The sequence below is a fragment of the Nocardia sp. NPDC050712 genome (genome assembly GCF_040654295.1).
GTDB lineage: Bacteria > Actinomycetota > Actinomycetes > Mycobacteriales > Mycobacteriaceae > Nocardia.
Map to the genome: position 1 here is coordinate 1194114 of NZ_JBFAHT010000003.1, position 57671 is coordinate 1251784.

General features: G+C 68.3%; 50 protein-coding genes and 1 tRNA gene (2 of these 51 cut by a window edge). 28 read left to right on the plus strand and 23 right to left on the minus strand.

Annotated features, from left to right (window positions below; translation table 11 throughout):
* Positions 1–757 carry the 3' portion of an ATP-binding protein gene (locus tag AB0H76_RS25915; protein ID WP_357328961.1) on the plus strand. The gene continues 494 nt to the left of window position 1, outside the view, so 757 of the gene's 1251 nt are visible here — the last part of the coding sequence; its start codon lies off the left edge, out of view; the stop codon is at positions 755–757.
* A 3-nt stretch (positions 758–760) separates the two neighbouring features.
* Here the strand turns inward: AB0H76_RS25915 and AB0H76_RS25920 are convergent, their stop codons facing one another.
* Positions 761–1126: a hypothetical protein gene (locus tag AB0H76_RS25920; protein WP_357328964.1), complete on the minus strand. Its 366-nt coding sequence runs from the start codon at positions 1124–1126 to the stop codon at positions 761–763.
* 253 nt (positions 1127–1379) lie between these two features.
* On the opposite strand from AB0H76_RS25920, the gene AB0H76_RS25925 reads away from it, so the two are divergent.
* Positions 1380–4238 carry a tetratricopeptide repeat protein gene (locus AB0H76_RS25925; protein WP_357328967.1) on the plus strand — a complete coding sequence of 953 codons (2859 nt, stop codon included), beginning with the start codon at positions 1380–1382 and terminating at the stop codon, positions 4236–4238.
* A gap of 58 nt (positions 4239–4296) precedes the next feature.
* Here the strand turns inward: AB0H76_RS25925 and AB0H76_RS25930 are convergent, their stop codons facing one another.
* Together AB0H76_RS25930 and AB0H76_RS25935 are read right to left on the minus strand one after the other, a co-directional pair.
* On the minus strand, positions 4297–5514 hold the full coding sequence (locus AB0H76_RS25930; RefSeq protein ID WP_357328970.1) for a M20/M25/M40 family metallo-hydrolase: 1218 nt from the start codon (positions 5512–5514) through the stop codon (positions 4297–4299).
* On the minus strand, positions 5511–6218 hold the full coding sequence (locus AB0H76_RS25935) for a 2OG-Fe dioxygenase family protein (protein WP_357328973.1): 708 nt from the start codon (positions 6216–6218) through the stop codon (positions 5511–5513). The genes AB0H76_RS25930 and AB0H76_RS25935 overlap by 4 nt, the downstream gene beginning before the upstream one ends.
* Before the next feature lie 195 nt (positions 6219–6413).
* Between AB0H76_RS25935 and AB0H76_RS25940 the strand changes: the two genes are divergently transcribed.
* Positions 6414–6854: a Fur family transcriptional regulator gene (locus AB0H76_RS25940; RefSeq protein ID WP_357328975.1), complete on the plus strand. Its 441-nt coding sequence runs from the start codon at positions 6414–6416 to the stop codon at positions 6852–6854.
* Complete coding sequence (locus tag AB0H76_RS25945; RefSeq protein WP_357328978.1) at positions 6851–8311, plus strand: catalase; 1461 nt, start codon at positions 6851–6853, stop codon at positions 8309–8311. Before AB0H76_RS25940 ends, AB0H76_RS25945 begins: the two co-directional genes overlap by 4 nt.
* Before the next feature lie 656 nt (positions 8312–8967).
* On the opposite strand, the gene AB0H76_RS25950 is transcribed toward AB0H76_RS25945, so the two are convergent.
* The 9 genes from AB0H76_RS25950 to AB0H76_RS25990 form a co-directional block, all read right to left on the minus strand.
* Positions 8968–10194: an FAD-dependent monooxygenase gene (locus AB0H76_RS25950; RefSeq protein WP_357328981.1), complete on the minus strand. Its 1227-nt coding sequence runs from the start codon at positions 10192–10194 to the stop codon at positions 8968–8970.
* 167 nt (positions 10195–10361) lie between these two features.
* On the minus strand, positions 10362–11804 hold the full coding sequence (locus tag AB0H76_RS25955; RefSeq protein WP_357328984.1) for an alpha/beta fold hydrolase: 1443 nt from the start codon (positions 11802–11804) through the stop codon (positions 10362–10364).
* A 66-nt stretch (positions 11805–11870) separates the two neighbouring features.
* Positions 11871–13589, minus strand: coding sequence for an allophanate hydrolase (atzF, locus tag AB0H76_RS25960; RefSeq protein ID WP_357328987.1), 1719 nt, complete (start codon positions 13587–13589; stop codon positions 11871–11873).
* A gap of 23 nt (positions 13590–13612) precedes the next feature.
* The gene (locus AB0H76_RS25965; protein ID WP_357328990.1) at positions 13613–14308 is read right to left on the minus strand and encodes a GntR family transcriptional regulator; all 696 of its coding nucleotides are present in this window, start codon (positions 14306–14308) and stop codon (positions 13613–13615) included.
* A gap of 57 nt (positions 14309–14365) precedes the next feature.
* The gene (locus AB0H76_RS25970; RefSeq protein ID WP_357328993.1) at positions 14366–14950 is read right to left on the minus strand and encodes a flavoprotein; all 585 of its coding nucleotides are present in this window, start codon (positions 14948–14950) and stop codon (positions 14366–14368) included.
* 37 nt (positions 14951–14987) lie between these two features.
* On the minus strand, positions 14988–15503 hold the full coding sequence (locus AB0H76_RS25975; RefSeq protein WP_357328995.1) for an N-acetyltransferase: 516 nt from the start codon (positions 15501–15503) through the stop codon (positions 14988–14990).
* Between the two features lie 104 nt (positions 15504–15607).
* Positions 15608–15681 (minus strand) — tRNA-Pro (locus AB0H76_RS25980).
* 81 nt (positions 15682–15762) lie between these two features.
* Positions 15763–16578: a hypothetical protein gene (locus AB0H76_RS25985; RefSeq protein ID WP_357328998.1), complete on the minus strand. Its 816-nt coding sequence runs from the start codon at positions 16576–16578 to the stop codon at positions 15763–15765.
* Positions 16579–17168: 590 nt separating this feature from the next.
* Entirely contained in the window at positions 17169–18131 is a 963-nt protein-coding gene (locus tag AB0H76_RS25990; protein ID WP_357329001.1) for a metallophosphoesterase, read from the minus strand.
* A gap of 121 nt (positions 18132–18252) precedes the next feature.
* On the opposite strand from AB0H76_RS25990, the gene AB0H76_RS25995 reads away from it, so the two are divergent.
* Positions 18253–18717 (plus strand): GatB/YqeY domain-containing protein, encoded by a 465-nt coding sequence (locus AB0H76_RS25995; RefSeq protein ID WP_357329004.1) that lies wholly within the window; start codon positions 18253–18255, stop codon positions 18715–18717.
* 58 nt (positions 18718–18775) lie between these two features.
* On the opposite strand, the gene AB0H76_RS26000 is transcribed toward AB0H76_RS25995, so the two are convergent.
* Entirely contained in the window at positions 18776–21169 is a 2394-nt protein-coding gene (locus AB0H76_RS26000; RefSeq protein ID WP_357329007.1) for a penicillin-binding protein, read from the minus strand.
* Between the two features lie 365 nt (positions 21170–21534).
* On the opposite strand from AB0H76_RS26000, the gene AB0H76_RS26005 reads away from it, so the two are divergent.
* Positions 21535–21858 carry a WhiB family transcriptional regulator gene (locus AB0H76_RS26005; protein WP_054816825.1) on the plus strand — a complete coding sequence of 108 codons (324 nt, stop codon included), beginning with the start codon at positions 21535–21537 and terminating at the stop codon, positions 21856–21858.
* Positions 21859–21948: 90 nt separating this feature from the next.
* On the opposite strand, the gene AB0H76_RS26010 is transcribed toward AB0H76_RS26005, so the two are convergent.
* Positions 21949–23067 (minus strand): ArsA family ATPase, encoded by a 1119-nt coding sequence (locus AB0H76_RS26010; protein WP_357329010.1) that lies wholly within the window; start codon positions 23065–23067, stop codon positions 21949–21951.
* The gene (locus AB0H76_RS26015; RefSeq protein WP_357329012.1) at positions 23064–24083 is read right to left on the minus strand and encodes an ArsA-related P-loop ATPase; all 1020 of its coding nucleotides are present in this window, start codon (positions 24081–24083) and stop codon (positions 23064–23066) included. The genes AB0H76_RS26010 and AB0H76_RS26015 overlap by 4 nt, the downstream gene beginning before the upstream one ends.
* 189 nt (positions 24084–24272) lie before the next feature.
* On the opposite strand from AB0H76_RS26015, the gene AB0H76_RS26020 reads away from it, so the two are divergent.
* The 3 genes from AB0H76_RS26020 to AB0H76_RS26030 are packed head-to-tail and all read left to right on the plus strand — an operon-like array spanning position 24273 to position 25753.
* On the plus strand, positions 24273–24437 hold the full coding sequence (locus AB0H76_RS26020; RefSeq protein WP_357329015.1) for a DUF4177 domain-containing protein: 165 nt from the start codon (positions 24273–24275) through the stop codon (positions 24435–24437).
* A 2-nt stretch (positions 24438–24439) separates the two neighbouring features.
* Positions 24440–24910, plus strand: coding sequence for a RidA family protein (locus AB0H76_RS26025; RefSeq protein WP_357329018.1), 471 nt, complete (start codon positions 24440–24442; stop codon positions 24908–24910).
* Positions 24911–24961: 51 nt separating this feature from the next.
* Positions 24962–25753, plus strand: a complete 792-nt coding sequence (locus AB0H76_RS26030; protein ID WP_357329021.1) for an MBL fold metallo-hydrolase — start codon at positions 24962–24964, stop codon at positions 25751–25753.
* 80 nt (positions 25754–25833) lie between these two features.
* Here the strand turns inward: AB0H76_RS26030 and AB0H76_RS26035 are convergent, their stop codons facing one another.
* The gene (locus AB0H76_RS26035) at positions 25834–26508 is read right to left on the minus strand and encodes a Crp/Fnr family transcriptional regulator (RefSeq protein ID WP_019044571.1); all 675 of its coding nucleotides are present in this window, start codon (positions 26506–26508) and stop codon (positions 25834–25836) included.
* A 178-nt stretch (positions 26509–26686) separates the two neighbouring features.
* Positions 26687–26914, minus strand: a complete 228-nt coding sequence (locus tag AB0H76_RS26040) for a hypothetical protein (protein ID WP_356974592.1) — start codon at positions 26912–26914, stop codon at positions 26687–26689.
* Between the two features lie 232 nt (positions 26915–27146).
* Here AB0H76_RS26040 and nth point away from each other — a divergent pair, with 232 nt between their 5' ends.
* The 4 genes from nth to AB0H76_RS26060 all read left to right on the plus strand — a co-directional run bounded on the left by nth (position 27147) and on the right by AB0H76_RS26060 (position 30508).
* Positions 27147–27854 carry an endonuclease III gene (gene nth / locus AB0H76_RS26045; RefSeq protein WP_357329902.1) on the plus strand — a complete coding sequence of 236 codons (708 nt, stop codon included), beginning with the start codon at positions 27147–27149 and terminating at the stop codon, positions 27852–27854.
* Between the two features lie 5 nt (positions 27855–27859).
* The gene (locus AB0H76_RS26050) at positions 27860–28483 is read left to right on the plus strand and encodes a TlpA disulfide reductase family protein (protein ID WP_357329904.1); all 624 of its coding nucleotides are present in this window, start codon (positions 27860–27862) and stop codon (positions 28481–28483) included.
* 130 nt (positions 28484–28613) lie between these two features.
* Positions 28614–29318 carry a CoA pyrophosphatase gene (locus AB0H76_RS26055; protein ID WP_357329024.1) on the plus strand — a complete coding sequence of 235 codons (705 nt, stop codon included), beginning with the start codon at positions 28614–28616 and terminating at the stop codon, positions 29316–29318.
* A complete protein-coding gene (locus AB0H76_RS26060) occupies positions 29315–30508 on the plus strand; it encodes a MarP family serine protease (RefSeq protein WP_357329027.1) in 1194 nt (397 codons plus the stop codon). Before AB0H76_RS26055 ends, AB0H76_RS26060 begins: the two co-directional genes overlap by 4 nt.
* A gap of 4 nt (positions 30509–30512) precedes the next feature.
* On the opposite strand, the gene AB0H76_RS26065 is transcribed toward AB0H76_RS26060, so the two are convergent.
* From AB0H76_RS26065 to acs, 4 genes are all read right to left on the minus strand, one after another.
* Positions 30513–31445 (minus strand): alpha/beta hydrolase, encoded by a 933-nt coding sequence (locus AB0H76_RS26065; RefSeq protein ID WP_357329030.1) that lies wholly within the window; start codon positions 31443–31445, stop codon positions 30513–30515.
* A 28-nt stretch (positions 31446–31473) separates the two neighbouring features.
* Positions 31474–31968: a phage holin family protein gene (locus AB0H76_RS26070; protein WP_357329033.1), complete on the minus strand. Its 495-nt coding sequence runs from the start codon at positions 31966–31968 to the stop codon at positions 31474–31476.
* Positions 31965–33203: a Na+/H+ antiporter NhaA gene (nhaA, locus tag AB0H76_RS26075; protein ID WP_357329035.1), complete on the minus strand. Its 1239-nt coding sequence runs from the start codon at positions 33201–33203 to the stop codon at positions 31965–31967. Before nhaA ends, AB0H76_RS26070 begins: the two co-directional genes overlap by 4 nt.
* A 232-nt stretch (positions 33204–33435) precedes the next feature.
* Positions 33436–35391, minus strand: coding sequence for an acetate--CoA ligase (acs, locus tag AB0H76_RS26080; protein WP_357329038.1), 1956 nt, complete (start codon positions 35389–35391; stop codon positions 33436–33438).
* A gap of 394 nt (positions 35392–35785) precedes the next feature.
* Between acs and AB0H76_RS26085 the strand changes: the two genes are divergently transcribed.
* The 5 genes from AB0H76_RS26085 to AB0H76_RS26105 all read left to right on the plus strand — a co-directional run bounded on the left by AB0H76_RS26085 (position 35786) and on the right by AB0H76_RS26105 (position 41901).
* A complete protein-coding gene (locus tag AB0H76_RS26085; RefSeq protein ID WP_357329041.1) occupies positions 35786–37387 on the plus strand; it encodes an ABC transporter substrate-binding protein in 1602 nt (533 codons plus the stop codon).
* A 68-nt stretch (positions 37388–37455) separates the two neighbouring features.
* Positions 37456–38382: an ABC transporter permease gene (locus AB0H76_RS26090; protein WP_357329043.1), complete on the plus strand. Its 927-nt coding sequence runs from the start codon at positions 37456–37458 to the stop codon at positions 38380–38382.
* On the plus strand, positions 38375–39337 hold the full coding sequence (locus AB0H76_RS26095) for an ABC transporter permease (protein ID WP_357329046.1): 963 nt from the start codon (positions 38375–38377) through the stop codon (positions 39335–39337). The genes AB0H76_RS26090 and AB0H76_RS26095 overlap by 8 nt, the downstream gene beginning before the upstream one ends.
* 8 nt (positions 39338–39345) lie before the next feature.
* A complete protein-coding gene (locus AB0H76_RS26100) occupies positions 39346–41034 on the plus strand; it encodes an ABC transporter ATP-binding protein (RefSeq protein WP_357329049.1) in 1689 nt (562 codons plus the stop codon).
* A gap of 117 nt (positions 41035–41151) precedes the next feature.
* Positions 41152–41901, plus strand: coding sequence for an oxidoreductase (locus AB0H76_RS26105; protein WP_357329052.1), 750 nt, complete (start codon positions 41152–41154; stop codon positions 41899–41901).
* A 506-nt stretch (positions 41902–42407) separates the two neighbouring features.
* Here AB0H76_RS26105 and AB0H76_RS26110 read toward each other — a convergent pair.
* Positions 42408–43241 (minus strand): HAD-IB family hydrolase, encoded by an 834-nt coding sequence (locus AB0H76_RS26110; RefSeq protein WP_357329054.1) that lies wholly within the window; start codon positions 43239–43241, stop codon positions 42408–42410.
* Positions 43242–43658: 417 nt separating this feature from the next.
* Here AB0H76_RS26110 and ssd point away from each other — a divergent pair, with 417 nt between their 5' ends.
* The 7 genes from ssd (at position 43659) to AB0H76_RS26145 (ending at position 50774) form a co-directional block, all read left to right on the plus strand.
* A complete protein-coding gene (gene ssd / locus AB0H76_RS26115) occupies positions 43659–44771 on the plus strand; it encodes a septum site-determining protein Ssd (RefSeq protein ID WP_357329057.1) in 1113 nt (370 codons plus the stop codon).
* 133 nt (positions 44772–44904) lie between these two features.
* Positions 44905–46092, plus strand: coding sequence for a TadA family conjugal transfer-associated ATPase (locus AB0H76_RS26120; RefSeq protein WP_357329060.1), 1188 nt, complete (start codon positions 44905–44907; stop codon positions 46090–46092).
* 301 nt (positions 46093–46393) lie between these two features.
* The gene (locus AB0H76_RS26125; RefSeq protein WP_357329063.1) at positions 46394–47086 is read left to right on the plus strand and encodes a type II secretion system F family protein; all 693 of its coding nucleotides are present in this window, start codon (positions 46394–46396) and stop codon (positions 47084–47086) included.
* 1512 nt (positions 47087–48598) lie between these two features.
* The gene (locus AB0H76_RS26130; RefSeq protein ID WP_357329066.1) at positions 48599–49123 is read left to right on the plus strand and encodes a type II secretion system F family protein; all 525 of its coding nucleotides are present in this window, start codon (positions 48599–48601) and stop codon (positions 49121–49123) included.
* Between the two features lie 501 nt (positions 49124–49624).
* Positions 49625–49825, plus strand: a complete 201-nt coding sequence (locus AB0H76_RS26135) for a DUF4244 domain-containing protein (protein WP_357329906.1) — start codon at positions 49625–49627, stop codon at positions 49823–49825.
* A 41-nt stretch (positions 49826–49866) separates the two neighbouring features.
* Positions 49867–50178, plus strand: a complete 312-nt coding sequence (locus AB0H76_RS26140; RefSeq protein WP_357329069.1) for a TadE family type IV pilus minor pilin — start codon at positions 49867–49869, stop codon at positions 50176–50178.
* A gap of 134 nt (positions 50179–50312) precedes the next feature.
* Entirely contained in the window at positions 50313–50774 is a 462-nt protein-coding gene (locus AB0H76_RS26145) for an Rv3654c family TadE-like protein (RefSeq protein WP_357329072.1), read from the plus strand.
* Positions 50775–51068: 294 nt separating this feature from the next.
* Here AB0H76_RS26145 and AB0H76_RS26150 read toward each other — a convergent pair whose 3' ends face one another.
* A complete protein-coding gene (locus AB0H76_RS26150; protein ID WP_357329908.1) occupies positions 51069–53387 on the minus strand; it encodes a DEAD/DEAH box helicase in 2319 nt (772 codons plus the stop codon).
* A gap of 498 nt (positions 53388–53885) precedes the next feature.
* Between AB0H76_RS26150 and AB0H76_RS26155 the strand changes: the two genes are divergently transcribed.
* From AB0H76_RS26155 to AB0H76_RS26165, 3 genes are all read left to right on the plus strand, one after another.
* On the plus strand, positions 53886–54092 hold the full coding sequence (locus tag AB0H76_RS26155; RefSeq protein WP_011206895.1) for a cold-shock protein: 207 nt from the start codon (positions 53886–53888) through the stop codon (positions 54090–54092).
* A gap of 350 nt (positions 54093–54442) precedes the next feature.
* Entirely contained in the window at positions 54443–57268 is a 2826-nt protein-coding gene (gene topA, locus AB0H76_RS26160) for a type I DNA topoisomerase (protein WP_357329910.1), read from the plus strand.
* A 12-nt stretch (positions 57269–57280) separates the two neighbouring features.
* Positions 57281–57671, plus strand: partial view of a DUF664 domain-containing protein gene (locus tag AB0H76_RS26165; protein WP_357329075.1) — the 5' portion only. It continues 116 nt past the right edge of the window; the window shows 391 of its 507 coding nt (coding positions 1–391); its start codon is at positions 57281–57283; its stop codon lies off the right edge, out of view.

Sequence of the window (57671 nt, forward strand, 5' to 3'; positions counted from 1 at the left end):
GACCAGCGCCCGCGGCGGGCTGCTGCTCTACGGGCCGCCCGGTTGCGGCAAGACCTTCCTGGCCTCGGCCGTCGCCGGCGAGCTCGGCGCGAATTTCTATCCCATCGAGATCGCCGACATCCTCGACATCTACACCGGCGCCAGCGAACGCAACTTGCACAGCGTCTTCGAGGTGGCCCGCCGCAACGCGCCCTGCGTGCTGTTCCTCGACGAACTCGACGCGCTCGGGCACAAGCGCAGCCAGATGTCCGGCTCGGCGACCATGCGCACCGTGGTGAATCAGCTACTCACCGAGCTGGATTCGGCCACCAGCGACAACGACGGCGTCTACGTCCTCGGCGCCACCAACCACCCGTGGGACGTGGACGTCGCCCTGCGCCGCCCGGGCCGTTTCGACCGCATGGTCCTGGTCGGCCTGCCCGACCCCGCCGCCCGCGCCGCCATCCTGCACTACCACCTGCGGGACCGCCCGGTCACCGGTGTCGACCTGAGCGCGCTCGCGCACCGCACCGAGGGCTTCTCCGGCGCCGATCTCGCGCACGTCTGCACCTCGGCCACCCAGCTCGCCTTGGCCGACTCCCTGCGCACCGGCGAGGTCCGCCCGGTCACCATGCCGGATCTGGAATCCGTCCTGGCCGACATCAAGCCCAGCGCCGCCGCCTGGTTCGAATCCGCCCGCAACGTAGTCGAATTCGCCAACGGCGACGGCACCTACGACGAACTCGCCCGCTACATGAAGGCCCGCAAGCTGCGGTAGGGCTCACGCTGTCACTTCGGCTCCGCGCCGGATCCCTTCGGACCGGAATGGCTCGGTGACCGGCGCGGATTCCCGGACCGGCGCGCGCAGGGCGAGCAGGGCCATCGCGTCGAGCAGGGTGATCCCGACCTCGGCCGCGCGCAGGTGCGCGACCTCGCGATCCAGTGGCTGGGCCGGGTAAAGCTGTTCCAGCAGAATCATTTCCGCCAGCACGATCCCTGACAGCGCCTGGTCCCGGTTCAGCCGGATGCTGGTGGGCAGGTAGGACAGCACCCACCGGCCCCGGTCGGGCTCGGGCAGGTCGATCCGAAATGCCGCCTCCAGGGCAATATCGCTGGTTATCAACCAGTCCGTCGCGGTGATGGCCATAGCGTCCCCCTCGGTACTGCGTCCGCGGCGCAGGGTGCGGCGCCGCGGTTCCATGGTCGCAACGTATTCCGGCGTGTCGCGATCCCTTTCGTACGCACCATGGCTTCCTCCCTTTCGAGTTCCTTGACCTGGGAAAACGGGACTGGTACGCAGGAAATATCACAAAGTGATCCCCGAATTTTCCGGCCGCCCGGGTCCGGAAGGTGTTGTGCGCCAGTGCACCTGGCGGGGGAGCTGCCGGAGGTGCGCGGCAATGCCATTCGATGACGGTGCGCGGTGGTGGTCGGATGGGGCCGGCGCGTCGGAGCGCCGGTGGCTGCGCGCTCGCCTGGCCGCGCTCGGCCTCAGCGATCAGGAACTGCTGGAACCGCTGGTCGCGGAGCTGCGGGCGCGCGGGTGGCGGCCCCGGGCCGCCTGGCGGCACGCACACGACCTCAAGCAGGGCGAGGTCGCCGACCGCTACCGGGCCCTGCCCGGCGAGACCGCGGCCATGAAGCCGAGCCGGATCTCCGAGTTCGAGAGCTGGCCGTTCACCCGCGCGGCCCGCCCGACCATGGAGGCGCTGAAGAACCTGGCGATCATCTACGCCACCACCTGGGATCAGCTGGTGGACGTCGCGGATCTGGAGTTCATGCCGGAGAAGGAGAAGCAGGAGTATCGCGACGCGGTGGCCCGGCGCGCCGCGGCCCGCTCGGCGGTGCCGCTGGGCGGCGAAATGCCCGCGCAGGCACCACATTTCACCGGCCGCGAGGGCATGCGCACGGAGCTGCACGAGCGCGTGCTGCGGCATCTGCACGGCGATTCCTCGGCGGTGCACGTCATCGAGGGGCCGCCCGGTGTCGGCAAGACGGCGCTGGCCAGCTACGCGGTCGCGGCGTTCGCCCGGCGCTATCCGGATGGGCCGCTCTGGCTGGATCTGCGCGGGCACACCGATGGCTGGGAGCCGCGCGACCCCGCCGACGTGCTCGAACAGCTACTGCTCGAGATCGGCGTGACACCGGAGCCGATCGAGGCCGATCGCGCCGCCCGGGCCAAGCGCTGGCGCGACGCGATGAAGGACCGCCGGATGTTCATCGTCTTCGACAACGTGCTCGAGACCGATCAGGCGCGCGACCTGCTGCCGCAGGCGCCGGGCTGCTTCGTGCTGCTCACCAGCCGCGCCAAGTTGACCGGCCTGGCCGGTGCCGCGCCGATGGAGCTCAAACCGATGGATTGGGCCGAGGCCGAAGCGCTGCTGGTCCGGCTGGCGAATCTGCGTCCCGGCTACGACGAGTCCGCGGTGCAGCAGATTCTGCGGACCTCGGGCCGGCTGCCGCTGGCGATCAAGCTGATCGCGGGGCAGATCGCGCACCACGGCGACGACCTGCTCGCCGACACCGCCCGCGAATTCGCGAACCTGACCAGCGAGCTGAAGGCCGGCGCGGCCGACCACATTCGCAGCGACGCCGCGGTCGAGCAGATCCTGGGCCACTTCAACGCCGAGGGTGAATCCCTGCTCGCGGCGTTCGAGGTGTCCTACCAGCGGCTACGTGATCCGGCGCAGCGGCGGACGCTGCAGCTGCTCGGCTGGTACCCGGGCCCGGAGATCACCGCCGAGGCGGTAGCGATGATGGCCGGGATACCGCTGGCCCCGGCGAAAGCGTTGCTGCGCAGGCTGTTCGAGGCGGGCTTCCTGGATCCGGCGGAGACCCGGGGCATCGGCGGCCCGCGCTACAGCCTGCACGACCTGACCCGGCTCTGCGCGAGATGGCATGCCCAGCAGGAGAATCCGCCGGCCGAGCGGACCGCGATGACGGAGCGGCTGATCAGCGGGAATCTGGCGATCGTGCGGCGGATGGTGGCGCCGGAGCCGACCGGCCCGGTCACCGGCGTCCGGCCCGCCAGGCAGCGGAATCCGCACGCCTCGGTGGAGACCGCGCTGGCCCGCGACTGGCTCAGCGCCGAGCGCGAGAACCTGCTCGGCTGCATCGAGGCGGCCGGCTCCAGCTCCGAGGTCGCGGAGCTGGCCCGGCTGCTCGCACCCGCCCTGTGGAGTCTCGGGCACTGGTCGGACGCGCACCGGCTCTACGGTGCCGCGCTGCGGGCGGCCCGGTTCGTCGGCGCGCACCGGGCCGAGGCCGACGCGCTGCTGGAACTCGGCCGGATCGACCAGCTCGGCGGCGAATACCGCCGGGCCCGGGACGGATTCCTGCTCGCCCGCGATATCGCCGTGCAGGTCGAGGACCCGCGCTGCGAGGCCGACGCGCTGTGCGAGCTCGGGCAGACGGCGTGGATCATCGGCGACCACGGCCCGGCCCGGCACTTCTACACCGAGGCCCTGCACATCGCCCGCGACATCGGCTACCGCCCGACCGAATGCGATGCCCGCAACGGTCTCGGGCATGTGGAGCGGCTGGTCTGCAACTACGCGGCGGCCCGGGAGCATTTCCGGGTGGCCTGGGAGATCGCGTCCGCGCTGGACGATCGCGGCCGGTCCGCGTCGGTGCAGTGGGGTCACGGCGAGGTGGTCCGGCGGATGGGCGACAACGACACCGCCCGCCGCAACTACACCGACGCGCTGCGCACCGCCCGCCAGATCAGCAATCCGAGGATCGAGGGCGACGCGCTGCGCGGGCTCGGGCATATCGCGCGCCTGGTCGGCGACCGGGAGGCGGCCCGCCGCTACTACAACGACTCCCTGGAGATCGCGCTGCACATCCACGACCGCTATGGCGAAGCCTGGTCCCTGTGGGGTCTGGGGCATGTCGAGCGCAGCCTGGCCGCCAACGAGGCGGCGCGGGGCTACTTCGAGAAGGCCTACGACATCGCCGTCGACATCAACCTCACCCTCGGCCAGGTCGACATGCTGCGCGGCCTCGGCCACCTCGAACGCTACTTCGCGAATTACGCCGCGGCACGCGACTTCTACACCGATTCGCTGACCGTGGCCGAGCGCATACCCGACCCGCACGGCAAGGCCGACGCGCTGCGCGGGCTGGGCCATGTGGCCTGCGAGACCGGCAACGGCGGCGAAGCCAGGCAGCGGTGGACCGAGGCGCTCGCGCTGTACGAGAGCATCGGCGTCCCGCTGGCCGACCAGGTGCGGGCGCAGTTGGCCCGGCTCGACGGTTAGCTTTGTGCGGTCAGCCAGGGCGAGCACCGGTACCGCCGGTTCGGGCGCAACCGTTGACTCAGGCGCAGCGTTGCACGGCGAGGGCCGCGAGCGTTCGTGCGCAGGCGGACATTTCGCTGATCAGCACGTGCAGTTCGGTGTCGTCCGGTGCGCCGCGCGGCCCGAACAGGCAGCATTCGATGCCCGCTCGGCTGAGGTGGGTGGTGTCGTTGCCGCAGTAGGAGTACGGCAGGGCCAGACCCGATTCCTCGACGTCGAAGGCGGAGACCTGGGGAAGCAGCGCTCGGATATCGCGCACGATCCGGGAATCCGGGTCGACGTCCATCGGCGGCATGTCGGTGCCGCCGACCCGGAAACGAGGGTCGGGCGGCTGGTCCACGGTGATCTGCGCGGCGGGGAACTGTTGCCGTGCTTTCGTCAGCGCCTGTTCGATCGCCGCTGTGACGTCGGCAGGCTCGTAGGGCGGGGGATAGCGCACATCGATCAGCGCGGTCGCCTGATCGGCGAGATAGCTGATCCCGGACAGCTCGTGGCCGTCCCCGCGCCCCGCGATCAGGCTCGCGATCTGTAACCGAGGGAGCGGCGGGAAGTCGGTGTTCCGCAAACCCAGATCGGCGGACTCGAGCAGGTCCAATGTCGCCCGCAGCACCGCTATGGCATCCACACCCTCGTGGTGTCTGCTGGTGTGCGCGGTGCGTCCCCGCACCACCACGGCGAACTTGTGCACGCCCGCGGTGCGGGTGATGACCCGGCGCACCGAATACGGTTCCGGCACCACCGCCGCGTCGGCGGTGAGCCCGCTGTCCAGCGCGAACCGCGTGCCGACCCCGCCCTGGAGTTCCCCGGCGACGAATTCCAGCAGCAGCGGACGTCGTAATCGAATTCCACTGCGCCGCACAGCGATCGCCGCGCCGAGCATCGCCGCGAGCCCGCTCTTCATGTTGTGCAAGCCCGCACCGTACAGCTTGTCGCCGACGCGCCGGGCGGTGTATTCGCCGCCGAGCGGATCCATATCCAGGTGCCCGTTGAACATCAGCGCGGGCCGCTCGTGTGCCGGACCCAGCACACCGATGGTCTGCGTACGCCCAGGCGCGACCTCTTGCGGGTACGCGTGAATACCGTTGTCCAGCAGCTTGGTTCGGACGAATTCGGCGAGCGCCGTTTCCTCGCCGGTGAGCGACGGCACCGCCGTCAGCTCGCCCGCGATCCGCACCAGTTCATCGTCGGGAAGCAGCCGGTCGAGCTGATCGATGAACGGTGCGGCCGGGTCGGTCATGCCGTGCGAAAGCCGATCAGCAGCACATCCCGGAACGCCGGGCTGCCGGGCTCCGAGACCTCGATGTCGTTGGTGTAGTGCATAACTTGCGCATCGTCGAAGACGAAGGAATCCAGCGGCTCGGTCAGCACGCACTTGTGCACTTCCCGGCCGGACAGGTCGTAGAGCAGCGAGTCCGCCCCGGTGATGTTCACCCGCCGCACCAGATGCGCCGAACCGGCGATCAATCCGTCCCGGTGAATGCCTTCCGGGCACGGCTTGCCGGGCGCGTAGATCCGGATGTAGTGCGCGTCTACCAGGCAATTCGGCGTCGCTTGGCCGTCGAGGACGCCGGCGGCGAGTAGTTGCCGGGCGACGGTGGCGGCGATCCGGGCCGTGATCGCGGTGACCGGATGCTCCGGGTCCAGGATGGTGAACGCGCGCGCGACCCCGCCCGCCACGGCGTTGACCTCTTTGGCCTGCAAGTACGGCGGCGGCGCGCTGAGCGCGTGGAAGGCCAAGTCCCGCACCGACATCCGGAAGCACTGATAGGCGCGATGCCGGTAGGTCTCCCCGGGCGGCAGCCAGCGGTCCAGCGCGATCTCCTCGGCGAAGGCCGCGGCCAGCGCGCGGTCGTCGGCGGGGGAGTAGTCGAAGTCGTCCCGAGTCATGATCGAGAACGCGGACTCGCGCAGACTCTGCTGGGGATTCGTGCTGGTCGGCAAGCTGCTCTCGTAAACGAGAATGGTGGAACTCCTTTCCCGGCCGGGACCTGAAGTTACGTTTGGGCACACCCTAACTCCCCGGACCGGCCGTTGCCGGGCAACCGTTCCGCTGCCACTTTCCCGGTCAGCCGCCGGATCGTAAGTTTACAAATTCTGTTTCTTGACTAATTCCAGTAAAGCCAGCACGATGGGGTCATGCACACCACCGGCACCGATCCACGCGAGTGGTTGCGGCACGCGGGCCTGCGGGTCACCGCGCCGCGGCTCGCGGTGCTGCGGGCGGTCGCCGACCGTCCGCATTCGGATGCCGACACGGTGGCGGTCACCGTCCGGGAAGCGCTCGGTTCGGTCTCCACGCAGGCCGTCTACGACGTGCTCCGGGCCTGCGTGCGAGCCGGGATCCTGCGCCGCATCGAGCCCGCCGGCTCGTCGGCGCTGTACGAGACCCGGACCGGTGACAACCACCATCACCTGGTGTGCCGCAGCTGCGGCACGGTCGCGGATGTGGACTGCACGGTGGGATCAGCCCCCTGCCTGACCCCAGCCGACGCCCACGGATTCGTTGTCGACGAGGCCGAGGTCGTCTTCTGGGGCCATTGCCCGAATTGTCAAAGAGCCGAGGAGGCTTTCGCATGATCAAGCCGACAACCACGAACACCGGCACCCCGGTCCCCAGCGACGACGAGTCGCTGACGGCGGGCACGCAGGGCCCGATCCTGCTGCACGACCACTACCTGATCGAGAAGCTCGCGCACTTCAACCGCGAGCGGGTGCCGGAGCGCGTGGTGCACGCCAAGGGCGCCGGCGCCTACGGCGAGCTGGTCGTGACCAACGATGTCAGCCGCTTCACCAAGGCCAAGCTGTTCCAGCCGGGTGCGCACACCGAGTCGCTGGTCCGCTTCTCCACCGTCGCCGGTGAGCAGGGCAGCCCCGACACCTGGCGCGATCCGCGCGGTTTCGCGGTGAAGTTCTACACCGAAGACGGCAATTACGACATCGTCGGCAACAACACCCCGGTGTTCTTCATCAAGGACCCGATCAAGTTCCCCGACTTCATCCATTCGCAGAAGCGCCTGCCGGGCAGCGGACTTCGCGATCACACCATGCAGTGGGATTTCTGGACCCTGCGCCCGGAGACCGCGCACCAGGTGACCTGGCTGATGGGTGACCGCGGCATCCCGAAGACCCTGCGGCACATGGACGGCTTCGGCTCGCACACCTACCAGTGGATCAACGCCGCCGGCGAGCGCTTCTGGGTGAAGTACCACTTCAAGACCGATCAGGGCATCGAGTTCCTGACCCAGGCCGAGGCCGACACCCTGGCCGGCACCAGCCCCGACCATCACCGCAAGGACCTCTACGAGGCGATCGAGCGCGGCGAGTTCCCGAGCTGGACGCTCAAGGTGCAGGTCATGCCCGTCGACGAGGCGGAGTCCTACCGCTTCAACCCCTTCGACCTGACCAAGGTCTGGTCGCAGCAGGACTACCCGCTGATCGAGGTCGGCCGCTGGACGCTGAACCGCAACCCCGGCAACTTCTTCGTCGACATCGAGCAGGCCGCCTTCGCGCCGTCGAATCTCGTTCCCGGCGTGGGCTTCTCGCCCGACAAGATGCTGCTCGGCCGCGTCTTCGCCTACGCCGACGCGCACCGCTACCGGATCGGCGTCAACCACCACGAGCTGCCGCCGAACCGGGCCCGGGCCGCGGAGGTGAACTCCTACTCCAAGGAGGGCGCCATGCGCTTCGGTTACAACGACCCCAGCGTCCCGGTCTACGCCCCGAACTCCTTCGGCGGCCCGCACGCCCAGTCGCACAAGGCCCCCGACGGCGGCGCCTGGGATTTCGACCCGACCATGCTGCGGGCCGGCTACATCCAGCACCCCGAGGACAACGACTTCGCCCAGGCGGGCACCCTGGTCCGCGAGGTCCTCAACGACGACCAGCGCGAGCGCCTGGTGAACAACATCGTCGGCCACATCCTCGGTGGCGTCCAGGAACCCATCCTGGGCCGCGTCTTCCAGTACTGGAAGAGCGTCGACGCCGACCTCGGCAAGCGCGTCGAGGTTGGTGTGCGCGAGGGCCTGGAAGGCTGATCCGACCGTAACCCAAGGCCGGGGCGGTGCGTACGAAAGTACGCACCGCCCCGGCCTTTTCGGCATAACCCGAGGTCTCGCAGCTCTTTTCGCGGTGGGGAGGTGCGTGTCCACCCAGATCGCACCTCCCCGATTCTGGTCTACCCCGGGGGTGGCGCGGGAATCATGGGATTACAGCAGACCCCACCAGTAGAGCAGGCAGGCGAGCACCCAGACCACCACGGTTTCCATCGCATCCCCAATCCTTGTCATGCACCGATATCCATCATCCGGCATGTGCGGGTGGCGCGTGGGCGATTTGGCTTCTACCTGCATTTTTGGTCGTACAAGTTCTTCTTAAGGCCCCTCTAAGAGGCCGGTTGCAAAGTTGTCTCAACGCCGGAGAACAGCCACCACCGGGGGTGGGGGATCCGGGACCCGGCCTGTCTACACGAGGGGTGGCAGGCCGAGTCGCGGAGGTGAAGTCAACCGGGCCGGTGCACGAGGGGTGACCGGCCCGGTCGGCTTTTACCGGGCAGTACTCAGTGGCTCTTCCGGGAGCTGATCGGCGCCGCGCCGCTGCCGATGGTAACCATTCGGGGAGCGCCGACGATCCCACCCACGGGTAATGGGCGGGCCGATCACGAGGGGTGACCGGCCCGCCCAGCGGTTCAGAGTCAGCGGGTGGCGTATTCGGGCAGGTCGTAGTCCTCGGTGGAGCTCATCATCTTGATCATCAAGGGCCGGAACAGCTTCGAGGTCATCAGCCGGGTGACGGCGTGCCCGGCCTTGATGCCGAAGCGGCTCTTGGGGGTCATCGCCTTGAGCCCACCCGGGGGCAGCTCCTGCGACTTGGCGATGAAGGGGCGCAGCAGTTCCTCGTAGCGGGTCAGCGCCTGCGGCAGGTCGTCGGCGTGCCCGGCGATCTCGCCGGCCAGGATGTACCCGCCGGTGAGCGCCATCGCGGTGCCCTGACCGGTCAGCGGCGAACCGCAGTAGCCGGAGTCGCCGACCAGTACGACCCGGCCCTTGATCCAGTTCGGCATCTCGATCCGGGCGATCTCGTCGAAGTAGAAGTCCTCGGCCTGGTCCATCGCGGCGAGAATCGTGCCGGTCTCCCAGCCGCCGCCGGCCAGCTTCTCGCGGATCAGCCGCTGCTGGGCCGCGACATCGCGGTGCAGCGCCGGGTCCGCGTCCGTGCGAATGGTGATGAGCGCCTTGCAGGTGGCGGGATCGAAGTCGGGGCGCAGGCCGACGTTCACCGCGCCGACCAGCGAGTGCATGGAGAACCAGTTCGGCTCCAAGCCCGCCGGGGTGGGCATGGTGAAGAAGGACATGTAACCACCGAGGTAGGTGCTGAACTGCTCTTCCGGCCCGAACACCAGGCGGCGGGTGGCCGAGTGCAGGCCGTCCGCGCCGACCACCAGGTCGAACCGCTCGGTCGCGCCGGAGGCGAAGGTGACGTCCACGCCGTCCGCGTCCTGCTCGATCGCGGTGATCCACTCGCCGTAGCGGTAGTCCACCCCGCCCGCGGTCTCGAGTTCGTCCAGCAGAACCTGGTTCAGATCGCCCCGGGTGATCTCGATTTCGGCGACCGCGCCCTTGCCGTCGAAGGATTCCATGTCCATCCGCAGGATCTCCGCGCCCTGATCGTCGACGTAGATCAGCCCGCGCTCGTCCATCTGGCGCTTGCGGATACCGGGCATCAGGCCCATCCGCTCGGCGACCTCGCCGCTGGCTCCGCGCAGGTCGACAGACTGCCCGCCGGGCCGGGGAGCGGCAGCGCGCTCGACCACCGTGGCCCGGATACCGGCCCGGAGCAGTTGCAGCGCAACGGCATTGCCACCGATGCCGCCGCCGGAGACGAGGATGCGGGGCTGGGTGGTGGAGCGGTCGGCGTTCATGTTCTGTCCTCTGCTGTGGAGCGAATGTCTTAGACATATGTTTAACAGAGGAGTTGCACATTTGTCTAGTACAAATGTTTAAGACATATGTTTATGCAGGTGGGGCCCGCAAACGCCGACGGACCGAGCGCTCAGAGCGAGCGATCGGTCCGTCGGAGAGGGTCGATTCAACCAGCAGCAGCCGCTGTCCGCGCGGTGAGTACCGCGTCGAGGGCGGTGGCGAACTCGGCGGGGGCGTGCACGTAGCCGACGTGGTCGCCCGGGAATTCCCGCAGTTCCAGCGAAAGCTCCGCCGCGAGCACATGATTGGGCCGCGCGGGAAAGTGCTCGGCGGCATCGCGACCGTTCACGAGCACCAGTTTGGCGGCGAGCCCGCGCAGCACCTCGAGGTCGGGCACATACCGGGGGTACTGGCGCACTTCGTGTTCGAGGAAGAACCGCAGGTTGCTCAGCGCGCGTCCACCGGCCGCCACCTGCTCCGGGGTGGCGTCCGCGCCGAGGGACCGGTTGGCCAGGCCGATGCCCTGGGAGAACTTGCCCATCGCGGGCTCGAAGCCGTCCGTCTCGAAGATCCGGTGCACATCGTCGAGGAACGCCAGCCAGTGGCCGGCGTCGTCCAGCACCCCGGCGATCGGCGGCTCGTGCACCACCACCGTGTGCAGGAGATCCGCTCGCGCGCTGAGCAATTCCAAGGCGACGATGGCGCCGGAACTGCTTCCGAGCACCGCGGCGGGCCTATCGGTGAGGTGCTCGAGCAGGGCCGCCGCGTCGGCGGCGTCGAGTTCGACCCGATGATCGACCGGCCCGTCCAGCGCGCTGCGGGAGAAGCCCCGCCGATCGAAGGTGACCACGGTGTAGCGCTCGGCGAGCGCTCCGGCCAGCGCCTCGAAAGTGCCGGCCTCGCCGTTGCCGCCCGGGATACACAGCAGCAGCGGCCCGCTGCCGCGGATCTCGTAATGCAGGGTGGCACCCGGGACTGAGAGCCGATGCTGGGTGGGGACATCCATGGGAAACACTCCTGGGAGAAAGGTCAATTGCCGCAGCGCTTCCCGGATCACCGGCAGCGCCGCGACCGGCGGATCGGCATCGGCCCACCGGTTGATCGCCACATCCAGCGCCGCGGTGACGGCGCCGGCCATGATGCGGGCGAACATATCCGTGTCCAGGTCGCGCCCGGTGCGCTCGGCGATCGCCCGCGCGAGCGCCTCCTGGATCACGGCCTGCGCCTTGCGGTACTCGCCCTGCAGCGCGGGCGCGCCGATGATCAGCCGGACGCCGGTGACCCAGGCGCGATCGGGGTGCTCGTCGTCCTCGGCGAACTCCGTCAGCACCGCGTGGATGATGGCCGGCCACAGCGGTTCCGCCGCGGGCCGCTCGCGCAGCGCGTCGGCCACCCGGTGGGCGCGATCCACCGCGGGTGCGCACATGGCTTCGTACTTGCCGGCGAAGTAGTTGTTGAAGGTGCGGGCCGAGACACCGGCCGCGGCCGCGATGTCCTCCACCAGTACCTGCTCCGGCCCGCGTGCGACGGCCAGCCGTAAAGCCGCGAATCCCAGTGTTTCCCGGGTCGCGAGCTTCTTACGCTCGCGCAAGCCGAGCACGAATGCCATGCCACCACTCTGCGACAAAGTTGCGTGCCGCGCAATTTTTCGTAGCACGCAACTTTGGCGCCGGGGTCAATTCCGGTTCTGCAGGAAGGCTTTCCAGCCGCCGAAGGCGGTGATGTCGGTGGCCGCCTGCGCGGCGTCGAAGGTGCAGGCGAAGCCGATGACCGAACGTCCGTCCGCCAGTTCGATACTGGTCAACGCCATCGGAGCGGGCAGTGCCGCCAGGAAGCCGCCGAGGCCCGCGGGGGAGACCCGGAACAGTTCCCCCAGGATCGGGGCGCCGAGCCCGGCGCCGTGCCGGACCAGGCCCGGCTTGGGTGGCACGGTGTCCAGGGCGGTCAGGCGATAGGCGTCGGTGGTGTGGATCTCGCCGGCGTAGCGCGCGCCGATCTGCTCCAGCTGCCAGTGCAGCGGCTGGCCGCGCAGGTGCGCCCCGAACACCGCCAGCTCGACGCCCTGCTCGACCAGAGCGGGCGACTCGGATCCGGTGAGCCGGGCGGCGAGATCGACCGCGACCTGATCGGCGAACGCGGGCGCCACCACCATCACGCCGAAGGGCGCGCCGTCGGCGGTGGGCGCGCCGGGCACGGCGACGGCGGCCATGTCGAGCAGATTGCAGAAATTGGTGTAGGTGCCCATCCGGCGATTGATGCCGGTCGGATCCGCCTGGACCGCCGCGATACTCGGATGTTCGGTGGTGGTCGGCAACAGCAGCCCGTCGAACCCGGCGAGTAGTGCCAGTGCCGCCGCGCGGGCCTTGGCCAGCGCGTCCAGATCCCGCACGAACCCGGGGCCGGTGGTGGCGCGCGCCGCCCCGATGATGGCCGCCACGGTCGGGTCGGCCCCGGCCGGAGCGGTGTCGAGGAACGCGCCGACGGCCGCGTAGCGCTCGGCGACGATCGCGCCGTCGTAGAGCAACTCGGCGGCCGCGAGCAGACCGGAGATATCCACCTCGCCGGTGTCGATGCCCGAATCGGCCAGCGCGGCGACGGTTCTCGCGAAGGCCTCGCGGTAGGACGGGTCGAGCGCGGTGAGTTCCGTGGCGCGCGGCACCGCGAGCCGCGGTCGCTGTGGCGCGGCGAGCCGGACGTCGGCCGGCCAGGCGCGGCTGCGCGGATCGCGCGCCTCCGGGCCCGCCATCACCGCGGCCGCGGCCACCGCGCGGTCGAGATCGGCGGCGAACACCGTGACGGCGTCGTAGTCCACGCACGCGGGCACGACGCCGTGTGCCGGGATGATCCCCAGCGTGGCCTTGATACCGACGATGCCGTGCAGCGCCGCCGGCACCCGCCCGGAACCCGCGGTGTCCGTGCCCACGCCGATATCGGCCAGGCCCAGCGCCACGGCCACCGCCGAACCCGAACTGGAGCCGCCGGACACCAAGTCCGGGTAGAGCGCGTTCCGCACCGCGCCGTACGGGCTGCGGGTGCCGACCAGGCCGGTCGCGAACTGATCGAGGTTCGTCTTGCCCAGCACCACCGCACCGGCGGCGACCAGGCGCTGCACCGCCGCCGCCGAAACATCCGGGGTGTAGGCGAATTCGGGGCAGCCCGCGGTCGTCGGCAGACCCGCCACGTCGATGTTGTCTTTGACGGCCACCACAGTGCCGGCCAGCGGCAGCGCGGCACCGGCGGCGAGATCGCGCTCCACCGCCGCCGCGTCCGCGGCCACCTCGGCCTCGGGGCGCAGCGTGATCCACACCTCGGGGCGATTCACCTCGGCGATCCGCCGGTAGGCGGCGGCGACGCGCTCGGTGGGGGACAGGTGCAGTGCGGTGCTCGCGGTCATGGTCACGCCTTTCGGGTACGAGGTCATTCGGTGGCCAGGGACATCGCGGCCATCGCCCGCGTGACCCGTTCCAGCACCACATCGAGGGATTCCCCGATGTGCCGGTGCAGCAGCCGATACGCCAGCGGCAGATCCTGGGCCAGCACGGCCTCCAGGATCGCCAGGTGCTCGGTGATGGTGGTTTCGATCCGGTTGTTGACCATGAAGTCGTACATCCGGACATGCCGGATCCGGGAGTTCACCGACTCCAGCGAGCGCACCAGTTCCGCGTTGCCCGCGGCCCGCAGCAGCGTGACGTGGAATTCCTCGTCGCGGACCACGAAACCCGGCTCCTGCGCCGGCGGATCGGCCCGCAGCGCCAGCCACGCCGCCCGTTCCGCGGTGAGCAGCTCGCGATCGTGGCGGATCTCCGGATTGTTGATGGCGCGCTGAATCCCGCCCAGCTCCAGCGTGATGCGCAGTTCGTAGAGATCGCGGATCAGCGGAATACTCGGCCGGACCGGGCTGAACCCGTACTCCTCGCGCCGCAGCAGACCGTCCGAGCACAGCACCGTCAGCGCCTCCCGGATCGGCGTCCGCGAAATCCCGAAGCGCGCCGACAATTTCGGTTCGGTGAGACGTTCACCGAACTTGATGTCGCCGTTCATGAGTTCGGCGCGCAGCGTCTCGTACACCACATCCCGCAGCGGCTGCCCCGCTGTAGCCACCCGTGTCGACATGGTTGTATACGCTATTGACCTCGCGTTTCCACAAGATCGCGGCAAGTAAGCACGCGGTTACGCTCCGCTCACAGCCGGCTCGTCGGGCCGGCGATACCGGGGATGGGTCAGCAGCGCCTGCCAGGTCCGGTCCCACGGGAACGCTGGAAGCTGCTCGGCACCCGCGCCGGGCTCGTGCGGCTCGGTGATGTCCGACCCGCCGACCACGATCACGCCCCACTCCGCGAGCTTGCCGATCGCCTCCTGGATCGCGGGAAACTCCAGTTGCGCCCGATTCGAGAACGGCACCGCCACCACCGGCAGGCCTTTACCCACCGCCTCCACCAGCAAGCCCAGCGGCAGTGTGTCCGAGATCCCGGCCGCCCACTTGGCCAGCGAGTTCGCCGTGATCGGCGCGACCACCATCGCGTCCGCGGGCGGCAGCAGATCCGGTGTGCCCGGCTCCTCGTACTCGCTGCGCACCGGAAACCCGGTCGCCTGCTCCAACTGCGCCACATCGATGAATTTCCGCCCGGCGGGCGAGGCGACCACGCACACCACCCAGCCCGCCGACTGCGCGATATCCACCAGCTTCCCGATATCCCGCGCCGCCGTCGACCCGGTGGCGATCGCGTAGAGGACCGGCTTGCCGTGCTCGTTCATCTATCCATGGTGGACCCGAAACCGCGGCCGCGCAGGCCTAGTCGATCCCGAACGGCGCGGCATAGCGCACGACACCGCCGGGCAGCGCCCGATCCGCGTCCAGCGTGAGCGCCATCAACGCCTCGTCGGGCACCTCGAAACTCACGCTGATCCCGTGCGCCGAGGCCCGATCGAACCCGAACCGCGGGTAATACTCCGGATGCCCGAGCACCACGACCGCATGCTCACCCCGCGCCGCGGCCGCCGCCAGCGCAGCCCGAATCGCCGCCGACCCCGCCCCCGTCCGCTGATACTCCGGCAACACCGAACACGGCGCCAAACACAACGCCGGCGTCTCCCCGACGTGACACCGCGTCAACAACGCATGCCCCACCGGCACCTCCTCCGGCGTCACACTCACAATCGACAACCCCTCGATCCACGCCACGTCCCCCCGCAGCGCATCGACAAGATCCGCCTCCTCGGCCGTATCGAACGCCGCCAGCACAATCTCCCGCACCACCGCCACATCCGCCGCGGTCTCCACCCGGGTCTCCCACTCACGAACGCTCATCGGTCCAACGTAGTGCCACGCCAGGCGATCACCGCGGCAGCTGGGAGAAGCAGAAAGGCACCTGATCGAAGATCAGGTGCCTTTCTTGTGTCTCAACCAACACGTCGGGGTGACAGGATTTGAACCTGCGACCTCTTCGTCCCGAACGAAGCGCGCTACCAAGCTGCGCCACACCCCGTGAAGCGAACCTGGAGTAGCTTACAACAGGGCGGGGGTAGGAGTTAAATCCGCTGGTCAAGGGGTTGATCTGGGTGCTCGTTCAACTGCCGTGGGGGCGGACGCTGGCGAAGATGCGTTTGGCGGTGTCGGGGTCGACGGCCTTGGGGACGCCGACGTCGGCGGCGATCACCATGACGAAGGTGCCCTGTTCGGCGGGGGTGGCGAAGGTGTAGACGGAGTATTCGGCGGCGCAGCCGGGGTTGGGGTTGTTGATGCGGCCCTTGGTTTCCACGAAGACGCCGTTCTGGCTGCCGTCGTAGGAGGCCAGGGGCTGCGGGGGACCGGGGTTCGCGCCGCCGGAGTAGGCCTGGGCGGCTTTGGCGCCGAGTTCGAGTGCGGCGCTGGTGGAATCGGCGGTGTCGGAGCCGGTGAGCAGGGCGACGGTGCGGGTCGAGCCGGGGCAGTAGTCCCGGCCCTCCGAGGCCATGCCCTTGCCCATCACGGTGTTGGGCGGTGCCCCGAACTTTCCGGTGACGTCCGGGGCGGCCACGGTCCAATCTGCGGGCACGTCGTAGGCCGCACCACTGTCGGGCGCCACCACCACCTGATAGCCGGGCACCGTCGGTTTCTCGTCGTTGGGCGGCGCGGTCGGCTCGGCCGCCTTCGACTTCGCCGCGGGATTCGGTTTCGTCGACAGCGCGCTCACCATCTCCGGCAGTTCCCCGGAAGGTTCCTCGGTCTCACCGTGCAGCGCGACGACGGTCGCACCGCCGGCGAGCACCAGCACGGCCACCGCGATCCCGATCCAGCCTCTGCGCGGCGGTGGCTTGGGCCCACCCTGCGGCGGCGGGAGGGGCACGCTCCACCCGGTATACGCGGCCTGATCCTGGCCCGCGAAGGGCGAATTCGTGGTCACAGGCCCGAATTGGGGCGGATGCGTGGACGCCGCCTCGAACTGAGGCGAATGCGTGGGGGCGGGCCCGAATGGGGGCGCCGACTCGGGCTCGAATTGGGGTGAATTCGCAGACATGGGCGCGAACTGAGGCGAATTCGTGGGTGCCGGCGGGAACTGGGGCGAATCCGCGGGCGTGAGCGCGAACTGGGGCGCGGGCTCGAACTGAGGCGGATGCGTGGACCCGGGCCCGAATGGGGGCGGATGCGCAGCCCCGAACTGGGGCGAATTCACGGGCGCGGGCGCGAACTGAGGCGGATGCGCGGCCCCGAACTGGGGCGAATTCCCGGGCGCGGCCCCGAACTGGGGACCCGACTGCCCAGGCGCAGCCTGAAATGCGGGCTGCCACTGCATATCCGGCCCACCCCCTTGCGCCCCGGACTGGTTCCCCACCCCGGAATGCTGGAAAACCGCCTGCTCGGGATACCCCGCCCCCGTGTGGCCCGCGCTCTCGCCGCGCGGCCCGTCGTATCCTCTGCTACTCAAAGTTGTCCCCTGCGTTGACTTCTCGTCTCGGCAGGGGACCCTAGCAAGCCGGAGCCCGGAGGGCTAACTCAGCGGGCGACGGCTTCGGACGCGGACAGCCCGCGATCGGCTTCGCTGAGCGGACGCCGCGGCGGGGCGGCGACCAGAGTCAGCAGGGTCGCCTCGGGGCGGCAGCAGAAGCGGTACGGGGCCCACGGTGAGGTGCCGACACCCGCGGAAACATGCAACTGGGTGTGATCGCCCCACTTCGAGGCGCCCTTCACCCGGGACTTGTCGATCCCGCAGTTGGTGACGAGCGCGCCGTAACCGGGCAGCACCAGCTGGCCGCCGTGGGTGTGGCCGGCGAGAACCAGGTCGTAGCCGTCCTCGGCGAACCGGTCCAGGACGCGCGGCTCGGGGGAGTGGGTCAGGCCGATCCGCAAGTCGGCCAGCGGGTTCGGCACGCCGGCCACGGTGTCGTAGCGGTCGCGCTGCAGATGCGGATCGTCGACGCCGGCGGTGGCGATGCGCACGCCCGCCACCTCGAGGTCGCGGCGCACGTGGGTGAGATCGAGCCAGCCGCGCTCGGTGAACGCGGCGCGCAGATCCTGCCAGGGCAGCGGCGCGCCGTAGACCCGGCAATGGTCCTTCTTGAAGTACTTGAGCGGGTTCTTCGGCACCGGCGCGAAGTAGTCGTTGCTGCCGAAGACGAAAAGACCCGGGCGGGAAAGCAATCCGCCCATCGACTGCACGACCGAGGGCACCGCCTTCAGATGCGACAGGTTGTCACCGGTGTTGACGACCAGATCCGGCTCCAGCCGATCCAGCTCGCGCAGCCACTGCTGCTTGAGCTTCTGGCCGGGCGTCATGTGCAGATCGCTGATATGTAGCACCCGCAGGCTCGACGAACCCGTCGGCAATACCGGCATGGTGGCCTCACGCAGGACGAACGCGTTGCGTTCGATCAATGAGGCATAACCGATTCCGGCCACCGCGGCCCCGGCGGCTCCCAGCGCGGTGCGGCGGACGGCGGAAGTCGAAATCACGGGCATTTGCCCAGCATAGGTGAGGCCCCTGCGAACCGCCGAGTGTGTTTCCGCACAAGGGTGTGTTCCCCGCGTGTGCCGCTAAATGTGGTGGGCGCGCGGCGGGCCAGCGGCTAGCGTGTGGGCCATGTCGGAACTCAAAGCGAGGTTGCGGACGGATATGACCGCCGCGATGAAAGCCAAGGACACCCTGCGCCTGTCCACCTTGCGCATGCTGCTGTCCGCGATCCAGAACGCCGAGGTCGCGGGTTCGGAGGCGCGCGAACTCTCCGACGCCGACGTCATCGTCGTGCTGCAGAAAGAGGCGAAGAAGCGCAACGAGTCCGCGGAGATCTACGCCCAGAACGGCCGCGGCGAGCTGGCCGCGAACGAGCACGCCGAGGCCCGGATCATCGACGAGTACCTGCCGACGCAGCTCACCGAGGCCGAGATCGCCGATCTCGCCGACACCGCCATCGCCCAGGTCGCCGAGGAGAACGGCGAGCGCCCGGGCATGCGCCAGATGGGCCAGGTCATGAAGATCGCGACCGCGCTGGCCGAGGGCAAGGCCGACGGCTCGCGCATCTCGGCGGCGGTCAAAGCCCGCCTGTAGATCCTGCGAAAACGAAACCGCCGACCCGGTGTTCCGGGTCGGCGGTTCTCGTTTCGGGCTACCTGGGCCACCAGGGCGGCAGCGGCAGGCCGGGTGGCAGCGCCGGCGGCGGGGGCGCGGGGCCCGGCGCCGGTGTCGGCGCGCGCTGGGTGCCGTCACTGATGTAGATCGTCACCACCGAGCCCGGGATCGCCGACCCGTTCGGCGCGGTGCTCATCACCGCGCCCTTAGGCAGCGGGCCCTCCTTGGTCACGGCCGAAGCCTGGAAGCCGGCGGCGGTCAGCGCGGAGGTGGCCTCGCCCTGTGTCAGGCCGACGACATCGGGCACCTGCGCGTTGTTGGAGCCGCGCACGTACTTGTCGTCCAGCGGCGGCAACGCGGGCGGCGGGAACCGATCCTGCACGCCCTTGATCGAGTTGAACCAGGTGCGGGCCGGCTCGTTACCGCCGAACAGGTTGCCGCTGCCGCAGTTGCGCAGCGGGTAGGAGCAGATCTCGCCGGGTGTCGGGCTGTCGCCGTAGATGTAGGTGGCGGCGGCCAGCGAGTTGGTGAAGCCGAGGAAGGCCGAGGAGCGGTGGCTCTCGGTGGTACCCGTCTTTGCCGCGACCGGAGCGTTCCAACCCGTCGAGGAGGCCGCGCCCGAGGCGGTGCCGCCGGGATCGTGGTCCTTGCCCATGGCATTGGCCAGGGTATTCGCCAAACCGGGCTCGACCACCTGCTCGCAGGCCTGCTGGGACAGCGGCACCGGCTTGCCGGTGCGGTCGACGACCTCGCGGATCGGGTTCGGCGGGCACCATTTGCCGCCCGAAGCCAGTGTCGCGGCCACGTTGGACAGTTCCAGCGGGTTGATCGCGGCCGGGCCCAGGGTGAACGAGCCGAGGTTCTGGCTCTTCACCATCTCGGCCAGGCTCTGGTTGCCGAATCCGGAGGTGCCGGGCTCGGTGTAGGAGCGCATGCCCAGCCGGATCGCCATGTCGACGGTCGGGGTGACGCCAACGGCCTGGATCAGCTTGACGAACGCGGTGTTCGGTGAGGTCGCGAGCGCTTCGGTCACCGACATCGGCGACTTGTACTTGCCCGCGTTCTCCACGCAGTAGGTCTCGGGCGGGCAGCCGCGGGCGCCGCCGTTACCCATGCCCTTCGCGTCGAACCGGCCGGGGACGTCGAGCTGGGCGTTGATGCCCATGCCCTTCTCCATGGCCGCCGCGGTGGTGAAGAGTTTGAAGACCGAGCCCGCGCCGTCGCCGACGAGCGAATAGGGCTGGGGCTGCATGGTTTCGTTGGCGTCGCGGTTGAGCCCGTAGGTGCGGCTCGAGGCCATCGCCACCACGGGGTGCGAGTCCTGGCCCGGGGCGACCACCGACATCACCTGGGCGATGTCGTCGAGGTTCGGGTTCGCGGTCTCGTTGATCGAGCGCTTCACCGAATCCTGCACGGCCGGATCGAGCGTGGTCTTGATCAGGTAGCCGCCCTTGTCGATCTGATCGCGGCTGATACCGGCGTTGGCCAGGTACTGCACCGCGTAGTCGCAGAAGAAGCCGCGATCGTTGGCCGCGATGCAGCCGCGCGGCAGGCCCTTGGGCTCGGGCAGCACGCCGAGCGGTTCCAGCTTGGCCTTGCGGAATTCCTCGGCCCGGCTGGGGATGTTCTGGATCATGGTGTCCAGCACGGTGTTGCGACGCTCGAGCACGCCGTTGGTGTTGGTGTAGGGGTTCAGCTTGGAGCTGGACTGCACCATGCCGGCCAGCATCGCGGCCTGCGGCACCTTGAGCTCGGCGGCGTCGACGCCGAAGTAGGTCTTGGCGGCGTCCTGGATGCCGTAGGAGGAGTTACCGAAGGGCACCAGGTTGAGGTAGCGGGTGAGGATTTCGTCCTTGGTGAGCTCGCGGTCCAGCGTGAGCGCCATCCGGATCTCGCGGATCTTGCGGGCCGGGGTGGTCTCGATGGCGGCGCGGCGTTCGGCGTCGGTCTTGGCGACCACCAACAGCTGGAAGTTCTTGACGTACTGCTGGTCCAGGGTGGACGCGCCCTGCTGTACCTCACCGCTGCTGGTGTTGGTGAGGAACGCGCGCAGTGTGCCCTGCCAGTCCACGCCCGCGTGGTCGGCGAAGCGCCGATCCTCGATGGAGACGATCGCCAACTTCATGTCGTTGGAGATCTTGTCGCTGGGGACTTCGAATCGGCGCTGCTCGTACAACCAGGCGATCGGTGCTCCGGTCGTGTCCACCATCGTCGAGACGGCGGGCACGGTGCCCTCCACCAGCTCCGCGGACACGTTGTCCACGGCGTCGGCGGCGCGGTTGGAAACGAACCCGAAACCGCCTGCGAGAGGGAACAACAACCCGGCGACGAGCACCGCGGCCAACGCGCAGCTGCCGGCCAGCTTCGCGAGGGCCTGGGGGATGGAAGAAGGCGAAGCCGACGGTGTGGGTGAATTTGGCGTGATCGGCACGAACTCCAGCCTACGGGTAACCCCTCCAGGTCTCTTCGGTGTGTTTGCGACTTCTTCCGAACGCGGGGTTCCGCCGCCCGTTGGGCGTGTCGTCGCGCGGCTTGCCGCGTGTCGCGAGATGGCCGACACCGTGCCGACTCGACCGCCCGGTTCTCTATCACGTTTGCAGGGACGGTCGTACCAAAAAATCTCGAGACGGTCTTGCGCTAGCCCCATACCTTTACCTAGATTGAGAACCCAGTGTGATAGAGCTAACACTCAAAGTGGAATGTGGTGCAGTTCGCAGCGGGGTTCGGGTTGCTGCGATGTGTACGCGATTCTGGAGCGCCGTGACCCGGTGTTCGGACTGCAAAGGGGCACACCAAATGCACATGACAACCCCCATCGCTCGATTGGACGTAGAGCAGGCCGAAGCGCGAATCGCCTGGGTAGCCCAGGCTCGATGCAAGGAAGTAGATCCCGATCAGCTGTTCGTCCGCGGTGCCGCGCAGCGCAAAGCCGCCACCATCTGCCGGCACTGCCCGGTGTTGATGCAGTGTGGTGCCGACGCGCTCGACAATCGGGTCGAATTCGGTGTGTGGGGCGGTATGACGGAGCGGCAGCGCCGCGCGCTGCTGAAACAGCATCCGGAGGTGACGTCCTGGGCGGACTTCTTCCAGGCCCAGCGGCAACATCAGATCGCGATGTGAAGCCGGAAAGTTCGAGACCGAGCCCGCGGTGCGGGCTCGGTCTCGTTTTGTCCCATAGCAATTCGATCTGATAATCGAACGTTTTATCGATCAGACGGAGACCGGCTGGGCCCCGGTGAGCTGGTCACCGACCGCGCGCAAGGCCGCTAGATCCGATACCTCGAACGGTAACGCGGTCACCGGGGCGATCGGAACCCGCGGGTGCGCGCCGGTGAACCGATGCAGCAGATGCTGCTCCCGCTTGGCGGTCGCCATCCGCTGCGCGTGGATGCGCAGCACGGCCGCGGTCAGCGGATCCGCCTCGGACAACTGATCGGCGGCGGTCAGCGCGTGATCGCCGCGCAGCGTGCTCAGCGCCGGGTGGGTGCGGTTCAGCACCAGCCCGGCCAGCGGCATCTTCTCGGTCGAGAGCCGGTCCACGAAGAACGAGGCCTCGCGCAGCGCGTCCGGTTCGGCCGCGGCGATCACCAAGAAGTGGGTGCCCGGCTTGGACAGCATCGCGTAGGTGCGATCGGCGCGATCCTGGAAACCGCCGAACAGCGACTCCAGCGACTGCAGGAAGTTCGACGCGTCCTTGAGCATCTGCCCGCCGATGACCGTCGAGACCCCGCGCATGGCCAGGCTCATCGCGCCGGTCACGAACCGGCCGACGCCGCGGCCCGGCGCCATGATCAGCCGGATCATCTTGCCGTTGAGGAAGTTCCCGAGCCGCTTGGGCGCGTCCAGGAAGTCCAGGGCGTTGCGGGAGGGCGGGGTGTCGACCACGATCAGGTCCCACTCCCGGCGCCCGGCCAGCTGGCCGAGCTTCTCCATCGCCATGTACTCCTGCGTGCCGCCGAAGGAGGAGGCCACGGTCTGGTAGATCGGGTTGGCGAAGATCTGCTCCGCCTTGTCCGGGCTGGTGTGCTCGAGCACCATGTCGTCGAAGGTGCGGCGCATGTTCAGCATCATGGCGTGCAGCTCACCGGGCACGTCCGGGCCGAGTTCCACCTTCTGCGGCGAGTTGTCCAGGTCGGCGACGCCGAGTGACTGAGCCAGCCGGCGCGCCGGATCGATGGTGAGCACGACGACCTTGCGGCCCATCTCGGCGGCGCGCAGCGCGATGGCCGCGGCGGTGGTGGTCTTGCCGACCCCGCCGGAGCCGCAGCACACCACCACGCGCGCGGAGCGATCCTCGATGATCTTCGAGATGTCCAGCGGCTCGGTCATTTCACACCCTGTTTGCTCAAGTGCTCGGCCAGCTCGTAGAGGCCGCCGAGGTCCATCCCGTCTTCGAGCGCGGGCAGATACAGCTGCGGTACGTCGACCTTCTTCAGTTCGGTCGCGCTGGCATCCTGCGCGACCAGCGTCGCCGAATGCTCGACCGCCTCGGTGATCAGCCCCTCGAAATCGCTGTCGGAGAGGCTGATCCCGGCCTTGGCGAGCCCGGCGGCGATGGCCTCGCGGTCGATCTCGCCGGTGGCGGCGTGATCGCGCACCTCGGCGGGCAGTTGCCCCTCGGTGGCGCGGTTCACGATGACCGTGCCGATGTGCAGGTCGTTGGCGGTGAGTTCGGCGACCGCGTCGGCGGTCTCCTGCACCGGCAGCGCCTCCAGCAGGGTGACCAGATGGATCATGGTCTGATCCGAATGCAGCAGCTTGGACACGCCCTCGGCCTGCGAGGCGATCGGGCCGCCCTTGGCGATTTCCTTCATCGCCTGGGTGACGTCGAGGAAGCTGGCGATCCGCCCGGTGGGCGGCGCGTCCACCACGATCTCGTCGTAGGCCGGCTTGCCCGCCTTGTCCACCCGGACAACGCATTCCTTGATCTTGCCGGTCACGATGACATCGCGCAGGCCCGGCGCGATGGTGGTGACGAACTCGATCGCCCCCATCCGGCGCATGGCCCGGCCCGCGAAGCCCAGGTTGTAGAACATGTCGAGGTATTCGAGGAAGGCGTGCTCGATGTCGAGTGCCAGCGCGACCACCTCACCGCCGCCCTCGGCGGTGGCGATCCGCGTCTCGGTGGGCGGCAGCGGCGGCAGATCGAACAGCTGCGCGATGGATTGCCTGCTCTCCACCTCCACCAGCAGCACCCGCCGGCCACCGGCCGCCAGGGCGAGCGCCAGCGCGGCGGCCACCGTGGACTTGCCGGTGCCGCCCTTGCCGGAAACGTAGTGCAAGCGCGCCTTTTCGGCGCGCCCCGGCCATCCCGTTTCCAGCCCTGGCTCCGCCGAAATGGGCACTGCTGTTGGTACTCCCACGCTCGCGAGCCTATAACCCGTTTCGACTTCCTGCCCCAGGGATGCCGGTTGACGCGCGGCGTTTCGGCAGTTCTGTATCAGACAGTGAGACGTAGCTAACCTCCCCGGCCCGATCGGCATGAGGGGCACGCGCACGTCACGCCGTGGGAACGGCCCCATAGACTTCGCCCCATGAGTGACTTGACCGTGTGGGAGTACGCCACCGTTCCGCTTCTGACGCACGCGACCAAGCAGATCCTCGACCAGTGGGGCGCCGACGGCTGGGAGCTGGTCTCGGTGCTGCCCGGCCCGACCGGCGAGCAGCACGTCGCCTACCTCAAGCGCGCGAAGCAGTAACCATGACCGCCCCAGCTACAGAGTGGGAAGCCAACCTCGGCAAGCTCGGCCTGACGCTGCCCCAGGTGGCCGCGCCGGTCGCCGCCTACATCCCGGCGGTGCAGAGCGGTTCGCTGGTCTACACCTCGGGCCAGATCCCGTTCGTGCAGGGTGAACTGCCGTGGATCGGCAAGGCCGGCGCGGAGATCTCGCTCGAGGACGCCGCCGAGGCCGCCCAGGCCTGTGCGCTGAACGCCCTGGCCGCGATCCACGCCCTGGTCGGCCTGGACAACGTGGTGCGGATCGTGAAGGTCACCGGATTCGTCGCCTCCGCCCCGGGTTTCACCGATCAGCCGCTGGTCATCAACGGCGCCTCGGAATTCCTGGGTGAGGTCTTCGGCGCGGCGGGCGTGCACGCGCGTGCCGCCGTCGGCGTGGCCGAACTGCCCAAGGGCGTCCCGGTCGAGGTAGAGGTCATCGCCGAGGTGCGCTAGAAACAGGTTGGCGGGCAGCGAGTCCCGCCCAACCACGTCCGAGGGAACGCGATGACGCTGACACACCCCGCGTACGGGCAGCTGCGGCAGGTCACTCCGACCGCCGCGGTGCTGCTCGCGGAAAATCCCGGCCAGATGACGCTCGAAGGCACCAATACCTGGATCCTGCGCGCGCCGGACTGTCCGGATTACGTGGTGGTCGACCCGGGGCCGAAGGACAAGGCGCACAGCGCGGCCATCGAAAAGGTCACCGGCGGCAACATCGCGCTCACCCTGATCACGCACCGGCACCACGATCACACCGGCGGCATCGACCGCCTGGTGAAGCGGACCGGCACGCCGGTGCGCGCCGTCGACCGCGAGTTCCTGCGCGGCTCGGACACACCGCTGTCCGACGGCGAGGTGATCGAGGCGGCCGGCCTGCGCATCGAGGTACTGGCAACCCCCGGGCACACGGGGGACTCGGTGAGTTTCGTGCTCGACGACGCGGTGCTCACCGGCGACACCATCCTCGGCAGCGGCACCACCGTGCTCGACTCCACCGACGGCACCCTCGCCGACTACCTCGCCTCGATGGACCGCCTGCTGGCGGCCGGCACGGGCAAGGCGATGCTGCCAGCGCACGGGCCCGATCATCCCGATCTGGAGCCGGTCGCGCGGTACTACATCAAGCACCGGCACGAACGCCTGGAACAGGTGCGGGCGGCGCTGCGGGAGCTCGGGCCGGACGCGGGCGCGATGGCGGTGGTCCGCAAGGTCTATGCCGACGTCGACAAGCGACTCTGGCTCGCGGCCCGCAGTTCGGTGCAGGCCCAGCTGGAATACCTGCGCACCCACCCATAGTCGCGCACACCGAAGCCCGCCGGTTCGTCAGCGACGAATCGGCGGGCTTCGCGGTATGGAATTGACTGCTGCCGGTGGCCTCAGCGCGCGCGGCGCGCCAGCCGCTCGGAGTCCGAGATGAGAACGCTCTTGCCCTCCAGGCGAAGCCAGCCGCGGTGCGCGAAGTCGGCCAGGGCCTTGTTCACGGTCTCGCGAGAGGCGCCGACCAGCTGGGCGATCTCTTCCTGGGTCAGGTCGTGGGTGACCCGCAGGGCGCCCGCCTCCTGGGTGCCGAAGCGCTGAGCGAGCTGCAGCAGCGCCTTGGCGACCCGGCCGGGGACATCGGTGAAGATGAGGTCGGCCAGGTTGTTGTTGGTACGGCGCAAACGCCGGGCAAGCACGCGGAGCAGCTGCTCGGCGATCTCCGGACGCTGGTCGATCCACGCCTTCAGCGCGTCCCGGTCCATGGTGACGGCGCGGACCTCGGTGACCGTGGTTGCGGTCGAGGTACGCGGGCCCGGGTCGAAGATGGAGAGCTCGCCGAACATGTCCGACGGACCCATGATGGTCAGCAGGTTCTCCCGCCCGTCGGGGGATCGGCGGCCGATCTTCACCTTGCCGGACGTGATGATGTACAGCCGGTCGCCGGGCTCACCCTCATTGAAGATGACATGGCCGCGTGGAAAGTCCACGGGCTGCAGCTGCTTGGCGAGCGCGGCCACCGCGGTGGGCTCAACGCCTTGGAAGATGCCTGCTCTGGCGAGGGCCTCGTCCACGAATGTGCTCCTTATGGGAAATGGCTCTGTCCTGGACCGATGCGATCGGCCAACAGCGCAGTCTACGCGGCTTTACTGAACGGTAGTGACAGACACCACGTAAAGAGTGCATTGCGTTGAGCACTGCCCTGCGGTTATTGCGGACGATTAAAGCGTTTTAGTGGGACACGCCCGAGCGTCAACTAGCGCGGGCGACGTCCAATTCTTCACTGCGGGTCCGGCGCTTGCGCATCCGGGCCACCGCAGCGGGAAGTCCGAGCTTGGTCAGCTCTGTGACCTCGGCGTTGCTTGCTTTGTCCAGGTACTGCTGAACCTCGGGGTCGGGTTCCAGAAGTTTGCGGAGCCGATTCTCGACCCGCTCCATCACCAGCGCGAACAGCATCAACGCCACTGGGAAGAGCACCACAGCGAGTCCTTGCATACCGGGAAGTAAACACGGTCTAGGTCTCAGATGGAACACGGGAGGAGAACTGACCGGGCACCGTCGCTCGCCGGTTCCGTATGGTGGACGCGTGCGTGTCCCCCCCTCTGCAACCGCCGTCAACGGGTCGTCGCCGGACGCCGGGGCCCCCGACGCGCAGCCCGGCAAACTTGCCGCGCCGAAGCGCAAAACCCGGTCGCGACAGGCGGAAACCCAACTGGGTCTGGTCCGCCGGGCGCGCCGGATGAACCGGACACTGGCCGAGGCCTTCCCGGACGCGCACTGCGAGCTGGATTTCACCACGCCGCTGGAATTGGCGGTGGCGACAATTCTTTCGGCGCAGTGCACCGACGAGCGGGTGAATCTGACGACGCCGGCGCTGTTCACGAAGTATCGCGACGCCCGCGCCTACGCCGAGGCGAACCGCGCGGAGCTGGAGGAATACATCCGGCCCACGGGGTTCTTCCGGAACAAGACCAGTTCGCTGATCGGGCTCGGCCAGGCCCTGCTGGAAAATCATGAAGGTGAGTTACCTCACACTCTCGACGAATTGGTGAAGTTGCCCGGCATCGGCCGCAAGACCGCCAACGTCATTCTCGGCAACGCGTTCGGAGTTCCGGGTATCACCGTCGACACCCATTTCGGCCGGTTGGTGCGGCGCTGGGGCTGGACCACCGAGGAAGATCCGGTGAAGGTCGAGCACATCGTCGGCGCGCTGATCGAGCGCAAGGATTGGACGATGCTCTCGCACCGGGTGATCTTCCACGGCCGCCGCGTCTGCCAGGCCCGCAAGCCGGCCTGCGGGGCCTGCGTGCTGGCCGCCGACTGCCCGTCCTTCGGCGCCGGGCCGACCGAGCCCGAGGTCGCGGCCAAACTGGTGAAGGGGCCCGAGCGCGAGCATCTGCTCCGGATGGTCGGCCTGTGAAGCAGGTGCCCATCGCGGTGCGCTGGGTTTTGGTGGGATTGATCACGGTGGTGGCGCTCGCGGTGGCCCTGTGGCCGCGCGGCGGCGCTGCCGAGACCGGACCGGATCATCAGGTTCAGCAGACCGCTCAGGTCTCCGCGGCGCAGCGGGCCGCCGCCGGGCTCGCGCCCTGCCCGCAACCCGCGCCCGGCGCCACGGCTGCCGGTCCGCTCGCCGGCCTCACCCTCGACTGTCTGGCCGACGGCAAGCCCGTCGACCTCGCCGCCGCCCTCGCCGGCAAGCCCGCCCTGCTGAACCTGTGGGCCTACTGGTGCGGACCCTGCAAGGAGGAGCTGCCGGATCTGCAGCTGTACGCGCAGCGCGCCGGCGACGCGATTACCGTGCTGACTGTGCACAGCGATCCCCAGGCGGCGGCCGCACTGTCGATGCTGACCGACCTGCACATCACCCTGCCCGGCGTCCTCGACCCGAACGCGAGCCTGCGGACGGCGGTGCGCGCTCCCGGGGTGCTGCCGGTGTCGGTGCTGGTGCGCGCCGACGGGTCCATCGCCGAGGTGGTGGTGCGCCGATTCGCCGGTGTCGCCGACATCGCCGACACCGTCGCCGCGGAGCTCGGAGTTCGCGCGTGAAGCCCATGAGCGCTGCGAGCACCCGGGCGAGCATGAGATGGTCTACAGCGCAAGGTATCTCGCAGCAACCGCTGCGGAGGCGAATATCGGCGGCGGAGGTTGGTTTGCGCACGAGCACCGGAGTCGGCAGATGAACCTCGAGCCGCAGAACGCCCCGGCGTGGCTGCGTCCCGCGGTCGAGTCCGCGGATGCCGACGCTACCGACGCCCTGTCCCTGGCCCGTGCCATGCGCCGGGCCATGACCGTGCTCAAGGAGCCGCGCCAGGCCGCGGTCCTGGTGCTGTTCAGCGGTTCCGCCGCGGACGGCGAGCCCGCACTGCCCGGTGACGCGGACGTGCTGCTCACCCAGCGCGCGTCCACCATGCGCCAGCATCGCGGCCAGGTCGCCTTCCCCGGCGGCGCGGTCGATCCCGGTGATCAGGGCCCGGTCGACACCGCCCTGCGCGAGGCCTGCGAGGAGACCGGCGTCCGGCGCGAGGATGTCACCCCGCTGGCCGTGATGCCGAAGTTGTTCGTCCCGCCGTCCCGCTTCGACGTGACGCCGGTACTCGGGTACTGGCGCAACCCCGCCGAGGTCCGGGTGGTGAACACCGGCGAGACCGAGCGGGTGGTGCGGGTGCCGCTCTCGGAGTTGCTGGACCCGGCGAACCGGTTCATGGTGCACCGCACCGGCTATCGGAGCCCGGCCTTCCAGGTCGACGGGATGCTGGTCTGGGGCCTGACCGGCGGCATCCTGAACGGTATTTTCAAAAATGCCGGCTGGGAACTGGATTGGGACCAGAATGACGTCCGTGATCTCGAAGAAGCGCTGGCCGCATTGGGGATGACGTTATGACTTCTTCGGTGTGGCTCGACATCGCCGTCGTGCTGCTCGCGCTGCTCGCTGCCTCCTCGGGCTGGCGGCAGGGCGCGGTGGCCTCGGCCCTGGCGTTCCTCGGTGTGGTGCTCGGCGCGGTCGCCGGCATCCTGATCGCCCCGCACATCCTCAAGCATGTGGACGAGGGCCGCACCCGGGTGCTGGCCGGTGTGCTGCTGATCGTGCTGCTGGTGATCGTCGGCGAGGTGGCGGGCATGGTGCTGGGCCGGGCCGCGCGCGGCGGCATGCGGCATCCGTTCACCCGCAGCGTGGACAGCGTGACCGGCGCGGTCTTGCAGGCGGTGGCGGTGCTGGTCACCGCGTGGCTGCTGGCGCTGCCGCTGGCCACCTCCTCCCAGCCCGCGATCGCCACCGCGATCAACGGGTCCCGGGTGCTGGCCGACGTCAACCAGATCGCGCCGAACTGGCTGCGCAAGGTCCCGAACGAATTCTCCAAGCTGCTCAATACTTCCGGGCTGCCGGACGTCATCGGGCCGTTCGGCCGCGCGCCGACGGCGCCGGTCGCCGCACCGGATCCGAGCGTGCTGGCCAGCCCGGTCGCGGCCTCGCTGCAGCAGAGTGTGCTGCGCATCCGTGGTGTGGCGCCGAGTTGCCAGCGGGCGCTGGAGGGTTCGGGCTTCGTGATCGCCCCCGAACGGGTGATCACCAACGCGCACGTCGTCGCGGGCACCACGAGCGTCGCGGTGGACACTCCGCGCGGCCCGTTGGACGCGACGGTCGTGCTGTTCGATCCGTCCCGCGATGTCGCGGTGCTGAAGGTGCCGGGGTTGACCGCCCCGGCGGTGGATCGGGCGCCGGAGCCGGCGAACTCGGGGGAGAGCGCGATCGTGCTCGGCTACCCGGGCGGCGGCCCGTACACGGCCAGCGCGGCCCGCGTCCGCGAGACGCTGGACCTGACCGGCCCGACGATCTACCGCAACGGGACCGTCGAGCGTGAGGTCTACACGGTGCGCGGCCTGGTGCGCGCGGGCAATTCCGGTGGGCCGCTGGTGGATACCGAGGGCAAGGTGCTCGGCATCGTCTTCGGCGCCGCCGTCACCGACGACGACACCGGTTACGTGCTGACCCTCAAAGAGATCCAGCCCGACATCAGCGCGGCGGAAGCCGCGAACACCCCCATCAATACGGGAGCCTGCGTCCTGAGCTGAGCGCTCAGGCCAGGAACTTGGCGAGCTCGGAGGTCACGGCCTCCGGGTTCTCCTGGTGCGCGAAATGCGCCGCGTCGGCGATGGTCACCGGATGCGCCTGCGGCGCCCACCGGTGCCCGCGCTGGAAGGTGCGCGGCAGCACGTAGTCGTCGAGTTCACCGCGCAGCGCGAGCACCGGCACCTCGATCGGCACCCGCATGGTCGCCATGAACCGGCGGCCGTCCGGGCGCCACTGGCTGCGGAAGGCCCAGCGCTGATACTCCAGCGCGCAGTGCGCCGCACCCGGAATCTGGATGGCCGAGCGCATCCGCCGGGCGGTGTCGACGAATTCCTCGGTGCCCGACCAGGACCCGCCGACCCGCTGGCGCAGCAGCCGTTCCACCTCGAAGCCGTCGGCGGTGGTCAGCAGATGCTCCGGATAGCGGGGGAGCTGATAGCGCAGGAAGTTCGGCAGCCAGGCCCGGCGCTGACCGCCGTCGTGCAGCACCGCGTTCTTCAGCGCCGCCGGATGCGGGGAACTGACCAGCGCGATGGAGCGCACCAGCCGCGGATGCAGCACGGCGGTGGTCCAGCAGACCAGCCCGCCGTCGGCGTGACCGATCAGTGTCGCGTCGGTGTGGCCGAGCGCGCGGATGAGACCGGCGATATCGCCGGCCAGGGTCCAGCCGTCATAGCCGCGCGGTGGTTTGTCGGTGTCGCCGTAGCCGCGCAGGTCCACCGCGATCACGCGGTAGCCGAGCCCGGCCAGCTCCGTCAGCTGATGCCGCCAGGACCACCAGAAATCGGCGAATCCGTGCAGCAGGACCACCAGGGGTCCGTCCCCGCCGGTTTCGGCTTCGACGACGTGGAAGCGAATGCCGTTGGCATGCACATCCCGATGCGTCCACGGTCCGTCGTAACGAACGCTGGACGGGTCCGGAAAGTTGTTCGACGACACGCCGAGGAAGCCTAGTGGGCGAAACGGCTTACTTGTCGAGCGAGTAAGGCGTTTCGTGTGCGCTCGCACCGAATCCGCTGGGCAGCACGTTCTTGGCCTGCTTGAGCGAGTCGATGGTCTTCTCGGGTGCGCGCAGCTTCTTCACGCGCAACCAGCCGAGCAGCGCCAGCACCACGGTGGTGAGCACCATCAGCAGGAACACGATCAGGAACGCGGCCCAGCGCGCCAGCCACACGTCGAGCAACTCGCCGAGGAAGAAGAAAAAGAAGAAGCTGCTGAACAGCAGCACGGTCAGCGCCAGGATGAAGAAGACGCTGCCCTGCAAGCCCTTCTTGATCTCGCCGGTGACCTCGGCCTTGGCCAGTTCGACCTCGGCCCGCACCAGCGTCGACATCTGCTCGGTGGCGTCGCGGACCAGGGTGCCGAAGCTCGCCGATCCGGGAGGATTGGCGTCGGTCAGGGGAATTGCGGTCAAGGAGCGGTCGCGCGCGCCGTCATTCCCGTTGCCCTGTGCGAAACTCACTTCGTCGACCCTTCTTCCATGTCCCGGCTAGGCCTGGGGTGTGTGCTTTCTGCGTCGCGCCGCGCTTGGTGGACACGCCCACGTCGCAACAGTAGCGCCGAACCGGCGAGGGATGCCGCCATTGAGGTGACCAACACCGCGGCCTTCGCCAATTCGACAGAGCTGCCTTCCAGTGCAAGTTCTGCCACAAGCAGGCTAACGGTGAACCCGATCGCGCCCAGCACCGACAGGGCGAACATGTCGCGGTATTCCAGATCTTGTGGGCGTTTCGCGACGCCGAACCGGATTGCGAGCCAGCTGATCCCGAAGATGCCGATGATTTTGCCGAGCAGCAGGCCGAGGATGACGGCGAGGGCGAGCCGGTCGGTGAACAACTGCCCGAACACCTCGCCGTCCAGCGGAACCCCGGAAGCGAACAGGGCGAACAGCGGCACGCACAGCCCGGCCGAGATCGGCTGCACCAGGTGTTCGAGCCGGGTGGCGGGCGCTTCGGCTTCGCCGGGATCGGGTTTGACCCGGGTGAGCAGACCCAGCGCCACACCGGCCAGGGTCGGGTGGATGCCGGCCTCGTGCAGGGCGTACCAGCAGACCAGCGCGAGCGGAACGTAGACCAGGGGTGTCCGGATGCGCCGCTGCTGTGCCAGCCACCAGCCCGCGCAGGTGGCCGCCGCGGCGAGTAGCCAGAGCAGGGACACCGACGCGGTGAACAGCACCGCGATCAACAGGATCGCGAGCAGGTCGTCGACCACCGCCAGGCTGAGCAGGAAGACACGCGCGCTGGTCGGGACGCGCGAGCCGGTCATCGCGAGAACGGCCAGCGCGAAGGCGATATCGGTGGCCACCGGGATGGCCCAGCCCTTGTCCATGCCGGGCGCGCCGAAGCCGACGGCCAGCGCGATCAACACCGGCGTGACCACGCCGCCGACCGCGGCGATGATCGGCAGGGCGGCGCGGCGGCGGTCGGCGAGTTCGCCGACCACGAGTTCGCGTTTGACCTCCAGGCCCGCGACGAAGAAGAAGACCGCCAGCAAGCCGTCCTTGGTCCAGTCGGCGAGGGTGAGTTCCAGGTGCAGCGGCTTGATCGGGAGCACCGTCTCGGCGAGCGTCGTATAGCTCTCGCCCCACGGGGAGTTAACCCAGAGCAACGCGGTGGCCGCGGCGATCAGAAGGAGGGCGCCGCCTACGGTTTCGGTCCGTAGATAGCGGGTCAATTCCGAGCGCACTTGGTTGATCACGGGGAAACCTTCCGGCAGGGTGGGCAGAGCCGCGAACACCTATTCCTGCCGCGTGGGCGAGGGATGAGCGTCCGCACGCCGACCAGACTTCCCGGCACACCTTACGCAATCCTAACGGGTCGGGCCGGTGACCTTGACGGGTCACCGGCCCGGTTTGCCGCTCGTGCGTGTTTGCCGCCGGTGCTTACTTGCGCAGTCTGCGTCCCCGCAACCTGTGCGCGTCGGTCGGGGCTCAGGCGCGACTGGCCCGGATCGCCTCGAAGACGTTGGGGTCGACCAGGGTCGAGGTATCGCCCAGTTCCCGGCCCTCGGCCACGTCGCGCAGCAGGCGTCGCATGATCTTGCCACTGCGGGTCTTCGGCAGCTCGGGCACGACGTGGATCTCCCGCGGCCGGGCGATCGGGCTGATCGCGCGCGCGACCTCTGCCTTCAATTCCTCGACCAGCGCGGTGTCGGTGTCCGCGGTCTCGGCGGTGAGGATGACGAAGGCGACGATGCCCTGCCCGGTGGTCGCGTCGCTCGCGCCGACCACCGCCGCTTCGGCGACGCCGGAGTGGCCGACGAGCGCGGATTCGACCTCGGCGGTGGAGATGCGGTGCCCGGAGACGTTCATGACGTCGTCGACGCGGCCGAGCACCCACAGGTCCCCGTCGGCGTCGAGCTTGGCGCCGTCGCCGGCGAAGTACCAGCCCTGCTGGGCGTAGCGCTCCCAGTAGGTGGCCCGGTAGCGATCCATGTCGCCCCAGATCCCGCGCAGCATGGACGGCCACGGCTGATCGAGAACCAGGTAGCCGTTGGCCTCGGTCTCGCCGAGTTGCACCGGCTTGCCCTCCTCGTCGACGACCGTCGCCGAGATGCCGGGCAGCGCGGTCATGGCCGCGCCGGGCTTGGCGGCGGTGACGCCGGGCAGGGGCGAGATCATGATGGCGCCGGTTTCGGTCTGCCACCAGGTGTCCACGATCGGGGTCTTGTTGCCGCCGATGACTTCCCGGTACCAGCGCCAGGCTTCGGGGTTGATCGGTTCACCGACCGAGCCGAGCAGACGCAGCGAGGACAGGTCGTGGGCGGCCGGAATCTCCCGGCCCCACTTCATGAAGGTCCGGACCAGCGTGGGCGCGGTGTAGTACAGGGAGACCTTGTACTTCTCGACGATGTTCCAGTGCCGGTGCTCGTCCGGGAAGTTGGGCGTGCCCTCGTAGACCACCTGGGTGGCCCGGTTCGACAGCGGTCCGTAGACGATGTAGGTGTGCCCGGTGACCCAGCCGATGTCGGCGGTGCACCAGTAGACGTCGTGTCCGGCTTTGTGATCGAAGACATTGTGGTGGGTGTAGGAGGCCTGGGTCAGGTAGCCGCCGGTGGTGTGCAGGATGCCCTTGGGCTTTCCGGTGGTGCCGGAGGTGTAGAGGATGAACAGTGGGTGCTCGGCATCGAACGCCTGTGCCTCGTGTTCGGGCGAGGCCTGCGCGACGGTCTCGTGCCACCACAGGTCCCGGCCGTCGGTCCAGGGCACCTCGATCTCGGTGCGCCGCACCACGAGCACGTGTTCGACGCTGTGCGGCACATCGCCGTTCGCGTAGAGCGCCTCGTCGACGGCTTCCTTGAGCGGTGCCGCCTTGCCGCGCCGCCACTGGCCGTCGGTGGTGATGATCAGCCGGGCCTGGGCGTCGTCGACGCGCTGGCGCAGCGCGGTGGGGGAGAAGCCCGCGAACACCACCGAGTGCGTCAGGCCCAGACGCGCGCAGGCCAGCATGGCGATGATCGCCTCGGGCACCATCGGCATGTAGATCGCGACCCGGTCCCCGGCTTCCAGCCCGAGCTCGGTCAGATAGTTTGCGGCCCTCGATACTTCGGCCAGCAATTCGTTGTAGGTGAGGTCGCGGGAATCGCCCGGCTCGCCCTCCCAGTGGATGGCGACCTGGCCGCCGTGCCCGGCGAGCACGTGCCGGTCGACGCAGTTGTAGGCGACGTTGAGTTTGCCGTCGACGAACCATTTCGCCACCGGCGCGTCCGACCAGTCCAGCACCTGCGACCAGCGTTCGTGCCAGTGCAGCCGGTCGGCCTGCGCGGCCCAGAACTTGTCGCGGTCGGCCTCGGCCTGCGCGTAGAGGTCGGCGTCCGCGTTGGCGGTGGCGGCGAACTCCGGCGACGGCGGGTACGAATCCTGGTGATCGGCAGTGGTTTCGGTCATCTCTTCTCTTCTTTCCACGTAACCTGAGCGCACGATTCGATGCGGCCAAGCTCGACAGTAACCAACGGGGCTTGCCGCCGTGTCGAGTGTGTCCACCAGGTTTCAAAAGATCACGGCCGGGGAAACTCGGCTGTGAGGTGAGCCGACCCGTGGAACCTTGAGAAGCCTCAGGTGTAGGCATTGTTCCGGCGGATGGGCGATATTCGCGCGATAATTTCTGTGTAACGGCTATTCCACCGTATTTGTAAATTGTGGGATGAACCTTGCTCGATCCCAGGACAGGACTGTCCAGGATGGTTAACCTCCGATGCATCCTGGGGGATCGGCCAGGGTGCGTCGGTGCTGGACCGTGCGTATGCCACCGGTCCCCTCGCACCTGAGATCGGGAGTTGCGTTGAGATTCAACAGAGCAATCGCGCTGACCGCGGCAGCACTGGTGGCCACAAGCCTCGGGCTGACCGCTTGTTCTTCGTCGGACGACAGTGCCGGCGCCGGCATCGTCAAGGTCAACGGCGGTGAGCCACAGAACCCCTTGGTGCCCTCCAATACGAACGAGAACATGGGTGGTCGCGTCGTCGACCGCCTCTACTCCGGCCTGAAGTTCTACGACGGTGACGGCAAGGCGCGCAACGAGGTAGCCGACAAGATCGAGACCTCGGATCGCAAGAACTACAAGATCACGATCAAGGACTGGAAGTTCACCGACGGCACCCAGGTCAAGTCGAAGAACTTCGTCGACGCCTGGAACTACGGCGCCCTCGGCACCAACGCCCAGCTGCAGAGCTACGTCTACAGCTCGATCGTCGGCTTCGACGAGGTGTCCTCCGATCCGCCGAAGGCCCAGACCATGAAGGGCCTCAAGGTCGTCGACGACAAGACCTTCACCGTCGAGCTGACCCAGCCCTCCATCGACTTCGAGCTGAGCCTGGGCTACGCGCCGTTCTATCCGCTGCCCGATGTCGCGTTCAAGGACATGAAGGCCTTCGGCGAGGCGCCGGTCGGCAACGGCCCCTACAAGTTCAAGACCTGGGAACACAACGTCAAGATCGATCTCGACGTGAACCCGGACTACCAGGGCGGACGCCCGGCCAAGAACAAGGGCCTGCAGTTCGTGCACTACCAGTCCTTCGACACCGCCTACGCCGATCTGCAGGCCGGCAACCTGGACGCGCTCGACACCATCCCGGCCAGCGCCCTGGCGACCTACAAGAACGATCTCGGCGACCGCGCGATCACCAAGCCGACCGCGCAGAACCAGCACATCGGCATCCAGACCAGCGTTCCGCACTTCGGCGGCGAAGAAGGCGTGCTGCGCCGCAAGGCCATCTCGATGGCCATCAACCGCGAGCAGATCATCGACAAGATCCTGCGCGGCACCCGCAAGCCCGCCCTCGACTTCACCGCGAGCACGCTGCCCGGCTTCAACGGCAACCTGCCCGGCGTGGAGAACCTGAAGTACAACCCGGACGAGGCCAAGAAGGTGTGGGCCCAGGCCGACGCCATCTCCCCGTGGTCGGGCAAGTACGAGTTCTCCTACAACTCCGACGGCGGCCACCAGGAATGGGCCGAGGCTGTCACCAACAGCATCAAGAACACCCTCGGTATCGATGCCTCCGCCACCCCGTTCCCGACCTTCAAGCAGATCCGGGACCTGGTGAACGCCAAGACCATCGGCAAGGCGTTCCGCTACGGCTGGCAGGGTGACTACCCGACCATGCTGCAGTTCCTCACCTCGCAGTACTTCAGCTTCTCCGACACCAACAACGTCGACTACAACAACCCGGAGTTCGACAAGCTGCTCTACGCCGCGCTGTCCGCGTCCAGCGAAGAGGAGTCCTACAAGCTGGTCGGTCAGGCGCAGGCGCTGCTGATCAAGGACATGGCCGACATCCCGCTGTGGGATTACATCGCCGCCGCCGGTATCTCGGACAAGATGAAGGCCGGCCCGCTCGCCTGGAGTGGCCTGTTCGACTTCGAGAACCTCGAACTGAAGTAATCGCCGCGCTGGAGCCGCACCGCCACTACTGGGGTGCGGCTCTCAGCCTTTTCCGGAGGAATACAGCTATGGCTTGGTATATCCTGCGGCGTCTGCTCCAGATGATCCCCGTGTTCCTCGGGGCGACGTTGCTTGTCTACGCGATGGTGTTCTTGATCCCCGGCGATCCCATCAAGGCGCTGGCCGGTGAGAAACCATTGACACCCGCGGTCGAGGCCACGCTTCGGGCGCGCTACAACCTCGATAAGCCCTTCCTGATGCAGTACGTGTACTACCTCAAGGGCATCGTGACCTTCGATTTCGGGACCGCGTTCTCCGGTCGCCCGGTGAAAGCCGAACTCGCCCGGGCCTTCCCGATCACCATCAAACTGGCCTTCATGGCGGTCGCCATCGAGGGCATCTTCGGCATCATCTTCGGCCTGGTCTCGGGCCTGCGCAAAGGCAAACTGTTCGACTCGACCATGCTGGTCGTCAGCTTGGTGATCATCGCGGTGCCGGTCTTCGTGGTCGGCTTCCTCGCGCAGTTCTTCCTCGGCGTGAAGTGGGGCATCGCCCCGGTGACGGTGACCGGTAAGGCCAGTTACGGCGAGTTGCTGGTCCCGGCGTTCGTGCTGGGGTCGCTGTCGTTCGCCTACGTGCTCCGGCTGACCCGGAACTCCGTGGCCGAGAACATGACCGCCGACTACGTCCGCACCGCGACCGCCAAGGGCCTGAGCCGGCCCCGGGTCATCACCGTGCACATCCTGCGCAACTCGATGATCCCGGTGGTCACCTTCCTGGGCGCCGATCTCGGCGCGCTGATGGGCGGCGCGATCGTCACCGAGGGCATCTTCAATATCCCCGGTGTCGGCGGCACGCTGTACCAGGCGGTCGTCCGCGGCGAACCGCCCACGGTGGTTTCGTTCGTCACCGTGCTGATCGTCATCTTCCTGGTGTCGAATCTTTTGATCGACCTGCTCTACGCCGCACTCGACCCGAGGATCCGCTATGCCTGACCTCGAGAAGAAACCGCCCGCCGATGCCCGGCCCGGGCAGGAGTACTACGTCGCACCGCCGGACGAGGTGGAGGTGCTCGCCACCGACAAGGTCGTCGACACCGGCACCCCCACGAGTATCTGGGCCGACGCGTGGCGGCAGCTGCGCCGTAATCCGATCTTCGTGGTCGCCACCCTGATGATCATGTTCGTCCTGGTGCTGGTGTTCTTCCCGTCGCTGTTCACCGACACGGACCCGCAATACTGCGACGGCGCCAACAGCATGGCCCCGCGCAGCTCCGGGCATCCGTTCGGGTTCGACAAACAGGGCTGCGACATCTACGCCCGAACCATCTACGGCGCACGGGCTTCGGTCGAAGCCGGCGTCGGCTCGGCATTCCTGTTCCTGATGTTCGGCGGCACGCTCGGGGCCCTGGCCGGGTTCTACGGCGGCCTGCTGGATTCGTTCGTGTCCCGCGTGGCGGAGATCTTCTACGCCATCCCGCTGATGCTGGCCGCGATCGTGATCATGCAGCTGCTCGAACAGCGCACCATCTGGACGGTGATCGTCATTCTGGCCCTGTTCACCTGGCCGCAGGCGGCCCGCATCGCCCGCAGCGCGGTGATCGAGGCCAGGAACAGCGAGTACGTCACGGCGGCAAAGGCATTGGGAGTATCCCGATTCCGGACGCTGCTGCGGCACGTGGTGCCGAACGCGGCCGGCCCGGTGATCGTGGTGACCACGATCTGGCTCGGCGTCTTCATCGTCACCGAGGCGACGCTGTCGTTCCTCGGCGTCGGTTTGCCGCGCTCGGTGGTTTCCTGGGGTTCGGACATCGCGCAGGCCCGCGTCGACATCCGCACCTCGCCGATCCTGTTCTATCCCGCGACCGCGCTGGCGTTGACCGTGCTGAGCTTCATCATGCTCGGTGACGCGGTGCGCGACGCGCTCGATCCGAAAGCCAGGAAGAGGTGACCGCCGCGATGGAGCCACTGCTCGAGATCAAGGACCTGAACGTCTGTTTCACCGCCGAGGGCAAGAAGATTCCGGCGGTGCGGGGGGTCAACCTCGCGGTGTATCCGGGGCAGACCGTGGCCATCGTCGGCGAATCGGGTTCCGGCAAGTCGACCACCGCACACGCGATCATCGACCTGCTGCCCGGCACCGGCGAGGTCACCTCCGGCACCATCACCTTCGACGGTAAGGATCTGACCGCCGCCTCCTCGAAAGACATCGTGGCGATACGCGGCAAGGGCATCGGCCTGGTTCCGCAGGACCCCATGTCGAACCTGAACCCCGTATGGAAGGTCGGCTTCCAGATCAAGGAAACCCTGGAGGCCAACGGAATCGCCAAGGGCAAGGAGGCCACCAAGCGGTCCGCCGAACTGCTCGAGGAAGCGGGGATGTCCGATGCCGCGCGGCGGATGAATCAGTATCCGCACGAGTTCTCCGGCGGTATGCGCCAGCGCGCGCTGATCGCCATCGGACTGTCCTGCCGGCCGAAACTGCTGATCGCCGACGAGCCGACCTCGGCGCTGGACGTCACCGTGCAGCGCCAGATCCTCGACCACCTGGACAGCCTGACCAGTGAACTCGGCACCGCGGTGCTGTTGATCACGCACGACCTCGGGCTGGCTGCGGAACGGGCCGAGCACCTGGTGGTGATGTATCGCGGCAAGGTGGTGGAATCCGGGCCGGCGTTGCAGATTCTGCGCAATCCCCAGCACCTGTACACCAAGAAACTGGTGAACTCGGCGCCGTCACTGGCCTCGCAGCGACTCTCGGCGGTACGTAAGCGCGCCGAGATTCGCGAGCAGGCGGTGGAAGTCGCCGAACAGGTGCTCGCCGAGGATCCGGCGATCGCGACCGTCACCGATGACGTGGTGATCGCGGACAACCTGACCAAAGCGTTCAAGATCCGGGGCAGCACGCCGTGGAAGTCGACGGATTTCATCGCTGTCGACAATGTGTCGTTCCGCCTGAAACGCGGCACCACCACCGCGATCGTGGGCGAGTCCGGGTCCGGCAAGTCCACCGTCACCCAGATGGTGCTCGGCCTGCTGGAACCCACCTCGGGCTCGGTGACCTTCGACGGGCGCGAGGTCGCCAAGCTGAACAGCAAGGACGCCTTCGCCTTCCGGCGTCGGGTGCAGCCGATCTTCCAGGACCCCTACGGCTCCCTGGACCCGATGTACTCGATCTACCGCACGATCGAGGAGCCGCTGCGCACGCACAAGATCGGCACCGCGAAAGAACGCGAGGCCACCGTGCGGGATCTGCTGGACAAGGTGTCGCTGCCGTCCACCGTGATGCGCCGCTATCCGAACGAGCTGTCCGGCGGGCAGCGCCAGCGCGTCGCCATCGCCCGGGCACTGGCCCTCAATCCGGAGGTCGTGGTCTGTGACGAGGCGGTCTCGGCGCTGGACGTGCTGGTCCAGGCGCAGATCCTGAATCTGCTCAACGATCTGCAAGCCGAATTGGGCCTGTCCTACCTGTTCGTCACCCACGATCTGGCCGTTGTGCGCCAGATCGCGGACAACGTGCTGGTCATGCAGAAGGGCGCGGTCGTCGAATCCAACACCACCACAGGGGTGTTCGACAGTCCGCAAACGGAATACACCCGGCGGCTGCTGGACGCCATCCCCGGTCGCGAGTTGCTCGCCGCGACCTGAGGCAGTGGACGAGCGCCCCGCTTTCTGGCGGGGCGCTCGTTCTGTCCGAGGTCCCGCTCGTCCTGGAACGGCGGATCGCCGACCGGTCCGCGGCACGGCCCGGCTAGCCTCGTCCTCGTGACCGACCCGCTACAGCCCCTCGTCGACCTGCCCGGCGTCCAGGATGCCGCCGACCGCGCCCGGGACGCGCTCGCGGTCGTGCACCGGCACCAGGCCAACCGGCGGGGCTGGCCGACCACGGCGGCCGAGGCGGCCGTGCGGGCCGCGCGTTCGTCGGCGGCGATCGACGGCGGCAGCACCGAGCTGCCGACGGCGGAGGGCGTGGTCGAGGACCCGATCCTGGCGGGATCCCTGCGTGTCGGCCAGGCTCTCGACGCGGACGCGCTGCGCACCCTGACCGGGGTCTGGCAGCGCGCGCCGCTGCAGGCGCTGGCCCGGCTGCACCTGCAGGCCGCCGCCGATCTGGTGACCGACGAGACCCTGCTGGGCCGCCCGCGCTCCGCGCCCGGCGTCGCCGAACGTCTGGACCTCTTGACACAGACGGTGCTCGCGACCCGCGCGCCCGCGCCGGTGATCGCCGCGGTGGTGCACGGCGAGCTGCTGACACTGCGGCCCTTCGGTACCGCGGACGGCATCGTCGCGCGGGCGGCCGCGCGGCTGGTGACCGTGTCGAGCGGCCTGGACCCGCACAGCCTCGGCGTGCCCGAAGTGTTCTGGTTGCGGCGCCGGCAGGCCTACCTGGACGCGGCCGCGGCATTCGGGACGGGGGAGCCGGACGCGGTGGGCGCCTGGGTCATCCTGTGCTGCGCGGCGCTGGAAGACGGGGCGCGCGAAGCCGCCTCGATCGCGGATTCGGCAGTGGGCTAGCGGCCCGGAGACATCAAAGCGGGCGGCGTAGTCGCTATTGCGACCGCACCGCCCGCGAAGCACGGACTACCCGGTTACCAAGCGTGCTAGGTGGGTTGTGTTTGCGGCCTCGGCGATAACTCGGACTCCCACGGTTCATCCCCGCAACCTGTGCGAGGCTCTCGCCGTAACAAACCGAATCTCGCAGGCCCACAACGCTTCTGCCATTGTCGCGGCGTGCTCCGCGTGGGTGCCTGGTGTCCGTGCTGGGAAGGTGGGATGGGAGACTGAATCTTCTCTTCCGATTCCGCCCAGGCCTTCCGTCCTTCCGTAGCTACCTTTTTACCACTGTGACCGGCGCCACTCAAGGGCTACAGAAACATCAGTTCATCGGCGTGTTGATCGGCGTTTCGTGGTTCAATGCCTGGTCGTCACGCGGCCGCGAAGATCTCAGCAAACGCTCTCGCTAGTCCTCGGCTGCACCGCCCAGCAGCACGGCGACCGCCGAACTGCCCGGCAGCTAAGGCTCAGCGGCGCTTACGCAGCAGCCGGTAGGAGATCGCGCCGGCCACCACCGCGCTCACGCCCACCGCCGCCGTCGCGGCAAGGGTGGTCGACGACGGCGCCTGGAATCGCGCCCACAGCGACACCGGATTGGAGAAGGTGAGCACCGGCCAATTCCGGGCCACCGCCTCGCGGCGCAGGTTGCGATCCGGGTTCACCGCCGTCGGGTGCCCTACCGCCTGCAGCATCGGCAGATCGGTCACCGAATCGGAGTACGCGTAGCACCGCGAGAGGTCGTAACCCTCACTGGCGGCCAGCTTTTCGATGGCCTGGACCTTGCCCTCGTGATAGCAGTAGAAGTCGACCGCGCCGGTGTACTTGCCGTCCTCGACGACCATGCGGGTGGCCGCGGTGTGCGAGGCGCCGAGCACTTGCGCGATCGGGGCGACGATCTCCTCGCCCGAGGCCGACACGATCACCACGTCGTGGCCCCGGATCTTGTGGTCGGCAATGAGATCCGCCGCCTCGGCGTAGATGAGCGGATCGACGAGTTCGTGAAGTGTCTCCGCCACAATGGATTTCACCTGTTCGACATCCCAGCCCGCGCACATCCTGGTCAGATGCTCGCGCATCCGCTCCATCTGATCGTGATCGGCGCCGGAGAGCAGGAACATGAAGTGGGCATAGCTGCTCTCCAGTACCGTGCGCCGGTTGAGCAGGCCCTGGGCGAAGAAGGGCTTACTGAAGACGTAGGTGCTCGACTTGGCGATCACCGTCTTGTCGAGGTCGAAGAAAGCGGCCACGCGCTCCCTGGGGATGTCAGGTTTGTCCGATGTCTGATCATCGTCGGCCGTCACCCGTTCAGAATAGGGCCGCGGCCACCGGAGTCGGGGACCCACGGTCCGCGGGTGCGCGAACGAGCGTGGGTCGTGGAACGATCGATCGTCTCCGCGCAGCGGGTGGCGCGAGGTTTGCCCGGAGGACGCCGGGCCGGTGACAGCGTCAAATTTCTCGAACGACGGACTTGCGTTCTGGCCCGGGCTTGGGTGTAGTATTGCTGGCACCTGGACTTAGTCCAGGTGCGTTCAGCCCGACCCCCCGGGGCTGAACCCGACGACCCCAGCCTCCTCCCCCCCCGGCTGGGGTCGTCCTCTATTTGGGGGACGGCCCGTGATTCCGCCGGGCCCGGCGCAAAGTTATCCACAGCCTCCGAGTTATCCACAATCGGCATAACGGGTCTTCCGCAAGCCGCCGCGGTGCCGCACTCTCGGCGCATGGAACTCGAAGTAGCGCAGGTGATCGCGGCCCCACCGGCCCTGGTGCTCGTTCGCGACAGCCGGCTCCGCGCGGAGGTCCGCCGCATCGCGGCCGCCGCGCAACGCGCGCTGGACGAGCGTGAAGTCCCCATCGGGCGGCACAGCTGGGCCGCCGCGCCCCTCGTCATCCTCGACACCGCCGCCGGGCAGGCGTGCGCCGCGGCCGGATATCTGCGCCGCATCGGTGTCGTCCTGGTCACCGACGGCGAGCCGGAGCTGTCCGATTGGCAGGCCGCCGCGGCCGTCGGCGCCGAGCTCGTCAGCCCGCTGCCGGACGCCGCGGAGAAGCTTGTCGGAAAGTTTGCTGAGCATGCCGAGTACCGCCATGGCGACGGTGTGGTTATCGCCGTCGCGGGTGCCGGTGGCGGTGCCGGCGCCTCCACCCTGGCGGCCGCCACCGCCCTCTGTTCGGCCGCGCAACGCTTCCGCTCCGACACCGTCCTGGTCGATGCCGCACCCCTCGGCGGTGGCCTCGACCTGCTACTCGGCCTCGAGAACGCCACCGGCCCGCGCTGGCCAGACCTGGTCGTCGAAGACGGCCGCATCGCCGCCGCGGCCCTGCATGCCGCCCTCCCGGCCGCGGCGCCCGGCCTGGCCGTTCTGTCCTGCGGGCGCGGTGGTGCCGGTCGATTGCCCACCGAAATAACACCCGCCGCCATCCACGCCGTAATCGAAGCCGGAAGGGCCGCAGGGGATCTCGTGATTTGCGACCTCTCGGCCGAACGCGGCCCGCACATCGAGGCCGTCCTCGACTCGGCCGATCTGGTCGTCCTCGTCGTTCCGGCCAGGCTGCGCGCGCTCGCGGCCGCCGAAACTGTGTCTTCCTACATCGGTGCCCGAAACCCCAACCAGGGCTTGATAGTTCGCGGGCCCGCGCCGGGCGGTCTCCGTGGCGCCGAAATCGCCGAGATCTTGGACCTGCCCCTGCTCGCCGCCGTCCGGCCCCAATCCGGTCTCACGGCCCGCCTGGAGCGCGCCGGGCTCACTCTGCCGCGCCGCGGGCCGCTGCGGGCCGCCGCGGGCGCGGTGCTCTCCGTGCTGAGTTCGCCTGTGGGGCAGGGGAGTCGATGAGCGCGGTCGATGTGCTCCGGGCCGCTCCGAACGCCTGTCGTCGGCCAGCTGTGACCGAATTCACTTGTGGCGGTGCGGATTCGCTCGGTGCAGCGCGTTTGCGGGGAATCGGGCCTGTGGGGAGGTGCCCGCGATGACCACCCTGGTGACCACGCAGCTACTGGATCGGGTGCGGGAACGGCTGGCGGGACACACCGGTGACCCGGATCCGGCCCAGGTCGCGGCCGCGATTCGAGCCGAGGCGGGCGCCGTACTCGGCGACACCGATCTGCTCCGGGCGCTGCGCCTGTTGCAGACCGAACTGACCGGCGCGGGCGTGCTCGAGCCGCTGCTGCACGACCCGGACGTCGCCGATGTCCTCGTCACCGCCCCCGACGCGGTGTGGATCGATCGCGGCCGCGGCCTGGAGAAGACCGCCATCACTTTCTCCGACGAAGCCGCCGTCCGCAGGTTGGCCCAGCGCCTGGCGCTGTCGGCGGGCCGCCGGCTCGACGACGCCCAACCGTGGGTGGATGGCCGCCTCTCCGGAAGCGAAGCAGCACTGGGTGATTCGTTCGGCGTCCGCTTGCACGCCGTCCTCGCGCCCATCGCGCACGCCGGCACCTGCCTGTCCCTGCGCGTGCTGCGCCCGGCCACCCAGGGGTTGGACGCACTCGCCGCCTCCGGCGCGGTGCCGCCGGACGCGAAACTGCTGCTGGAGCGGATCATCAGCGCGCGTTTGGCTTTCCTCGTCGTCGGGGGAACCGGAGCGGGAAAAACAACCCTGCTGTCCGGCCTGCTCGCCAAGGTCGACCCGAGCGAACGCATCATCTGCGTGGAAGACGCCGCCGAACTCGCCCCACCCCACCCGCACGTGGTCCGGTTGGTCGCCCGCACTGCCAACGTCGAGGGCGTAGGCGCGGTAACCGTCCGCGACCTGGTCCGCCAGGCCTTACGCATGCGCCCCGACCGCATCGTCGTCGGCGAGGTCCGCGGCGCCGAGGTAGTCGACCTCCTCACCGCCCTCAACACCGGCCACGACGGGGGAGCGGGCACAGTTCACGCCAACTCGCCCCGCGAAGTCCCCGCCCGCCTCGAAGCCCTCGCCGCCCTCGGCGGCATGGACCGCACCGCCCTGCACAGCCAGCTAGCCGCCGCCGTCCAAATAATCCTGCACGTCCATCGCCGCGCCAACGGCACCCGCGGCCTCCAAGAAATCGGCTTGGTCCAACGCGATCAAGACGGCCGCATCCACATAACCCCCGCCTGGCACGCCACCCCCACCCCAACCCCCGCCGCCGACGACCTCACCCGCCTCCTCGCCGAACGGCTGGGGCGATGAAGCCGTTTACCTGGCACTACGTCACATGGTCGCGTCCGCGACTGCGCCGACGTCCGGCTCGGCTGATGATCGCCAGGCGCATCTACTCGGACGTCATTGCGGTCCACGTCTGCGCTGAAACAGATGTCAGTGGCGGTCTGCTTTGCCCGGTGGGTTCCGGGTTCGGCGGCTCGGAGCCGTCGATGCGCGATGGGACGCTCCGGTGATCGCCGCGTGTGCTTGTCTCGTTGCGGCCCTGATTGCCGCACCGGATCCGACCGCACGTCGTCGGTTTCAAGTGGCGTTCGGCACGAGGCCATCGGTGCGGAAGCCTCTGCCGCGCATGCTATTTCCGCTGTTGGCGGGCGGCGCACTGGCTGCGGTGCTTCTGGCGGGGATCGGTCCGCTCAGTGCCGCCGCAATGGTCAGCGGCACCGTAGTGCTCCGCACTCGCCGCGCGCGGCAGGAACGGGACCGCACGGCGGAATCCGCACATCTCCTCGATGCTCTCGACGCGGTGATCGGCGAACTCCGGGTCGGCGCCCACCCGAGCTCCGCCGCCGAGGCCGCTGCCCGGGAATCGCAAGGTCTCGCAGCACAAGCCTTCACCACCAGTGCCGCCCGCAGCCGCCTCGGCGGTTCGGGTGCAGCGGGCCTGCTCTACCCCGACTGCGCCATCACCTCCGAACTCGCCCGCGTCGCCACCGCCTGGCAGGTGGCCGAACAACACGGCTTGGCACTGGCCGAACTCCTCGCCGCTGCCCGCGCAGATCTCCTGTGCCGCAACCGTTTCCGCAGCCGCACCGCCGCAGCCCTGGCAGGCCCCCGCGCCACGGCCACGGTTCTCGCTTACCTCCCCCTCCTGGGCCTGGCCCTGGGCCACCTGATGGACGCCGACCCCCTCCAAACCCTCTTCACCACCCCCGCCGGCGCCCTCCTCCTCCCACTTGGCACCGCCCTGGCCTGCACCGGCCTCCTCTGGAGCGACGCCATCACCCGAAAGGTCCTCACATGAGCCCCCTGTGGATGCCTGTGCACAATTCCCACCCCACCCGTTTCCGCCCGCGACGTGAACCAGCCGATCACCCTTCGAGGCACCGCCCACACTTCGCGTGCGCCACGAGTCGCACGCATCCCCCAATCCGGATGCAGCGCAAAGTCTCCCGCCCACGACACGTCACCTCGAAGCCTGCTCGCCCCTGCTGGGACCCCACCCGCCACCGCAAGCGACCTGCGGCAACCGAATCATCCAACGGCTCCCGCCCGATCAGCATGGGGATACCTGTGCACAACTTCAAGCCGCCACAATTCGTGCCGAATCGTGTCAGACCACCCCACCCATGGCCCCCCGACCCGCCGCGATCAACCCCACCGACCCAACGAACACAAGCCGCCCCAGATGTTCTCACGCGCCACTCCACCGCCCACACGGAGCTGGCTCCTTCAGATCAAGCTTCGGCACGCCCACCCGCTCGGCGCTGGCCCCGCCATTTCACTCGCGGCAGCGCCCCGACTGGCTGTTGCGGACAACACAGCAGCCCTCCCGAACTCGGGGCACAGTCGCAGAGGCACAGCCGACGAGATCACTGGGAGTTTCGAGCTGTTGCAATCCCTCCCAGTTGTGGTCGAGCTGCGTTTCGGGTGGAGGTTCGGGACGCCCGCATGGCACCGACCTACCTTCGATGGCGACACCGCTCCCGCACGCTGCTGCGGATATGCCACGGCAGCCCGCCCCGGCGCGGCCAATTGCGCTGTACCGGTCCTATCCGCCGAAGTCCCCGGCTTTTCGAGTTCCGGCTCACTGGCACTAACCCTTGCTCGCGCGGAGTTGGCGCTTTCGGATGGGGGCTCGAGCGGTCGCCCGCCAAGCGGTGTTTTAGCCGTTTCGGCGCCGACTGCTGTCGGCCTGTCACAGCAGTCCAGCCACGGTTGGCGCTTCGCGGGACCGGCCCGTAACCGCCGAGGTTGGAGGTGCTTTCGCGCTACAGACCGGGCGGCCTACATGAACACAGGTCCGAGGACTGACGGTTTTCGCCGTACCTGGGTCGAGGTCGTGTCCGCGATGCGGAAGTCGAGCTGGGGATGAGTGTGCACAACTTGCACCTACCTCTAATCGAGGAGGTTCGAGGCAGTAGCGCCTATCGACTGCCTCGATCGCCGAGCAGACGACATTGTGCGTCAGCCCAGGCAGGCACTCGCAGAGTGGTCCGACCTCCACACTGCGATCCGCCGGGGCAGGCGGTGGACCACCGAGATTCTCGATGTGCGCTGGCCAGGAGGGCGCTCGCGGAGAGGCCGGGCCGCCGAGTGCGGTCCAGCGGCTGGAAGCGGAAACCGGGGTTCTCGATCGACCCGGCTCAACGTTCAGTAGTGGCCTGGAACGACCCCACGGTCAGAGAGCAGCCGACCGGAATTGACGAAGGAAGGGCTGGGGATGAGTGGGATAGCAGCTGTTTCGGTTCTTCTGATTGCAGGCGCTTCGGCGCTGCTACCAGGCCGTGTGGCGGTAGCCCGGCGACTCCGCTCGATGCGGAGCGATCCGGTGGAGCCGCTGCCGCGCAGGAAACTTCGAGGAAGCAAGCCGGATCCACTCGCGGTCGCTACGGCTTTCGACCTGCTGGCCGCCTGCTTGCGGGCCGGCTTACCGATGGCCGGCGCGGCCCGAGCGGTGGCGCCGACCGCGCCCGAGATGCTCGGCGAAGCGCTGCGCCGGGCCGCGGATCTGTTGTCCCTGGGAGCCGACGCGGGGACAGCATGGGAACGGACGGTAGGCGAGGTGACGGGCCGCCCCGGCGCGACGGAAGTAGAGGCACTGGCACGCATGGCCCGGCGCTCGGCCAGATCCGGCGCCTCCCTCGCCGTCGCGGTGAGTGAGCTCGCCGAACAACACCGGGCCGCGCTCGAGGACGCGGCAGTCGCCCGAGCGGAACGAGCAGGGGTCCTGATCAGCGGCCCCCTCGGCCTCTGTTTCCTCCCGGCCTTCCTCTGCCTCGGCATAGTCCCGGTCGTCATCGGCCTGGCGGGCCGCGTCCTCGGGGACGGCCTCCTGTGACCACCACCAAAACGTGCCCGCGCGGACCGGCCGCACGGGCGGGAGAGATAGGGGAGTCCGTTGCGAATCGACAATGCACCCGGTGCGGTCGCGGAACGAATGCGGATGCGAGCCAGATTCCGGAGTGGTCAGTGGGCCAGCCCGCTCCCGCCGCCCGCCGCCACCGAGTACGAGCAGTCACCCGGCCCGAGACTGAATCCCGTACGCGCCACACCCCGGCGCGGGCAGTTGCCCGCCTCGTGGCTGACCCCGGTGCGCACCGGATTCGAAAATGGGCACGCAGCCCTGCATGCGATCCCGACGCAACTCGTCACCGGTCGACGCACGAATTCCGAAACGCGCGAGCCGGTGCCGAGACCGACGGCAGCGCGCCAGGACGGCCCGACGACGGCAGCGGGTCGAGTCGACCCACAGGCGGCGTTGAGCGGACGCCGTCCGGGATCGGCGTCCATATGGAGCGGTCCGCGGAGGGCGTGGAAGCGCGTGGGCCTGCGGGCTGCGGTGTCGCGCTCGTACGCGGAAATCCGCTGCCGGTTGCTGCGAGCAGTGGTGGCCGACGACGGGATGAGCACGGTGGAGTACGCGATCGGCACGATCGCCGCGGCGGCCTTCGGGGCAGTGCTGTACGCCGTGGTGACGGGGGACTCGATCGTGACCGCGTTGACGAAGATCATCGACAAGGCACTGAACACCGCTGTGTAAAGCGCTCGGGGGCGGCGACTCTCCGGGGGGACAGGGGTGCGGTGACGGTCGAGGCGGCGATCGCGCTCACCGCGGTCGTTCTCGCGGTGGTCCTGTGCTTCGGGGCACTGTTCGCGGCGTCGACGCAGGTGCGCTGTGTCGACGCCGCGCGCGAAGCGGCACGGCTGGCCGCCCGCGGGGATCACGACAACGCGCTGTCCTCCGCCCGTCGAGTAGCGCCCCCGGGCGCCGACATCGCGCTGCGTACCGAGGGTGACCGGGTGGTGGCAGTCGTCTCCGCCCGGTCGCCCTTCCTTCCTCTGGTCCTGCGCGCTGACGCCGTAGCCGCGCAGGAGCCGGGAGCGGCCCGATGAATCTGGACGAAACTGGCCGTAGAGCAGCGATTTACGTGACTGCGAGGACCCGCCACCGACCACTCAGCGCGTGCATTCCACCACGCACTGCGTGCAATCCCGCAGAGCGTGTAGCGCAGCCGGACACCGCCGTCATGAGCGGTCCGACAGCAGCGGACGAAACCGCAGGTACACCAATAGTTCCCGAGCACGTGAAGCGACGACGTCCACCCCGTGCGCGCACCGCGCGGGCAGCGGACCTCGCCCGAGGCGACTCCGGCGCCGCCACCGTCCTGGCCTGCCTGGCCCTGGCAAGCCTGATCGTGGTGACGATATTGCTGGGACAGGTCGGGGTGGCGGTGGTGGCCCGGCATCGAGTGCAGGCGGCGGCCGATTTGGCGGCGTTGGCCGGAGCGGGTGCACTCGGGGAGGGAAGTGACGCGGGGTGTGCGGCGGCGGGGGAGATCGCGCGTCTTATGCGGGCGCGAGTGCGCGCGTGTGTGGTGTCGCAATGGGATGTAACAGTGACGGCCGAACAGAATGTACCAATGGGTCTGTTTGGTGTTCGCGAAGTTAGCGCGATGGCTCGCGCCGGGCCGGTGCAGGAGGAACTGTGAGGCGCGGTGTGCGCTTACCAGTCGCACCGGATTCCGCGCAATTCCGGTAATTGCGCTGACCAACAAATGCGACTCGAGTTCTATTTATGCAGGTGCCCGCGGAGCTATTCGAATAAAACCGCATGTCGCAACGTAATGGCCGTGGCAATAGCGCAGTTAACCTGAAATCGATCCTCTTTAATCGACCGGAACCGCTCCGGACGGTCCACTAGTGGCACTACCTGCACCGAACCGCGCCGACCTGGTGATCCGCCAGCCAGGTGGCGACACGGTCACGCCCCGAGCGCGGCACTGTCACGAATCGAAATCCGGGCCCCTACCGGGGGCTGGTGTGCGATCCAGCTCGCCCAGAACGGCCGCCAGGAGCCGGGCCGCGGCGTCCTTGTGCAACGGGTGATTGCCGTTGCCGCACTTGGGCGACTGCACGCAGGACGGGCACCCGGCGGCACACCCGCAGGACCGGATAGCCGCGAGTGTGGCCCCCAGCCAGTGTCGCAGCTGCGCGAAGCCCCGCTCGGCGAATCCGGCTCCGCCGGGCTGCCCGTCGTAGACGAAGATCGTCGGCAGCCCGGTGTCGGGATGCTCGGCGGTGGAGACACCGCCGATATCCCACCGGTCGCAGGTCGCGACCAGGGGGAGCAGGCCGATCGCCGCGTGCTCGGCCGCGTGCAAAGCCCCAGGTACATCGGGTGGTTCGATGCCCGCGCGATCCAGCAGCTCGGGCGTGACGGTGTAGAAGACGGCGCGGGTGGGCAGCGTCTGCGCCGGCAGATCGAGTTCGACGATGTCGAGCACCTCGCCGGTGCGCAGCGTCCGCAGGTAACCGATGACCTGGCTCGTCACCCTGACCTGCGCCAACCCGCTGGTCACCGCGCCATGGTGGTGCTGCTCGGTGACGCCGTCGAGCGCGATGGAGGTGCGCTGCCGGGCGCTGGTGGTGAACCCCGGATCGACGGCGGTCACGAACGCGACCCCGCCGTCGAGGTCCAGCTCGTCCACCAGATAGGTCTCGCCCTGATGCAGGTGTACCGCGCCGTGATGCAGGGTGGCGGGCGCCCGCCCGGCGTCGGCGGTACCGAGCAGCCGCCCGGTCTCACCGTCCACGATCGCGACCGGGGTGCCGATGCCGCCGCGCACGTCCACGGCATCGTGCGGTCCGGCCTGCGCGTCGGTCACATACCAGCGTCCGCCACCGTTTCCACGCCACCGAACCAGTCCCTGAGCTGCGAGATCTTCCATCAGCGCGCGAGCCTCGAGTGTATCCACCTCGGCGTCGGTGAGCGGCAGTTCCAGCGCCGCGCAGAGCAACTGCGGCCCCAGGACATAGGGATTGTGCGGGTCGGTGATGGTGGCCTCGATCGGCTTGTCCAGCAGCGCCGCCGGATTCCGCACCAGGTAGGTATCGAGCGGATCGTCCCTGGCCACGAGCAGGACCAGCGAGCCCTGGGTGCGCCGCCCGGCCCGCCCGGCCTGCTGCCAGAACGAGGCCACGGTCCCCGGGAAGCCGGACATCACCACCGCGTCCAGCCCGGCGATATCCACGCCGAGCTCCAGCGCGTTGGTGGTGGCGGCGCCGAGCAGGGTGCCGTCGGACAGCGCCGCTTCCAGGGCCCGCCGGTCTTCGCCGAGGTATCCGGCCCGATAGGCGGCCACCCGTTCGGCGAGCTCGGGATCCACGTCGAGCAACCGCTGCCGGGTGTCCATGGCGACGAGTTCGGCGGCCCGCCGGGAGCGCACGAAGGTGAGCGTCCGCGCACCCTCGGTCACCAGATCCGCCATGATCCCGGCCGCCTCGGACGTGGCCGAACGCCGGATCGGCGCACCGTTTTCGCCGGTCAGCGTGGTCAAGGGCGGCTCGACCAGCGCGATGGTGCGCGCACCCTGCGGCGATCCGTCCTCGGTCACCGCGACGCAGGGCGCCCCGATCAGCCGGGATGCGGCAGCCGCGGGTTCGGCGGTGGTGGCCGAGCACAACACGAACACCGGGTCCGCTCCGTAGTACTGGGCGATGCGCCGCAACCGCCGCAGCACCAGCGCGACGTGCGAGCCGAAGACCCCGCGGTAGGCGTGGCATTCGTCGATCACGACGTAGCGCAGCCGCTTCAATACCCGGGCCCAGCGCTGATGCGACCGGAGTATGCCCAGGTGCAGCATGTCGGGGTTGGTGAAGATCCAGCGGCCGTTGGCCCGGACCCACTGCCTGATCTCGGCCGGGGTGTCGCCGTCGTAGGTGGCGGGATGGATTTCGCGCAGTGGCCCCTCGTGCGTCAACTCGCCGATCGCGCGCAGCTGATCGGCGCCCAGCGCCTTGGTCGGCGCCAGATAAAGGGCGGTGGCCCGGGGATCCTCGCGCAATGCGGTGAGGACGGGCAGCTGATACCCCAGCGACTTTCCGGATGCTGTGCCGGTGCTGACGACGACGTGCCGGCCGCTCGCGGCGAGATCGGCGGTCCGGGTCTGGTGACTCCAGGGCTTTTCTATGCCGGTCGCGTGCAGCGCGCCGACCACCTCCGGCGCCGCCCAGGCGGGCCAATCCGTGCTGCTCGCGGGCCGCGCTGGTAGCTCTACGACATGGGTGAGTCGGGGGTCACCGGGGAGGACACGATTCAGCAACGATCGCCCATAGCTGAGCTCGCCGAGACTGTGCGCCAGGGTTGCCGGCTCGTGCGGATTCACGACGCGGCACGTCCGACACGCCGGGAAAGTGTGAAACGTGTGTGGTTAGCAACCCCTACCTGCCATTTCGATACCAAATAGCGACCCGGGTCACAGGGGGTTTGCCAGATGCTCACTAGGTTATCTAGAGGCAAACGAACCTTGAGTCCGGATTCACCCATTGTGTCCCTCACCTGCGCATTCGCAAGATCAAGTTTTTTGCAAATTGTCGGTAACTCGACTGTCGAATTGCTCAGAGACATGGTTCACTGGTTCCTGGTCGCAAGCTTCTGTGTTCGAGGGACGGATCCAAAGTCCAAACCGTCAGCAGGATCGATGTTGCGAACGGTGTGCTTGGTGCTTTCCTGCAGGGGGAACCAACAGTACAACGGTCGGAACGGGCCCGGTGGACGAACCCAGTTGTCCGCCGTTCCGGTAGAAAAGAGAAGGAACAGAATGGCACAGGGAACTGTGAAGTGGTTCAACGCGGAGAAGGGGTTCGGCTTCATCGCGCCCGAGGACGGCTCCGCTGACGTCTTCGTCCACTACTCCGAGATTCAGGGTTCGGGCTTCCGTACTCTCGAAGAAAACCAGAAGGTCGAGTTCGAGGTCGGCCAGGGCACCAAGGGCCCGCAGGCCACCGGAGTTCGCGCGCTCAGCTGAGTGACGCAATCCCCAGCTCGTCCCTCACCCCCGGTAACGGAGGTGGGGGACGAGCTATATCTGGGGTAGGGCACGCACCGAGTGGCATACGGCACCTTCCGCTCCACACACTGCATACTGGGTTCCGGTTACCACGTACGCTCGGTGGTTCGGGGTCGCAAGCAATCAACACCCGCAGCCACCGTCAAGGTATAAACGTGTCCGGTAGCGGCGGCAGAGGTTGTCATCGCTTACCCCAACCGCGGTAGTAGACGCACCAGCGTCACGCGGGTCGAGAAGGAAAGGTGTATTCGCCGGTGGCAGCACGAGACCTCGGTTCAGCCGACCAGGGCCGTCCCCTGCGTCGTCTCGTGATCGTCGAGTCCCCGACCAAGGCCCGCAAGATTGCGCCATACCTGGGTCGTAACTATGTGGTCGAAGCCTCTGTCGGTCATATTCGGGACCTTCCGCGCGGTGCCGCGGACGTGCCCGCCAAATACAAGGGCGAGTCCTGGGCCCGCCTAGGCGTCGACGTCGATCATGATTTCGAGCCCATCTACGTGGTGAGCCCGGAGAAGAAGACGAAGGTCGCCGAGCTCAAGAGCCTGCTCAAGGACGCCGACGAGCTCTACCTCGCCACCGACCCCGACCGCGAGGGCGAGGCCATCGCCTGGCACCTGCTGGAGACGCTCAAACCCAAGGTGCCGGTGCGGCGCATGGTGTTCCACGAGATCACCGAGCCGGCCATTCAGGCCGCCGCCGCCGACACCCGTGAGCTCGACAACGACCTGGTCGACGCGCAGGAAACCCGCCGCATCCTGGACCGCCTCTACGGCTACGAAGTCAGTCCGGTGCTGTGGAAGAAGGTCATGCCGAAGCTGTCGGCGGGCCGCGTGCAGTCCGTCGCGACCCGGGTGATCGTGCGCCGCGAACGCGAGCGGATGGCGTTCCGGTCGGCCGAATACTGGGATATCGCAGCCAAACTCGATGCCGGTACCGCCACCGAGTCCGACGCCTCCAATCCGCGGACCTTCGGCGCGCGCCTGGTCCAGGTCGACGGCTCCCGCGTCGCCAGCGGCCGTGACTTCGGCTCCGACGGTCAGCTCAAGGGCAGCGGCGTCGTCGTCTTGGACGAGGCGCACGCCCGCCGCCTAGCCGAGGCCCTCGATGGCGCCGACCTGGTGGTTTCCTCCGCGGAGTCCAAGCCGTACTCGCGCAAACCGTATCCGCCGTTCATGACCTCGACGTTGCAGCAGGAGGCGGGCCGCAAGCTGCGGTTCAGCTCCGAGCGCACCATGCGGGTCGCCCAGCGGCTCTACGAAAACGGCTACATCACCTACATGCGTACCGACTCGACCACGCTGTCGCAGTCCGCGATCGACGCCGCGCGTTCGCAAGCTACGCAACTCTATGGTCCGGATTACGTCTCGCCGTCGCCGCGTCAGTACACCCGCAAGGTGAAGAACGCGCAGGAGGCACACGAGGCGATCCGCCCCTCCGGCGATACCTTCCAGACGCCGGGTCAGCTGCACGCGCGGCTCGACACCGACGAATTCAAGCTTTACGAGCTGATCTGGCAGCGCACCGTCGCCTCGCAGATGGCCGACGCCAAAGGCACCACGCTGACGCTGCGCATCACCGGCGTCGCGGGCACCGGCGAGGAGTGCGTGTTCTCCGCCTCCGGCCGCACCATCACCTTCGCGGGCTTCCTCAAGGCCTACGTGGAGAGTGTGGACGAGGAGGCCGGCGGCCAGTCCGACGACGCCGAGTCCCGCCTGCCCGCGCTGGAGCAGGGCCAGGGCGTCACCGCGGTGGAGCTGAATCCCGATGGGCACAGCACGAACCCGCCCGCGCGTTTCACCGAAGCCTCGCTGATCAAGACGCTGGAAGAGCTCGGCATCGGTCGTCCGTCGACCTATGCCTCGATCATCAAGACGATCCTGGACCGCGGCTATGTCTACAAGCGCGGTAGCGCGCTGGTGCCGTCCTGGGTGGCGTTCGCGGTGATCGGTCTGCTGGAGGCCTACTTCGGCCGGCTGGTCGACTTCGACTTCACCGCCGCCATGGAAGACGACCTCGACGCCATCGCCGGTGGGCGCGAGCAGCGCGGAAACTGGTTGTCCTCCTTCTACTTCGGTGGCGATCACGGTGTCGACGGTTCGGTCGCGCGCTCGGGTGGCCTGAAGAAGATGGTCGGCGAGCAGCTCGACGACATCGATGCCCGCGAGGTCAACTCGATCAAGCTCTTCGTCGATGACGAAGGTCGCGACGTGGTGGTCCGGGTCGGCCGGTTCGGTCCGTACCTGGAGCGGATGGTCACCAATCCCGATGACCCCGAAGGGGATTCGATCTCGCAGCGGGCGAATCTGCCCGACGATCTGCCGCCGGACGAGCTGACCGCCGAGGTCGCCGAGAAGCTTTTCTCGACGCCGCAGGAAGGTCGCAAGCTCGGCCCCGATCCGGTGACCGGCAACGAAATCGTCGCCAAGGAAGGACGTTTCGGTCCGTACGTGACCGAGATCCTGCCCGAGCCGCCCGCCGACGCCGCGCCCGCGGCTCCGGCGAAGAAGACCACGAAGAAGGCCGCCGCGCCGAAGCCGCGCACCGGATCGCTGCTCAAGTCGATGGATCTGGCGACCATCACACTGGACGACGCGCTGAAGCTGCTCTCGCTGCCGCGCGTGGTCGGTCTCGACCCGGAGTCCAAGGAAGAGATCACCGCGCAGAACGGCCGCTACGGCCCGTATCTGAAGAAGGGCACGGACTCGCGTTCGCTGGCGACCGAGGATCAGATCTTCACGGTCACGCTGGATGAGGCGCTGAAGATCTACGCCGAACCCAAGCGCCGTGGCCGGCAGGCGGCCAGCGCCGCCCCGCTACGCGAACTCGGCAACGACTCCGCCACCGACAAGCCGATGGTGATCAAGGACGGCCGCTTCGGCCCGTACGTCACCGACGGTGAGACCAACGCCAGCCTGCGTAAGGGTGACGAGGTCGAAACCATCACCGACGCAAGGGCTTCGGAGCTGCTGGCCGATCGGCGGGCGCGTGGGCCGGTGAAGAAGACGACCAAGAAGGCCGCCGCGAAGAAGGCGCCGGCCAAGAAGACAGCCGCGAAAACCACCGCCAAGGCAGCGGCCAAGAAGACGACGGCCAAGAAGACCGCCGCGAAGAAGACCGCCACCAAGAAGGCCTGAGGACGGTTCGACATGGCCATCGATCAGGAACGCGAGGATCTGATCGCGATACTCGCCGAGCAGCGTGAGCTGTTCAAGATCACGGTGCGTGGGCTCGACGAAGAGCAGGCGCGCAAGCGCACCACGGTCAGCGAGCTGACCCTGGGTGGTCTGCTGCATCACCTGAACAACTGTGAGCGGCACTGGACCAAGGTGATCGTCGATCGCGACGAGAACGCCGCCATGGACGTCGCCGCGTTCGGCGGCGAGTACGTGATGGCGCCGGGGGAGACGGTGGCCGAACTGCTGGCCGCCTGGGACGCGGCCGCGGTGGCCACCGCCGAGCTGATCCGCACGGTCGACAGTCTGGACACCTCCATTCCGACGCCGACCAACCCGTGGGTGGAGGGGCAGGTCTGGCAGT

Bases quoted from the DNA above. Each gene is read 5' to 3' on its own strand.
- AB0H76_RS26060 (WP_357329027.1), top strand. From the start codon at position 29,315: ATGACTTCTTCGGTGTGGCTCGACATCGCCGTCGTGCTGCTCGCGCTG.
- AB0H76_RS25940 (WP_357328975.1), top strand. From the start codon at position 6,414: ATGCACACCACCGGCACCGATCCACGCGAGTGGTTGCGGCACGCGGGC.
- AB0H76_RS26055 (WP_357329024.1), top strand. From the start codon at position 28,614: ATGAACCTCGAGCCGCAGAACGCCCCGGCGTGGCTGCGTCCCGCGGTC.
- AB0H76_RS25945 (WP_357328978.1), top strand. From the start codon at position 6,851: ATGATCAAGCCGACAACCACGAACACCGGCACCCCGGTCCCCAGCGAC.
- AB0H76_RS26155 (WP_011206895.1), top strand. From the start codon at position 53,886: ATGGCACAGGGAACTGTGAAGTGGTTCAACGCGGAGAAGGGGTTCGGC.
- AB0H76_RS25955 (WP_357328984.1), bottom strand. From the start codon at position 11,804: ATGGCATTCGTGCTCGGCTTGCGCGAGCGTAAGAAGCTCGCGACCCGG.
- AB0H76_RS26030 (WP_357329021.1), top strand. From the start codon at position 24,962: ATGACGCTGACACACCCCGCGTACGGGCAGCTGCGGCAGGTCACTCCG.
- acs (WP_357329038.1), bottom strand. From the start codon at position 35,391: ATGACCGAAACCACTGCCGATCACCAGGATTCGTACCCGCCGTCGCCG.
- AB0H76_RS25925 (WP_357328967.1), top strand. From the start codon at position 1,380: ATGCCATTCGATGACGGTGCGCGGTGGTGGTCGGATGGGGCCGGCGCG.
- AB0H76_RS26025 (WP_357329018.1), top strand. From the start codon at position 24,440: ATGACCGCCCCAGCTACAGAGTGGGAAGCCAACCTCGGCAAGCTCGGC.
- ssd (WP_357329057.1), top strand. From the start codon at position 43,659: ATGGAACTCGAAGTAGCGCAGGTGATCGCGGCCCCACCGGCCCTGGTG.
- AB0H76_RS25975 (WP_357328995.1), bottom strand. From the start codon at position 15,503: ATGAGCGTTCGTGAGTGGGAGACCCGGGTGGAGACCGCGGCGGATGTG.
- AB0H76_RS26130 (WP_357329066.1), top strand. From the start codon at position 48,599: ATGCGGAGCGATCCGGTGGAGCCGCTGCCGCGCAGGAAACTTCGAGGA.
- AB0H76_RS26005 (WP_054816825.1), top strand. From the start codon at position 21,535: ATGCACATGACAACCCCCATCGCTCGATTGGACGTAGAGCAGGCCGAA.
- AB0H76_RS26120 (WP_357329060.1), top strand. From the start codon at position 44,905: ATGACCACCCTGGTGACCACGCAGCTACTGGATCGGGTGCGGGAACGG.
- AB0H76_RS25970 (WP_357328993.1), bottom strand. From the start codon at position 14,950: ATGAACGAGCACGGCAAGCCGGTCCTCTACGCGATCGCCACCGGGTCG.
- AB0H76_RS25995 (WP_357329004.1), top strand. From the start codon at position 18,253: ATGTCGGAACTCAAAGCGAGGTTGCGGACGGATATGACCGCCGCGATG.
- AB0H76_RS26020 (WP_357329015.1), top strand. From the start codon at position 24,273: ATGAGTGACTTGACCGTGTGGGAGTACGCCACCGTTCCGCTTCTGACG.
- atzF (WP_357328987.1), bottom strand. From the start codon at position 13,589: ATGACCGCGAGCACCGCACTGCACCTGTCCCCCACCGAGCGCGTCGCC.
- AB0H76_RS25930 (WP_357328970.1), bottom strand. From the start codon at position 5,514: ATGACCGACCCGGCCGCACCGTTCATCGATCAGCTCGACCGGCTGCTT.
- AB0H76_RS26095 (WP_357329046.1), top strand. From the start codon at position 38,375: ATGCCTGACCTCGAGAAGAAACCGCCCGCCGATGCCCGGCCCGGGCAG.
- AB0H76_RS25965 (WP_357328990.1), bottom strand. From the start codon at position 14,308: ATGTCGACACGGGTGGCTACAGCGGGGCAGCCGCTGCGGGATGTGGTG.
- AB0H76_RS25920 (WP_357328964.1), bottom strand. From the start codon at position 1,126: ATGGCCATCACCGCGACGGACTGGTTGATAACCAGCGATATTGCCCTG.
- AB0H76_RS26010 (WP_357329010.1), bottom strand. From the start codon at position 23,067: ATGACCGAGCCGCTGGACATCTCGAAGATCATCGAGGATCGCTCCGCG.
- AB0H76_RS26090 (WP_357329043.1), top strand. From the start codon at position 37,456: ATGGCTTGGTATATCCTGCGGCGTCTGCTCCAGATGATCCCCGTGTTC.
- AB0H76_RS25990 (WP_357329001.1), bottom strand. From the start codon at position 18,131: ATGCCCGTGATTTCGACTTCCGCCGTCCGCCGCACCGCGCTGGGAGCC.
- AB0H76_RS25950 (WP_357328981.1), bottom strand. From the start codon at position 10,194: ATGAACGCCGACCGCTCCACCACCCAGCCCCGCATCCTCGTCTCCGGC.
- AB0H76_RS26145 (WP_357329072.1), top strand. From the start codon at position 50,313: ATGAGCGGTCCGACAGCAGCGGACGAAACCGCAGGTACACCAATAGTT.
- AB0H76_RS26100 (WP_357329049.1), top strand. From the start codon at position 39,346: ATGGAGCCACTGCTCGAGATCAAGGACCTGAACGTCTGTTTCACCGCC.